A 57,671-nucleotide genomic window follows, 5' to 3' on the forward strand; every position below is an offset into this window, starting at 1 on the left:
ACCGTTCAGGTCAGCCGCCGACAAGGTCCAGGTCCCGTCACCGTTGTCCGTACCAGCCGACAAGGCAGCACCTTCTGGCACGCCACTGATCGTAACGGTTAGAACTTCACCGCTGTCCGTCAGGCCTGCGTCAATGTCGAGCGTAATCGCCGAATCTTCGTTACCAGATGCATCCGAAACTTCCAGCGTCGGAGCATCGGCAACACCTGCAACATCAACCGTAATGCTGCCTGTTGTGGTCGCAACATCATCACCATCAGCCGACTGCGCGGTGACGGTCAGGTCAAACGATCCACTGAAGTCATCCGCTGGTGTGATCGTCAGGCCGTTCAGGTCGGCGGATGACAGAGTCCAGCTGCCATCACCGTTATCGGTGCCCGAAGACAGCTTCGCGCCTTCTGGCACGCCGCTGATCGTAACGGTGAGAACTTCGCTGGAGTCCGTCAGGCCTGCGTCAATGTCGAGCGTAATCGCCGAATCTTCTGAACCACTGGTGTCAGAGACATCCAACGTCGGCGTATCGGCAACACCCGCGACATCAACCGTAATCGTATCCGTCGCGGTGGCGATATCGCTGCCATCAGCAGACTGCGCGGTGACTGTCAGATCAAACGATCCACTAAAGTCCTCCGCCGGGGTAATCGACAGGCCGTTGAGGTCGGCTGCTGACAGCGTCCATCTGCCATCACCATTATTGGTTCCAGCCGACAAGGTTGCACCATCCGGAACGCCGCTGATCGTAACGGTTAGAACTTCGGAGCTGTCCGTCAGGCCTGCGTCAATATCGAGCGCAATGGCCGAATCTTCGTTACCAGATGCATCCGAAACTTCCAGCGTCGGAGCATCGGCAACATCTGCAACATCAACCGTAATGCGGCCCGTTGTGGTCGCAACATCGTTGCCATCCGCAGATTGCGCGGTGACTGTCAGGTCAAACGATCCGCTAAAATCATCTGCTGGTGTAATCGTCAGACCTGCAAGCTGATCGGGACTTAGAGTCCAACTGCCATCACCGTTATCGGTACCGGCTGACAGGGTCGCGCCCTCTGGCACGCCACTGATCGTAACACTCAGAACTTCGGAGCTGTCCGTCAGGCCCGCATCAATGTCGAGTGCAATCGCATTGTCTTCGGACCCGCTCGCATCCGACACATCCAATGTCGGCGCGTCTGCGATCCCCGCAACATCAACCGTAATCTCTTCGACAACGACTGCGCTATCGGTGCCGTCAGTTGTCGAGACAGATACGGTCAGGTCGAAGCTGCCGTTGAAATTTTCGCCCGGTGTGATTGTCAAGCCGTCGAGATCGGCGACGTCGAGGGTCCAGGTGCCGTCACCATTGTCGGTTCCGGCGGACAGGGTTGCACCATCGGGCACGCCTGAGATGGTGATCGAGATGCCCTCGTTCGCATCAAGCAGTTCGGTATCAATCGAGAGGGCAATCGCACTGTCTTCGGCACCGGCGGCATCGCCGACATCAAGCTTTGCACCATCGGCAACGGCTTCGACATCGACCGTGAAGCTTGTGCTTGTCGATGATGTGCTGCCATTGGCCTCGGTGCTGGTTGCGGTTACTGAAAGATCAAAGCTGCCATTGTAGTTCCCCCCCGGTGTGATCGTCAGGCCCGCGAGCTGATCTGGCGTCAGTGACCATGTGCCATCGCCGTTATCCGTGCCGGCCGATAAAACCGCCCCATCAGGCACGCCGGAAATCGTGATCGAAAGGGTTTCATCGCCGCCATCAAGGTCACGAAGAGCAGCAGAGACATCAAGCGAGATCGCACTGTCTTCGTCACCGGCAACATCCGTGGCAGAAAGGCTTGGTGCGTCGGCGACTTTTGGCACCTCGTTCCGGGTTTCGAGTTCCAGAACCTCGTCCAGTTCGGCGGAATCCGCAGCACTGACATCAGCCGCCGCAACAGCAGCCTCTGATGCCGGTGCGGACCGGGGCGCAAAATCAGTTTCAATATTTTGACCGGAGCGGCCACCACCGCCTTCGCCGGCACCGGGGACAATGGTCGTATCGGGTGTTGAAACCGGTTGCGGGTTATCAGCACCACCTGCATCGTTTGACCGCAGGGAAACCGGGTCGTTTCCTGAGCTGCCACCAGCAGTTTCAGCGCCCTCGCCAACCGTATCGATATTGTTTTCAAGCTCGACCCGCTCGGCCTCGGCCTTTATCTGCTTTTCCGTGGCGTCGGCCTGGGTTGTTTCCTCGGCCCGTTGATCGCCCGCGTTGCGCTGGCGGAACTGGCGTTGGTCTTCGCCCTGCGGGTTATTGACCTGATTGCCATAATGAACACTGCCCAACTGTTCGTTGGGAATGCCACCATCACCATTCTGATCACCATGCAGTTCGACATGCTCGTCCGGATCATCGCCACTGCGATCATCACGCATAAGATCATCACCGCCGGTACCGGTATCTGCCCGGTTTCCGCCCAGTTCGTTGCGAGTGTCTTCTGCGTCGCGAGGATCGTCCGCCATCTAGCCCATTCTCCGAGAAATGCGGGACGGGAATCCCTGATCCGCATTTCTATACAAAAGTATAGAATTCTCTGTTTTACCAGAGAAACGTGCGGCCAGGCAGTAGAAATGAAATGAACATTTCCAGCGGGACCATTATGAAAACTCAGCGTTCGCTAAATGCCTGATCAAGCGAGACATAAACCGGCTTGAGCAGATATTGCAGCAATGTCCTTTCACCCGTCTGGATGTCGGCCTGAACCGTCATGCCAGGGATAATCGGCTGAGCGCGGGCACCCTCACCGACCCGGTCGGAATCAAGTGCCACCCGTCCTTTATAATACGGTCGTCCATCTTCATCAACAAAAGTAGAGGCCGATATCGATACCAATTCACCACTGATACTACCATATCGTATATAGTCAAATGCACTGACTTTAACAGTCACCGGCTGTCCAAGATGAACATGACCGATATCCTCGGTCGAAATCCGGGTTTCCGCGACCAGTGCATCATCGGTCGGAACCAGCTCCATGACCACCTGTGCAGGGGCAATCACCCCGCCGATCGTGGTAAATTGCAGCCCCTTGATATAACCCTTGGACGGGGCGCGGATTTCAAGTCGCGCGACACGGTCCTTAAGCTTGCGCAGCGCTTCATCGGCCTGGGCAATTTCACCGCCAAGCCGCCCCAGCTCACTTAGCGCTTCCTCGCGCTGGCTGTTTCGAAGTTCGTTCTGGCGCAGATTGGCTTCGGCGATGGTTTCACGCGCACGCGCCATTTCCGCAATGACACTTGAAAGATTGCCCTGCGCTTCGTTCAATTCACGCTGGATATTGAGGAACAGGACCTTGGAGTTCAGCCCCTGTTCATACAGCGAGCGGCGCATCGTCACTTCTTGGTTAAGCAGTTCGACAGAACGGCGCAAAGTCCCTTCCTGCTGCTGGAGCTGGGCCAATTCGGCGTTGCGTTCCTTGATCTGAACGTCAAGGATTTCGCGCTGGCTGCTATCAAGGTCGGTTTTGATCCGATAGATTTCCTGCTGGTTTTTTGCCAGTTCCGGATACTGGTCCATCAGCAGGGTGAAGTCGGGATCGCGCGATTCGGCAAGTGCGCGATAACGTTCGGCTTCAAGACGCAGGCTGGCCAGTCTGGTTTCGGCCTGCGACAGTTCGGCCTGTGATGCTTCGGGTTTCAACCGCATCAGAACCTGGTCTTTTTCGACCAAGTCACCATCCCGCACCATGATTTCGGAAATGATGCCACCTTCAAGATGCTGGATCTTGTTAACCGCCCCGGTCGGCATGACCTGCCCGAAGGTGGTTGCCGTTTCCTTGATCTGGGTGGTTGCCGCCCACGCGATCAGCGCGATAAAGCCAACCGAAAGCATCACCATTGCCGAACGGACAAAGACCGAAATCCCGCCTTCTTCGAGCAATACGGCATGTGACAGATAGCGCGCCATACGGCGTGACTGGCGGAACCGTTCAATTGCGGTGTTCTGAACTGCTTCGCTCATAGGAAACCTCCGTCAAGCACCTGCTGCTTGATGCGTGCTGGCGGCGCATCGGCGCGCACCTGGCCTGCTTCAAGAACAATGATGCGGTCGGCCAGATCAAGATGGCTTGGCCGATGGGTAATCAGGAAAATCGTCGATCCGCCGCGCAGACGGTTGATCGCATGCTGGAATGCCCGATCCGCTTTCTGGTCAAGGCCATTGGTCGGCTCATCAAACAGGATGATCGGTGCTTCGCGGACAAAGGCACGCGCAAGTGCCAGGCGTTGCAGGAAGCTTGTCGAAAAGCGCGAGGAATGCTGATCGCCGATCCGTGTTTCAAAACCGTCGGGCAGGGCTTCGATTTCCGAGAGAATACCCGCCGACATACAGGCCATCCGCAATTCATCGGGTGATGCAATCGGATTGGCAAGGCGCAGGTTTTGCGCAATTGATCCACGGAAAAATTCAACATCCTGCGGCACATAGGAAATGGACTGACGCAAGGTTTGCGGATCCATCTGGCGGATGTCCGCGCCGTCGATCAGAACAGCACCGGCCTGTGGCTGATACATCCCGGCGATCAATTTGATCAGCGATGACTTGCCCGCCCCGTTCGATCCGACAACCGCAACCACCTGTCCGGCCTTGATATCGAAATTCACCCCGACCAGAGCCGGATCGGAGTCCGGCGTATATCGGAAGCTGACACGCGAGAAGGTGACATTGCCTTCGAAACGGCGTTGGCCAACCGTGCGCGGCACCAGATCACGTTCCGGTGCCAGCGTCATCAGACGGTTTATCTGCCGGACAGACCCGCGAAGCTGTGCCAGCCGCGGCATACCGACAAAGGCCTGATTGATCGGGCCAAGTACACGCCATGCCAGCATCATCGATGCCACAAGTGCGCCGACGGTCATTGAACCCGCCATGACCTGAACCGCGCCAAAGGCAAGGATAAGCGCCCCGGATGAGACCATCAGAATCTGTGCCGATGTGTTGATCAGATTATTGATCATTGCCACCCGGAACCCGGCATAAGCCGTATCGGCCGAAATATCGCGGAAACGCGACAGCCAGCGATGTTCTGTGCCTGTATATTTCAACGCCTGCATCTTGCCGACCGTCTCGACCAGAAATTCCTGCCGGTTCGCACCATTGCGGCCAAGTTCCGAAACCCGTCGTGACACCACCGGAAAAGACACCAGCCCGATCAGGACAAAAACAACGATCAGCCCAATCGGGATAAGTGCTAGCCACCCCCCAAGGATCGCCAGAACAATCAGGAAGATCGGCAGGAAGGGCATTTCCAGAATGACAAGCGCCATCGGGCCGCTAAAGAATTCGCGGACGCTTTCAAAATCGCGAATCCGCGAAATCTGAACCCCGACCGGGGCACGTTCGGTAAAGGCGGGTGGCAGGGACAGGAGCCGTTCGAAAATGGCACTGCTGACAAGTGTATCAAGGCGCGCCCCAAAATGGCTGACCATCTGGCTTCGCAGATTGCGCAGGACCCAGTCAAGGATCAGGACAATCCCCATGCCGATCCCGAACTGGATCAACATGGGGATCGACCGCGTTCCAATGACCCGGTCATAGATCCCCATTACGAAAATCGGGCTGGCCAGCGCCATCAGGTTCAGCATCAGGGTAATCAGCAAAAGCTGTCCACCAAGGGCGGAAAAGCGGTCGGTAATTCCGCCAAACCAGCCGCGTTTGTCCTCTTCAAAAAACCGTTCGTGACGCCCAGCCTGGGTAAACTGGAACAACCGCCCGGGAAGATTGCCGGGCTTGATCACCATTTCACGGCTGGTGCCGCCATCAAACACCCGGATGCCAGCATTTTCCGGCTTGATCACCACAAGTGCGGTGCCGTTATCGGGCACGAACAGACAGGGCATCAACCGATCATCGATCCGATCGAATGTGGTATCGATTTCGCGCGACCGGTAATTCAGGTTCGCCAGCACATTGCGAAAATCGGTCAGATCAAGGGCCTCGTCCATATGCGGCAATGCTTCTGCGACCTGACGGGGCAACCCACGCCAGCCAAGCGCCTGCAACAAAGGCCACAGGCAGGCATCAAAATCCGACTGGGCGTCATTGCTGGCAAGGCCCATGCGGTAATTCAGCGCGAAGTCCATGTTTTCGATATTCATGACCGGCCTCCTGCGCGTGCGACTTCTTCTGCCTCGATCACCGGCTGGGTGCCGCTGCGCCGCAGGACCGGCACCAGACGTTTTTCAATCAGGCGATATTGTCTGTCGGCAAGGGCGATCAGTGACGGTCGGTGCGATACCATCACCAGCGTACAATGTTTGCGAAGTTCAATCAGAAGACCGGCAAGAATGTTGTCACCCGCGATATCAAGCGAACTGTTGGCTTCGTCAAACAGCACGATGCGCGGATAGTCGATCAGGGCACGCGCAATCGCGATACGCTGCTTTACGCCGCGCGGAAGGGTTTCGGATGCCTGTCCGCCCACTTCGGTATCGTAACCGTCGGGCATGCGCATGACGATTTCATCAAGCCCCAGACGCCGCGAGATTTCCACGACACGATCCGTGCCGATTTCCTTGCGGAAGGATGTGATGTTTTCAAGGATCGTTCCCTTAAACATCACACCATGTTGCGGCAGATAGGCAATCTGGCGGCGGATCGATTCCGATGCATATTTATTTGGATCACGACCATCGAGCCGCACCGAACCGCGATCAGGGCGTAACGCCCCCATCAGAAGCCACAGCAAGGTGGTTTTACCGGTACCGTTTTCACCGGTGATTGCAACAGATTCACCGGGCTGTATCGCAAGCGTCAGATTTTCAAAAACTGTGTCCCCGCCCGCGTGCGAAAAACTGACATCGTCAAGCTCGATACGCCCTTCAAGCGGCGGCATTTCAGCAGCATCGTCGGCATCTTCGGGCGGCAGACGGAAAAGTTCGCGGCACCGATCACGCGCAACCCGAATGCTTTGAAACTGGGTCCAAAGACCCATGGCACGTTGCAGCGGCTGGATCGAACGCCCGGCCAGCATCGTGCAGGCGGCAAGCCCGCCCACTGTCAGATCGGCATTGATAACCAGAAGACTGCCGACACCGGCAACAAGGATCATCGTGATCATCGAAAAGCTGGCACTTGAATTGATCGCGGCATGGGCGCAACGCGCGGCGACAAGGTCATCCTCGGAACACTGGATTTGCAGCTGATCATGGCGACGGATCATCAGGTTTTCCATCGCCATCGCCTTGATGGTGTGAATGCCGGTCAGGGTTTCGATAATGAAATTATAGCGCCGCTCGTCGGCCTGACTGCGTTCATCAAGCGCGCGACGCAGCCGCCGCCCCAGGATCATTGCGGTCAGCATGAAGGCAAACAGAATGCCCAGCGGTACCAGCACAAGCTTGCCACCGATAATGGCAATCAAACCAAGGAACAGGATAATGAACGGCAGATCGATCACCGCCCCGATTGCCTGCCCGGCATAAAAGTCACGCAGGACATTCAGACTGTTCAGCCGCTGAAGATGCTGGCCAGGTGCGGTTTTTTCATAATCGGAAAGACTGGTCGCCAACAAATGACCGACAGCAGCCTGCGAACTTTTATGTTCGAACTTTGCCGCCGACAGCGACGATATATAGGCCCGACCAAGGCGCAAAGCCGCTTCAAGCACCAACGCGCCAAAAACCCCGAGTATAAGCAAGGTCAAAGTCGGGATGGCATTATGGGGCAGCACACGGTCATAGACCTGCAACAGGGTCACCGGCAGTGCCAGCGACAGCAGGTTGATCACAAGTGCTGCGAGCAATATGGCAAAACGGCCTGCCCCCAGATGTGACAAAGTGCCGATATGCAGGCCAGGCTTGCGTTTCATAACGCAGTCATTCTCCAAGTCGAAGCGAAACCATACTAAAGTAGGTGCATTATACCTTGATATAGGATCAATAGCCCATGACCATGCTGGAGGCAAGAAAATCCTGAGGTTTCTACAACCCGGTATGTTGTTCGCGCCGTACCTGGCGTTAGATCAGATGATTATGTGTAAAATACTATTCATCGCCGCGCAACCGGTCCGTTGCGCGCCTTTCGGCCTTGGTCGGGCGCCCGCTGCCAGCTTCGCGTTCAGCAATCGGAGCGGTTCGGATATCGGCCGCGACCTCTTTTTTCGCCACACGTGGTGGCGAGTGATCAACGTAAAGCTGCTGGGCTTCGGGGGCAGGGCCACGTCGTTCGCCAGGTGCCACCACTTCGATCACGCGCAGATGCGGGCCCTGAAAGAATTGCAGCCGATCCCCGACAACGACCGTAACGCTGGCCTTGGAGACGGACTGACCGTTCAGAACGATATGGCCCGACTGGCATGCCTTGCTGGCAAGCGAGCGGGTCTTATAGAACCGCGCATACCATAGCCATTTATCTATACGAACTTTGTTGCCTGTCTGATCAAGTGTCATGGATTGATTTTACCATCCCAAACGCAATGCGGCGACCCCGCAAAGGGTCGCCGCATCACAGAAAACAGGTCGGGATCAGCCCTTTGCCGCCAGCATTTCCTTCAGCTTGGCAAATGGCGAATCCTCGTTGATCTGATTGTTTTTGGCCGGTGCATTGTTCGGACGCCCCTGACCTTTGCCACCACGGTCTCCGCCCTTGTTCGGGCCGCCACGGTTCGGGCGTTGACCGCCTTTGCCTTTCGGCGCGCCTTTGCCATGGGCTTCCTGGCGCGGACCGCCACGCTGGCCTTTGCCGGCACCACCGCGCTTGCGGCGGTCGACACGGACAAAATATTTAACCTCGACGAATTCCGGCTCGGCTTCGGCTTCACCGGCTGCCGGGGCAGCTTCTTCGGCGGGCGTTTCGCTGACGGCGTCGGCCGGTGCTTCTTTGGCTGCTTCATCGGCGTTTGCGGCTTCAGCAGGAGCTTCCGGTGCATCTGCACTCACAGCAGCAGGTTCAGAAGCAGGTTCAGAAGCCTTTTTAGCAGCTTCCTTGGCATCAAGTTCAGCCTTGCTGACCTTGACCACCTCGGCACGCCAGCCAAGTGCGGTAAACACGCCTTCGGCCTGCTCGACCGTGCAGCCCAGAAGCGACAGCAGATCGGGATCGGGTTTTACCTTGCCATCATTTTCGCGCGCCTTCTGGCGCAGCAATGCGGCAAAACGTTCGAGCATGTCGACACGTGCGGCAAGCGGCCCGACCGGCATGTAACCGGCGGCCAGATAGAAGCCCTTGGAATTGCTGCGATCATTTGGAACCGATGTGCGACCTGCCGGTGGCAGTTCGGGAAGCGCATCAAGTTCGCGCGAAATCGCCCAAAGGATGCCACGCAGTTCGACGGGATCGGGTTTCAGCGCGTCAAGCACATGAACCGTTTCAACCCCCAACCGCACGCCAAGCTTGGCCAGCGCCTTGCGGTCTTCGTCCGAAAGATCCTTGATCAGGCTTTCAAGATCGGCACGCGGGACACAGCCCAGACCTTCGTTCAATTGGAACAGAAGGCCGCGAATCGGACCGGGAAGCTGACAATCGCGCAGGCGGGTCAGCATTTTCAGGCGCGCTTCGATATGGGCGTTGACGAAATTCTGAAGCCGGGTCCTTACGCGTTCGCGGGTCGGACCGTCAAAAAACTCGCTGTCAATGACCTGGACGTCTGGACTAAGGACGGTATCGCCCTTTTTCAGCCCACCGACAACCGCCCCGTTCCACAGGACTTCCAGTTGACCATTCACCGCGAATTTGTCGTCTTCATCGGTTTCCAGTTGTTTGACACGCTGCGCAATCTCGCCAGTCAGTGCACGACGTGCAGCACTGGCGATTGCCTTGCCTTCAAACGCAGCATCGGTTTCATCGGCGATGAAACGGAATCCTTCCAGTCGGCCGACGTATTCACCTTCGACCTGGACTTCACCATTCGCAGTGATGGTAGACATGAGTTCAGACTTGTCCTTGAGACTTTTCAATAAAACCGAAGTTCGTCTGTCAACGAACCTTTGGGTCAGGCGTTCATGTAGCACATCAGAGAGCTTATCCTCAATGGCCCGCGTACGTTCCTGCCAATGATTGGCATCTTCGAGCCAGTGATGCTTGTGCGATACATAAGTCCAGACGCGAATACCCGCCAACCGTGATGACAACTGATCGATATCACCATCATAACGGTCCAGGCGCAAGACTTGTTCGCCCAACCAGTCGACCGGCAGTTTACTATTTGGTTTTGCCAGATAGCGATAGATAGATGTTAGCAGCCTTGGATGCGCATCGGTATGGATATTTCTGAAGTCCGGAATCTGGCAGACTTCCCACAATAATTGCACCCGATCCGGGGCCGATGCGATGCGCGCGACGTCTTCGTTCTGCGATAAATGCGCCAGCATGACTTCATCGACCGGTTCGCGTGCCAGAACAAGTGTCGGATTGTCCGACCGCTTGCGCAGCGATTTCTGCAAGGCATCGACGGTTCTGAAATCCAGTCGCGCATTGCGCCAGAAGACTTTGGCAAGCGGTTCGAATTCGTGGGCTTCGATCTGTTCGATAATATCGGGATCGATCCCCGAAAGATTGCCCGTCACCCCAAAGGTGCCGTCATTCATATGACGTCCGGCGCGCCCGGCGATCTGGGCGGTTTCCGCCGCCGAAAGCCCGCGATTGAACTGACCGTCAAACTTGTGAAGGGCCGCAAAGGCCACATGGTTCAGTTCAAGGTTAAGCCCCATGCCAATCGCGTCGGTCGCAATCAGGTGTTCGACCTCGCCATTCTGGAACATCTCGACCTGGGCGTTGCGCGTGCGCGGGCTAAGCGCGCCAAGCACGACGGCCGCCCCGCCCTTCTGGCGGCGGACCAATTCGGCAACGGCGTAAACTTCCTGTGCGGAAAATGTCACGACGGCCGACTGGGATGGCAGACGCTGGATCTTTTTCGATCCGTTATAGGTCAGAGTCGAAAACCGTGCGCGCGTATCAAATTCGACATTGTCGATCAGTTGACGGATCACCGGACGGATGGTTTCCGCCCCCATGAACATGGTTTCGCTGATACCGCGCGCATGCAACAGCCGGTCGGTAAATACGTGCCCGCGTTCGGGATCCGCACACATCTGGATTTCATCGATGGCCAGAAAATCAACCTGCTTGTTGACCGGCATGGCTTCGACCGTACACAGGAAATAGCGTGCTGATTTCGGAAGGATGCGTTCTTCGCCGGTGATCAGGGCCACCGCACCCTTGCCAACACGGGCGACCGCGCGATCATAGTTTTCGCGCGCCAGAAGCCGCAGCGGAAAACCGATCATACCCGAGGTATGCGCCAACATCCGTTCCATGGCCAGATGGGTCTTGCCGGTGTTGGTGGGCCCCAATATGGCAAGGATACGGGGACCGGTTCGGGTTGAAATCTGCATCAAACTTTTCCAGCAGGCATCGCGGATGATTTCGCGCGCCTAGATCAATGCGCCTTTCAACACGCCGCATCGCACAATGTCAAGCATTCTGCCGCATCGGCAAGAGTATCCCAATGCATTCCGTTACGGATCAAGACGTTCCATCTGACGGTTCGTGATCCTGTGCGTCATCAAGTTCAAGCAACCGCGCGCCGGGACCATCCGTTGCCAGTTCATCCGACGGGTTGCGAAGCGGGCAGTCGCTGATCGAAAGGCAGCCACACCCGATGCATTTGCCCAATTGATCGCGCAGCAGGGTCAATTGTTCGATCCGGGCATCAAGATCATCACGCCACCGCGACGAGAGCTTTTCCCAGTCCTGTGTCGTCGGGGCCCGGTTAATTGGCAGTCCCGATAACGCATTCCCGATTTCGGCCAACGGAATGCCGGTGCGTTGTGCGACCTTGATGATCGCGACCCGGCGCAGGATACCGCGCGGAAAGCGTCGCTGATTGCCATCCGTTCTGATCGAGGCGATCAGCCCCTTACGCTCGTAAAAATGGATCGCCGATACGGCAAGTCCGCTTCTTTTGGCGACTTCACCCACACTGAGATAGCGGTGCAATGGCCCGGGTTTCACCATTTTCCTGCCCTTTCCGTTATTTTTTCATGGCGTTCTGATGCGCTTGAAATTCATCATTGACCTCAACTATTGTTAAGGTTCTATAGATTTACTCCTTGCTGCGAAATAATCAAGGAGTGACGTCATGAAAGAGACTTTCAATCTTGCACTGATCTATGGCAGTGCCCGTGAAGACCGGTTCTGCGACACAGTTGCCGACTGGGCGATCAAAATCCTGAAAACAGATCCGGATCTGTCGGTTGATATTATCGATCCGGCGAAGCTCGATCTGCCATCCCGTCACGTCGGCAATACGCACCCCGGTGTTGCCGAACTCCAGTCCGTTCTTGCCGAAGCCGATGCCTTCCTCGTTGTCACCCCGGAATACAATCACAGCTTTACCGGCGAACTGAAATTGCTGATCGACGCAGCCAAGCCCGAATGGCGCCGAAAGCCATTGGCATTTGTGTCCTATGGCGGAATGTCGGGTGGTTTGCGGGCGGTCGAACAATTGCGACTGGTTTTTGCCGAATTGCATGTCGTGACCATGCGCGACGTTGTCAGCTTTGCCAATGTCTGGGACCAGTTTGATCCGAATGGTTATCCGATCGACAAAGCCGGGTCCGAGGCGGCCCTTAAACACATGGTCAATGATCTGAAATGGTGGGCGCGCGCATTGCGCGACGGCCGCTATCCACAAGCCCGGGCCGAAATGCCGGAGGTCACGATATCATGAACGGGGCGGTCAACTGACCGCCCCGTCATTTCAATTACTCGCTGTTGTTAACAGGAACCCTAGTGGGCGCGCATCCGGTCGACATATTCCTTGAGTTGACGGCGCGCCGCCTGATAGCTGTTTTTGAGCGCGATATAGACATCCTCATGGGCATGATCGGCACTGTCGCGCTTAACCATAATCTCCTTACCCGGCACATGAATTCCGAAATGAACCGCATAGCGGTTTCCCTGTGCGTGGGATGCATGGGGTCTTTCCACGATGACATGACAACTTGTCATGCGGTCGAAGGTTTCTTCCAGTTTTTGCACCTTGAAGCGGATCCGCTCGTCCAGCGCATCTGATTGATCAACATCACGGTAGGTGATTTGAACGGGAACCTTCATATTGCGGCCTCCTGTTATAGAGCCTGAGACATTCACAAGGCATTGCACCTTGCAATTATCCGAAACGTTTGCCGTTTCGGGGCAGGACAGGACCCAAGACAACTTCCGTAAGCCTCGCGCCCTGTAATGAAACCGTCTTTTTATATACTTAGGATACAGGGCTTGCGCTGCAAGATGCGTTGACGCATATCAAGCACTGCCTGAAGGTTGCCAAATCGGGACCCAGCAGCGCAAATTGCACATAGTGGATTGAAATTACAGGAGAACACAGAGGTCATGACGGAAGAAAAAATGCGGTTCGAGGCCGAAGTCAGCCGCCTGCTCGATATCGTTGTCCATTCGCTTTATTCGAACAAGGACATCTTCCTGCGCGAGCTCATTTCCAATGCGTCGGATGCCTGCGACAAGCTGCGCTACGAGGCGATTGCAAAACCGGAACTGCTCGCAGGGGATTCAGAATTCAAGGTTCGTCTTCTGACCGATAACGTCCGTAATGTTCTGACGATTGCCGATAACGGGATCGGGATGAACAAAACCGACCTGATTGAAAACCTTGGCACGATTGCCAATTCAGGCACCGCGAAATTCGTCGAGGCCCTGTCGAAATCCGACAAGGCAAAGGATGTTGACCTGATCGGTCAGTTCGGCGTCGGTTTCTATTCCGCCTTCATGGTTGCGGGTCAGGTCGACGTCGTCACGAAAAAAGCCGGTGAAGATCAGGCGTGGAAATGGTCATCGGACGGCAAGGGCGAATACACCATCGCCGAAGCCGAAATGGAAGGCCACGGCACCCAGATCACCCTGCATCTGACCGATGATTTCAAGGAATTCACCGAAGAATATCGCCTGCGTCATATCGTCAAAACCTATTCCGATCATATCGGCATCCCGGTTGTCCTGATGAAGGCGGACGGCAATGACGAAACCCTGAACGAGGCATCGGCACTCTGGACCCGTCCGAAATCCGACATTACCGACGAACAGTACAAAGAGTTCTACAAACACAATTCGCACGCCTTCGACGATCCGTGGAAAACCATCCACTATCAGGCCGAAGGTGCGATTGAATATACCGGTCTTCTGTTCCTGCCGACCATGCGCCCGTTCGATCTTTATGATCCGGCGCGCAAAGGTCATCTGAAACTTTATGTCCGCAAGGTCTTCATCACCGAAGGTGCCGATGACCTTCTGCCGCCGTGGTTGCGGTTTGTGTCCGGTGTCGTCGACAGCCAGGATCTGCCGCTGAACATTTCGCGCGAAATGCTGCAACACAACCCGGTCCTGACCAAAATCAAAAACGGCCTGACCAAAAAACTCCTGTCCGAACTTGAAACCGCATCGAATAAAGACTCGAAAGGTTTCGAAACCTTCTGGGAAAACTTCGGTTCTGTCGTCAAGGAAGGCCTGTATGAAGACTACACCAACCGAGACCGCATCCTGAAACTGGCACGTTTCCGTTCCACGCATTCGGATGGCTGGACAACGCTTGCCGACTATGTCACCCGCATGAAGGATGGTCAGAAGGCGATCTACTATATCAGCGGCGAAGACGTCGATGCGCTCAAACGCAGCCCGCAGCTTGAAGGTTTTGCCGCCAAGGGCATCGAAGTTCTGCTGCTGACCGATCCGGTGGATGAATTCTGGTTGCCATCTGTTGGCCAGTTTGAAGAAAAAGACTTCAAATCGGTCACCCGTGGCGGTGCGGACCTTGCCGACGTCAAATCCGATGACAAGGATGATGCCAAGGACGACAAGAAAGACGATGCCGCATCCGATGCGTCCCTTGATGCCCTGATCGCATCGATCAAGATCGCACTTGGCACCAGCATCAAGGACGTCCGTGAATCAGATCGCCTGACCAGTTCGGCCTGCTGTCTGATTGCCGATGAAACCGGCATGGATTTGCGGATGGAACGCCTGATGAAGCAGCATAACCGTGTTGATGAAATCAGCCCGCGTATCCTTGAAATCAACCCGAAACACAGCCTGATCAAAAAGCTGTCGGACATTGCCATCAAGGATGCCAAGACCCCGATCCTTCATGACGCCGCCCTGCTGTTGCTTGATCAGGCCCGCATCCTTGAAGGCGAAGCCCTGCCCGACCCGGTCAGCTTTGCCCGTCGCCTTGATCTGGTGATGGAAAAGGGTCTCAACAGCTAGTAGGCCTGTATACAATCAGTTAACCTAACTTACTCCTACCCGCCTCTTAATGAGGCGGGTTACTTTAATTACTTCAAACCTAGAATTAATGTATGTCTATTTTCAAAGCACCAAATTATGATTGAAGATCTAATTTCTAAGATTGAGTCTGATGGGACAGTAGAACTAGCTTACCTATTAATAGGTTCAATTATTATGTTCTTGATCCAAAAGGTAATTTATTATGCAAAATTAAAGGCTCGAAGAACAATATTATCAAAAAAAATCAAGAAATATCGGGAATATGCGAAAAAAACAAACGTACTCAGCTTGGAGAATGGAGATCCCGAGTTCGCGAAAAGCAACCTGATAGTGAGAGAAGCTTCTCATTTTGGTAGAGCAAAATGCCTGTATATAAATATGCCGCATGCGCATCTACAAGAGCTCAAAAGACGCGAAGAAGAGCTCCAGATTTCAAACGATAAAAGATCTTTATTTCAAAAAGATCAGTCATTCGACGGAAGTGCCAACTTTCAAGACATACAACAAAAAACTGGCATCAATAATCTTACATATCTAATCAACAAACATCGAGAAATTGTAGCCCAAAAATTTTTAGCATCGTCAGACGGACTAAGGTTCAACGGTGAAAAGTATGGGATTTACGATATTCGCTTTACTCGATTTGGTGAGAATGAAAATCCGGGGGCAGAAATAAATCTGTTCAAGACTGATTACTTCACACACCGAGTGTTCCGATCAATATATCACGAATTGGTCTCGCAGGGGCACGTGATAAAAAATGCAACGGCAGATAACTTCTTAAATTACAATGCATTTTTGACGTCATTCGGTATCAACACAATTTTGATCTGTGACGGAGAAAATGGAAAGGAAATAGTTCTCTCAAAGAGGTCGAAGAGAGTGCATGGAGGCAAGTCTAGATACCACATTTCAATGAACGAAGGGCTATCTTCAACTGACAAGGATGCATTCGGAAACGTTGATATTGAACTGTGCTTTAAGCGAGGATTATTAGAAGAAATTGGCATAGACAATAACATATACAGACTTGCCAACAGAACTTCATTCTATGACTTTTTCCTTGAAAAAACAAACTTCGAAGTTGGGTTAACATCAATGATTGAGATAGATGTCCCATTTCATTCGAATATAGAACCTCTCATCGCGAGAGATAAAGCATATGAAACAGATAGCTTCAAAGCTATACCCATGAAAGCGAAGATACTTAAGAAGTTTACGGCGGAACATGAATTTGTTCCTCACGGACTCTACACATTAAATCAGGTTCTTTTGAGAGAAGGGATATCTCTTATGTCAATTGATCAGTAAAAGTTATCGGTTGAATAAAGCTCTCTAGCCAAGCTGTTCTGGTTATTTTGCAATACATAATGCATAACCTTGGAATACCCCATCGATGAACTGGCAAAAACTGTTGTCACCCGCGCGTCTGGGCACACGACATTCAAGTGTCGGCGCGTTCGGTCGATCCGATTTTCACAAGGATTACGACCGGATCATTTTTTCGTCGGCTTTCCGGCGTCTGCAACGCAAGACGCAGGTTCATCCGCTGCCTGAAAACGACAATGTCCATACCCGCCTGACCCATAGCCTTGAAGTATCCTGTGTTGCACGGTCCATGGGACTTATGGTCGGCCATCAGTTGGCCGAAAAAGGCCACCTGCCCGACGGGATTGAACCCGATCATATGGCCGCCATTGTTCAGGCCGCCGCCCTTGCCCATGACATCGGCAACCCGCCATTTGGCCATGCCGGGGAATATGCCGTGCGTCAGTGGTTTCTGGATGCCGATCCCAAATATCTTACGCCGCTGTCCGAGGCAGAACGCGCCGATCTGACGACCTTTGAAGGCAATGCGCAGGGGTTCAGGTTACTGACCCATAAACGAAGCGGCCTTTATGACGGCGGCATGCGCCTGACCTATGCGACGCTGGCAAGTTTTGTAAAATATCCATGGTCGGCGATTGGCAGTCCTTATCCCGAAAAAATGAAATTCGGTGCATTTCAGCGCGAAATGGACCTGCTGACCGAGGTCGCCGATGCCACCGGCCTGATCCGCACCGGCGCACAATCGTTTTGCCGTCATCCGCTGGTTTATCTGGTCGAGGCGGCCGATGATGTCTGTTATGCGCTGATTGATATCGAGGACGGCGTCGAACTGGAACTGGTTGATTTCAGCGTCTTTGAAAACCTCTTATTGCCCTGCATCCCGGGCGACATTCCTAGCGAATATCACCGTGAAACCAACATCCGGCGCAAGATGACCTTCCTGCGCGGCAAGATCATCACCGGGCTGCTCGATGCCCTGACCGATGCCTTTGTCTTGCGCGAGGAGCAGTTGCTGAACGGGGCAGTCGATGGTGATCTTCTGTCCTGTGCCGATGGCCCGTTCAATGAAATGATCGCGACCGCCAAACAGTTTTCAGAAAAGCAGATCATTCTGAACCGGCGCAAAGTCCAGATCGAGGTCGGCGCATTTGCCTGCCTTGAAACGCTGCTTGATACCTTCTGCAAGACGGCCCTTGAAATCCATCAGGCCAAGGATGACGCAGAGCTTTCCTATCGTACCGGGCGGGTTCGCGAACTGATCGGCAATGATTCGATGCCGGTCGGCGCACCGCTTTACAACCTGTATCTGACGATCCTTGATTACATATCGGGCATGACCGACGACTTTGCCGCCCGCCTTGCGCGCGATATCGGCGGCGGGCAGCATTGATGCGCGGCAATCGTAACGGCCGGACGCAAGCATAGGAAACGGGACGATGTGGTTATTTGCCCCGTTCATCGGTCGCTATCGCAGGCGTCTGGCTTTTATGGCGGGCGCAGGAATGGCGGTCGTCGTTTACGGGTTGGTTGAACAAAGCACACGGCCCGAAATACAGGCATGGTACTGGCCCGGGATTGCCGGTTTCCTTACGTTTGCCATCACACGCTTTACCGTTTCACGGCTGATATCGCGGTTTATCGGCGGGGTTCGTCGCCACATGCATTAACAAAAAAGGCAGGCCCGGAAGCCTGCCTTTCACATGCAATGCGGTTCAACCGCCAATCATCAACACCATCGAATGGGGTATGGGGAATTAACCCTGCCCACCGCCCATGGCCTGACTGATTTTTTTGTCGGTGTTGTACTGGCTCAACGCATAGACAGCCCAGATTGCCGCCGGAATCCACCCCAGAAGGGTAATCTGCAAGATCAGGCAGATGATACCTGCAATGGGCCGCCCGATGGTAAAGAACAACAACCATGGCAGCAGAAGCGCGATGAGTAACCGCATATATTCACCCTCTTTGTTATGTCGGCTTACATGCCGTCTTCAAATTTCACCGTAACAACCCTGTTGCCTTTTTCCGCGACACCATCGGCAGTCGGAACCGGTACATTGGCCTCGCCGCTGATGCTGATGGCAAGCCTGCTGGGGCTGACGCCATGATCACGCAATGCCTTGACCACCGCATCGACGCGCGATTTGGCAAGGATGTCATTATACATCGGATCACCGGCCCGGTCAGCATAGGCTGTAAGACTGATCATTTTCGGGTCGTATTTTTCATATGCTTCGACAATCCCGTCAATAACCGGCATCGCCTTGTCACCAAGAACGGCACTGTCGAACGCAAAGTAGATTTTCATCGGTTCAGGCATCATCATCGGCGCAGCCGCGGCCATCGGCTTTTGATCAAGTTCCGCCTGAACAAGGGCAAGTGCCTGATAGAACGAGGCACGGCAATTATCGATGTCTTCCTGCTGAATGTTTTCTTCAAGTTCCTGCATCCAGCAATCGAAAGCAGCCTGGGCCCGTGCGGCGGCCTCTGGTGCCTTGTCCCGTCCGCCCGCATCAAAGGCCGCCATCAAATCAGCCCGTGCAACACTTATTTCTGCCAGGCCTTCTTCGGGCAGATTGCGATCTGCCAATGGTTGCGGACCGGTATCCTGTCCCATCGCCGCCGTTTTCGCGCGGTTGGTGAAGTAACGCGCATCCGCCCAGTCCGCTTCGTCATATTCGGCTTGCGCAAGGTCGGAATACGCCTGATGAAGGGCTGCATCAAATGCCGACCCCGTATCGGTCATCCCGCGAACGCCCGGAATATCCATGTTCGCACAGGCCGCAAGAAAGGCAGCTGCGGAAACAGCAAAAAGCAGTTTAGCTCTCATCGGTCTTCACTCCTTGTCTGGATGACGACAATAATGATCCCAATCCCAATATTCTATTTTCAGGGCGCATAACCAACCGGTTGATCCGGCTTGATGGCAAACGCCGCGTAACCAATGCAATGCATCGATCTTTGTTTGGCGGTGTAAATCGTTGTCGATGACCAGATCGGAAGAGTGACCAGACCCCGAAAATAATCTTTCCGGTTCATATTGCCGAACAAGATTCCCCAAGACGACACCGTCCATTGGTGAAATGTTTCCATACCCCAAAATATATGGAAACCAAATTCATGAAAAAAAGCAGGGAGATAGAGAAAATCTCACATCAGTAATATGCGGATTGTCCTTGTGCGGTGCGGCAGTACCGTCAATTCGCCGTTAAAAAGAAAAACGGAAGGAGCGATAGCCTCCCCTTCCGCCAAGACATTGATTATAAGGATATTATTGAAATATCCCGTAACTCCGGTTCCGAGTCCCGTTATTCGGACGAACCGCCAAACAGTCCCTTGACCGCATCACCGACAGCACCCGCACCGTCCTTGACCACGCCGCCGGTTCCGGTTGCAGCACCGCCAATCAATCCGGTCACACCCTTGCCAAGGTCACCGACCCCCTGCAAAAGTCCATCGACATTCAGACTGGAAACCGATTTGAACACCGCGGTGTTAAGGGCGGTGATGATTTCCTCGGCGACTTGCGCCGGGGTCGCTCCGCCTTCTTGCTTGCCAATGTCCTTAAGGTGGATTTCAGGAAGTCCCGAAGACAGTTTTTTACCCTGCAGCATCGCGGCCGACACACTGACATTGCCGTTGCGGATATAGACATTATCAATCACGACCTTGGTACCCGAACCGTCATCGGCGGCGGTATCTGCCTTGTCGCCACCTGCACCGGTCGGGCCGGAGACACGCTGGACAAAGCTTTCAACATTGCGCTGAATGGTCGCGATGTTTGACGAACCCTGCCCCAATTCATAGGTCACACTGGGCGCATCCACGATCACCTCGATCACGCGGATGGTATTGCTGGTAAGTGTCGAACCATCCAGTCGCACCGAAATATTGCCCAGCGAAAAGGCATGGTCGGTTTCAAAACCATCCGGGTTCCCGACAACCAGCCCGCCAATGGATGCCGTGTTCTGGGTGGTTTCAATCTTGACATTATCCACCGTCACATCGGCCAGCGTCACACGGGTTCCAGCCTCTTCGATGGTTGCTTTGACGATATTGTCAAGATTGACATAGACATACACCAGTCCGGCAACGACCAGCAAAATGATGGCTGCCAACGCGATGAGGATCTTTTTCATTGCCCGTATCCTGTTTTTTGTTTCATCGGGATAAAATTGCTTAAAGAATTGGGGACGTTCGTTTCCGGGTTCAATCAGAAGCTTCACCCCGGCACGTCCCGTGATCAAGACCTTTTAGACAAAAAAACAGCGGACTGGATAAATCCGGCCCGCTGTTTGGTGCTGAAAAAACGGTATTCAGATATTGAACTCGACAACCACCGGTGCATGATCGGATGGTTTTTCCCAGTCACGGGCAAGGTCATAGACCGATGCGGTCCGGACCGATCCGGCCATATTCGGTGTCATCCAGACATGATCCAGACGACGCCCCTTGTTGCTGGCCCGCCAGTCGCGTGAACGATAGCTCCACCAGCTAAACAGTTTTTCCGGCTCTTCGACGATTTCACGCACAGAGTCCACGAAATCACCGGATTTACGGAATGCTTCGAGCTTTTCAACTTCGATCGGTGTGTGGCTGACAACTTTCAAAAGCTGCTTGTGCGACCAGACATCATTTTCCGACGGGGCAATATTGAAATCCCCGACCAGAATGGCCTTGCGATCCGGGTCGGCAACCCGGCGTTCCGCCCACCATGCGGTCATTTCATCAAGGAAGGAAAGCTTGTGGGCAAACTTTTCATTGATTGTCACGTCCGGTTCGTCGCCCCCGGCCGGGATGTAGAAATTGTGCAGCTCGACCCCGTTTTCAAACGTCACCATACAGTGACGGCGGTCTTCCTTGCCGCAGAAATGCCTGATATCGGTTTTGGCAAACGGCAACCGCGACAGGATCGCAACACCGTTATAGCTTTTCATGCCATGGTTATGACGATGAATGTAACCGGCGGCTTCAAATGCCTCGTGGGGGAAATGCTCGTCCGGGCATTTCAGTTCCTGAAGACACAGCGCATCGGGTTGTTGTTCTTCTAAAAACTTTATGACCTGTTCGATGCGCAATCGAACGGAATTGATATTCCAACTGACGATTTTCAAAACGGACTCCGTTTCCTGATGAGGTGAGTGGGCCCTGACCCTTTAATCCCTGTATCTTGATATCCTGATGCTATTTCAGCGTAACCGACAGTTCCGCAACATCGGCAATCACCACATCCATGCGGTCACCGCGCACCACCTGACCGACACCTTCGGGGGTTCCGGTAAACAGCAGATCACCTGCCTTAAGCTCGATCAGGGTCGACAGATGCACCAATGCGTCAACCATCGGCCAGATCATCTTGGCGGTCGTATCATCCTGTTTGACCGTGCCATTGACCGACAATTTCAGATTGGTTGCCTGCGGATTGCCTGCATCGGTCTTGGGCCGGATTGCCGAAATCGCGGCACAATCGTCAAAGGATTTGGCCATATCCCACGGCAGGCGACGGTCCTTAAGGCCGGCCTGCACATCACGGCGGGTCATATCAAGGCCCGCAGCATATCCGAAAATGGCGGCTTCAACCGCCGCACGATCAAGGTTCTTGCCCCCCGCACCGAGGGCCACAACAAGCTCCCCCTCGTAATGGAGGTCTTCGGTTCCCGACGGATAGGCTAGATCACCGTTGCCAACCTTCAGGCAATCCGTCGGCTTCATGAAGATGCAGGGCGGGGTATCGGCCGGGTCGGAGCCCATTTCGCGCACATGGTCGGCATAATTCTTGCCGATGCAGAAGATGCGATTGACCGGGAAAAGCTGATCCGAATTCTGCACCGGAACGGTAACCGGCGTGGCTGCGGGAAAGACAAAATTCATGGTGGCCCCCTTGAAGGAAATCCTGATGGAAATATTGTCCTTACTGATACCCAAGCTGCTGATAAATTGAAATGCTTTGAGTACGGATTTAATCCGCCTCCCTGTCAGAAGCTGTCAGGAGGATGCTGCACCATCAAATCAGGTGCCCTTAAATGGCCGGTTGCTTGACCGGTCACTGATTTAGTGACCTAGTTGGCTGGTGCCTGCCCGTCTGCTCGTTGCTGGTTGCAAAGGTTTCTGCATGTCCGATCATCATATTCAGCCATTACCGGAAATCCTCGCACATCTGAATGTTTCCCCCGAGGTCGGCCTTTCGGAAACGGACGCCACAGAACGCCGGAAGAAATACGGCAGGAACAGCCTTAAGGACCAGAAGCACGTCTCTTTCTGGACCATCCTGATCCGGCAATTTGCGGGGCTGATTGTCTATATGCTGGCCGGTGCCGCGGCCCTTTCATTTTATTTCGGCGACCTGACCGAGGGCATTGCCATCGTCGTGGTGCTGATCATCAATGCAGCCATCGGCTTTACATCCGAAATCAGGGCCATCCGTTCGATGGAGGCATTGCGAAAGCTTTCAAGTGTTCACGCCAAGGTAAGGCGGGATGGGCAAATCCACGTGCTGGAGGCCCGCGACATCGTACCGGGCGATATTGTTATCTTTGAAGCGGGCGACATTATTCCGGCTGATATCCGTTTGATAGAATGCAGCAACCTGCAGGCAGATGAATCTGCTTTGACAGGGGAGTCCGTTCCGACGGACAAAACCGTCAACCTGCCCGATGATGCCAGAACCGATAAAAACCTGCCGCTTGGGGATCGCACGAATATGGTGTTCAAGGGCACGGCCATCAGCCGCGGGGACGGATCGGGTGTCTGTGTTGCCACCGGAATGACAACCGAACTTGGTCATATCGCGGCGATGACCGAAATGGCAGAAGCCGAAACATCACCGCTTGAAAAACGTCTTGATACGCTGGCTGGTCATCTTATCTGGGCCACTTTGGGACTGACCATATGCATCGCCATTGTCGGCATTTATGTCGGCAAAGACATGGTGATGATGCTCAAGACCGGTATCGCCCTTGCGATTGCCGCCGTCCCAGAAGGATTGCCGATTGTTGCAACGGTTGCCCTTGCCCGCGGGATGTGGCGGATGGCGAAACGCAATGCCCTGATCAAGAACCTGTCAGCCGTTGAAACGCTGGGTGCGACCACGGTTATCATGACCGATAAAACCGGAACGCTTACCGAAAACCGGATGACGGTCGTAGCCCTCCGGACCTCGGAAAACGAAGTTGATTTTACGTCATCTCCTGACGCATTGCTGGCAGCAAACAGCCCCGAAGAACTGGCCATACGGATTGCTGTTTTGTGTAACGACGCAATTCTGCTGCCATCCGGCAGCACGGAAAAGCATATTGGCGACCCGATGGAACTGGCCTTGCTTGAAGTCGCCCGGAATGCAGGCATTGATCAGACAGAACAACAAGCCAGATACCCCGAAATCGCCAAGGAAGCTTTCAGCGCGCAGACCCGCATGATGGCAACCTTTCATCGCGATCAAAACAACCCCGATAACCTGTTTGTTGCGATCAAGGGCGCACCCGAAGCCGTCATAAAAAACAGCACCGGCTTCCTTGAAAATCATGGCCCGCGTGAAATGGACGAAAAAGCCCGGCGGCGCTGGTCGGATTTAAGCAATGACATGACGCAAAAGGGCTTGCGCGTTCTTGCCCTTGCGATGAAAAATGCCCCTGCGGTCGATACGCCCCCCTATCAGGATCTGATCCTGATTGGCCTGATCGCCCTTCTTGATCCCCCGCGAGAAGATGTGCCTGCCGCAATACAGGCCTGTCATGCGGCAGGGGTTCGGGTCATCATGGTAACGGGCGATCATATCGGCACCGCCAGAAATATTGCGACGCAAGTCGGACTTTGCGATGCAACGGCATCCGGGTTTGAAGGCAGGATGCTTCAGGCAATCGACCTGACACAGAAAACAGAACGTGACCGCATTCTTGCCACCCCCGTTTTTGCAAGGGTCAGCCCCGAAGCAAAATTAAATCTGGTTTCCCTTCACCAGCAGGCAGGTGCCATTGTTGCCATGACCGGTGATGGCGTTAACGATGCCCCCGCGCTTAAAAAGGCCGATATCGGCATCGCCATGGGCAAAAGAGGCACAGACGTCGCCCGCGAAGCCGCAGACATGGTTTTGCGTGACGATGCCTTCCCGTCAATCGTAACCGCGATGCATCAGGGACGGGTTATTTTTGCCAATATACGCACCTTTGTGCTGTATCTGATGTCATGCAATCTCAGCGAGATACTCGTGATCGGCCTTGCCGTGCCAAGCGGGCTTCCCTTACCGCTTCTGCCGTTGCAGATTTTGTATCTTAACCTTGTAACGGACGTGTTTCCGGCTTTCGCACTTGGTATTGGCGAAGGAGACCGGCATGTCATGAACCAGCCCCCGCGCGATCCCAAAACACCGGTTCTGACCAAACAGGATTGGGGCGGCATTCTTTTTTACGGCGCATTGATTACGGTCGGAGTACTTGGTGCTTTCGCCATGGCACTGCATGTTTTCAACCTTGGGGATCAGGAAGCTTTGTCGGTATCGTTCCTGACCCTTGCAACCGCACAGTTGCTGCATGTTTTCAACATGCGTGCCCGATCTTCCGGCTGGATTTTCAACGATGTTACCCGCAACCCTTTCATCTGGATTGCCTTGGGAATTTGCGTGCTCCTGATCGGGTTGACGCTTTATGTTCCCGCATTGTCCCGGCTGCTCATGATTGCCCCGCCAAGCGGCACGGGATGGCTTCTGGTTATCGGGGGAAGTCTGGTACCGCTGGTTATCGGGCAGGCCGCGAAAATATTCACCAAACCGGCAAAGCAACCTGTGTCGTCTTAAGGCCAATCACCCAACGAAACGCAATGTGCCGGATAACATTACCCGGCACATCAATTCCCCTACAGGTATCGCCAAAGGATATATATCAGGTCCTTACAGAAGCCCTTCAATCACCCGATCCGGCGGTGTGTGACCATCGACAAAGGTCTTGATATTGATCAGCACCTTTTCGCCCATATCGACACGTCCTTCGATGGTCGCCGACCCCATATGCGGCAACAGAACGGCGTTCTGCAATTCAAGCAGTTTCGGGTTCACGGCCGGTTCATGTTCGAACACATCAAGCCCGGCCCCGGCGATCTCGCGATCGGCCAGCATCCGGGTCAATGCCGGTTCATCGACAATCTCGCCACGGGCCGTATTGACCAGAATGGCGTGCGGCTGCATCAGTTTAAGGCGACGGGCCGACAGCAGATGATAGGTTGCCGGTGTATGCGGGCAGTTGACTGACACAACATCAACATGGGCCAACATCTGATCCAGGCTTTCCCACCAGGTCGCATCGAGTTCTGCCTCGGTATCGGGATGAACACGGCGGCGGTTATGATAATGCACCGAAAGACCAAAACCCTTTGCCCGCCGGGCCAAGGCCCGGCCAATGCGCCCCATGCCGACAATGCCAAGCCGCTTGCCCCAGATGCGATGCCCCAGCATCGATGTCGGTGCCCAGCCCGTCCATTCGCCGCTGCGAATCATGCGTTCGCCTTCGGCAACACGGCGCGATACTGCAAGGATCAACGCCATTGTCATGTCGGCGGTATCTTCGGTCAGGACATCGGGGGTGTTGGTGACGGTGATACCGCGTGACCGTGCGGTTTGCAGATCGACATGGTCAACACCCGTCCCGAAATTGGCAATCAGGCGCAAATTCGGCCCCGCATGGGCAAGAACGGCGGAATCGATTCTGTCCGTCACCGTCGGGACAAGAACATCGGCCTGTTTGACCGCCTCGATCAATTCGGCCTTGGACATCGGGACATCGTCGATGTTCAGACGGGCATCAAACAGTTCCATCATGCGGGTTTCAATCGCTTCCGGCAGTTTGCGGGTCACGATGACGAGGGGTTTTTTCTTGGTCATCTGCCGTTCCTATGCGGTCTTTTAACTCTTTTGCTGACAAGATGGGTTTCTTGCGCCAAATGCGCTCTTGCCGCAATGCAGTGATGCCACGTCACTGGGTATTAAAGCAAGAATTTTGACGTCATTTTTGTAATTTTATTTCTTAAAGAGCAAGGTTCGCCGGTTCCGAAGTTCTATTCCGGCAGCAGAAGAAAGAGCAGGGAAAACCGTCACAATGCCGCGGATCATCCGTAAATTCCTTCATACTTTTATCGCCATGGCGATCCTTGGCAGCCTTGGCGCGCCGATTGTCGCCAGCGCGCAGGAATCAGGCCTGCCAATCCCGCGCTTTGTTGCATTGCGGTCAGACAAGGTTCATCTGCGTTCCGGGCCCGGCCTGCGATATCCAAAGGTCTGGATCTATCAGCGCCGCAACATGCCGATGGAAGTCATTTCGGAATTTGATACCTGGCGCAAGGTTCGCGACTGGGAAGGCAGCGAAGGATGGGTACATCAAAGTCTTTTGCTGGGATCACGTCATGTGATTGTTACCGCCGATACCATCACGCTTTATTCCGCCGCCGATGAAAATGCCCGCAAGATCGCCCTTGTTTCCAATTCGGTGATTGGCAAAATCGAAACCTGCCCGCGTTCGGTTGACTGGTGTCAGTTGCAGTTTGGCGATTTCGAAGGATGGGCCCCGCGTCAGGGCTACTGGGGCATTTATGATGGGGAATATATCGAATAGGCTTTCCGACCAGGGCCTATATCATTCAGGCTTCTATCGATACGCGGGGTGCGCTGGATTGACCAGCCCCGCCACCACCCGACAAGGTGCCGCCAATACCCGTCCCACCACCGTTGCTGTCATAGCCGCCAAACGTGCTGGACGGGACCGGATCGGTGGTATTTCTTCCTGTTGTCGGCGCGAAGTATTGCCCATCATCACGCCCGAATGGATCCGCGTTCGGATCATAGGCAAACGGATCATCACGCTCGGTAACCGGCTCAGGTCTTGGTTGCGGTTCTGGCAGGCTGATGCCACCAATCGTCACGGTCTGATCCTGCAAACGTGCCGATATTTCGCCAAGATAGCCCTGAAAAGCTTCTATGATTCCGCGCCGCACCTGATCGGCGTCGCCGGGTTCGGTTGCGGCAAGTTGCGCCTGAAGGATGTTATTACCTGCAACCTCGGAAACCCGGCTGCGATCAGCCGCCCCGGCAATGCTTTCGCGGTCTGCCTGTAGGGATATTTCCCGGTTTGAAAGCGCTTCCTGCGCGGCATCAACACGGTCACGCGCATTGGAAACCCCGGCATCATCGGAAATGTCGATGGCGGATAGCCCGGTTGCCAGTCCTTCGGTCCCGGATGCATACAGTTCAACATTCAGACGGTTGCCTGATGACGTCCCCGATCCGATCTGCAATTCAATTGTCTGATCACTGTCCAGCAGGTTTTTGCCATCATAATTGCTGCTGGTGGCGATTTCGTCGATCTGATCAAGATAGTCCTGAATTTGCGCTGTGATGAACCCACGTTCGACGCGTGACAGTGATGGATTGTTTTCAACGCTGCTGACCAGTGTATCGACTTCGTCCAAAGCAGAGCCGATCCGCGAAAGATCATCGGCGGCAACTTTAAGAAAATCATCCGCACGACCAAGCGAACCCCGCAGGCTCCGGGATGCAGCACTGCTATTGCGAAGGGCATCGTTACTAAGGTTGGTGTTCGGGGAATTGCTGCTTTGGATGCTCTCGACGGACGCAAGCAGGCGGTTCTGCGGCGCGATGGCGCGCGCAGTGTCAGTATAAACCGGATAAGGACTACCAACTGCCTGCAATGTCGTTTCCGCACAAACAAGCCGGTTATGCAGCTACATGCCACGCCCCGGTCCGAATCACATTGATCCGAAGCCGGGCAGCCCATCCTGGAAGTCCGGCGGAAAAACCAGACATAAGTATAGTGTATTTGGAACGAAATATTAAGCCAAAACAAACAACTGGCGCGTTCAATCAGGCCGATGTTTTGTTTCGATGCAGGATTGCGAACATCTCAAGATGCGATGACCACAGGAACTGATCGACCGGAACAACCCGCGTCAGTTCATACCCACCATTGCGCAACACCCTGATATCGCGGGAAAATGTCGCCGGATTGCACGACACCGCGATCACCCATTCAGGTCCGTCAATCGCAAGGTTTTCACACTGCGCCAATGCACCGGCACGTGGGGGATCAAACAGGACAAGATCAAGTCCGGACAAGTCGGCCTTATCAAGGGGACGGCGAAATAGATCGCGTTCGACAACCTTGATCGGACTCGACGATTGTCCGACGGCATATTGCAGGCTGCGCACGGCACGCGGATCGCTTTCCACCGCGACGACATTGCGGCGATCCCCCCCCAATGCAAGCGCAAAGGTAAAGCTGCCAATCCCGCAAAACAGATCCGCGACATGGCGGGCCGGGATACGTTGCAACGCCACCTTGATCGCATTGGTCAGGGATGCCTCGCCATTCCGGGTCGCCTGCAGGAAGCCCCCCGGCGGCACGGGCACATCGATGCCTTCGAAGGCAACGGTTGGGGTGCGGCGCGCCGCCACCGGTTCATCATTGGCGTCACCGACCTTCCAGCTTAGCCTTGCCAGATCAAGATTTTCGGCAAATTCGGCCAGATCCTGCCGCATATCGAGCCCCGGTTCGACACCTGCATGTATCACCACATCAAGGCCGTTATCCGCACGGGTCACAAACACTTCCTTGACGGTCTTTGCGGCATCCGGATCACATTTGCCAAGAAAGGCCGCAAAGGCATCACGAAATGCCATCAGGTCCGGATGCAGAACGGCACAGTCGGTAATGTCGATGACCGTATGGCTGAACCGGCCATGGAAACCGACATGCACACCGGTTGCCCCCACATGAACAGCAAAACCGGCCCGGCGACGGCTTGCCGGGGGTGAAATTTCGACATCTCCCACCAGTTCCTCGGCCTCGTCGGGATCAAGTCCGGCACGCTGGACCGCGGTTAATGCCTTCTGGCGTTTCCAGTTGCGATAGCTGTCATCATCAAGATGCTGAAGCGCACATCCGCCGCAGCTTTCATAGTGGCTGCACCGCGGGGCACTGGCAGGCGCACTGCGCGCAATCAGTTCGACCAGTTCCGCACCATATCCGTCACCGCGTTTTTGCCGCAGGGCCACACGCACGTCATCACCGGGCAGGACACAATCGACATAGGCAATGATGCTGGAACCATCCGGCCCCGTGATGCTTGCAATGCCGTCGCCCCGCGCGCCGATTTCGCGGATTGTCGTTGTCGCCTCGAACCCGATCAACGGATCGCGGCGCGGCGCGGATTTACGACGCCCACCGCGGGCACGGGGATTGCGGTGATGATGTTTCATGAACTCTCTCTTTGATCCGGCTTCTGCTGCACCTTGCGGGATGGCGCATCGGCATCGACATACACCAGATATGCAATCACGAACAGACCCGCACAATGCATGGCTGCCTGACAGCCCGAAATCCGCCTTTCCCAGCATCACAAGTGATCATCGGGTCAGTTGAATTTAGCCTTTATTCACTTTTGCACACGCTCAAACCCTTAAAATCGTGTAAGAATGCCCACATAAACAGCGTAGTGGATTAAATTTCGGGGCCACAAAGCGCTGGCACGCTATTTTCGACAATTGCACGAACACCATCCCGGCAATGCAATCTGTCTCATCAGGCTGAGGCGCAGAATAAAATCACGATTAACCAATGATCGTGAGACTTGGGGAAGACATGGAAGACGATAACCGGCCAACCGAAGAATCCGCAACCGAGCGCAAAACCGGCATCCGCAAGCAGGCCCTTCTTGCCAGCTTCATGACCGGCGTGCTGCTTGCCCTCGCGACTTTTCTGCTCTGGAGCAACGCGCTTCAGAATCGCGATACCATGTTGCTGTCCGCGGCCCGGATCATGTCTTCTGGCATTGCGCAGCAGGTCAAACAGATCGTCGATAACAATCTGCATGTGCTCGAAACCTTTGCCGATAACTGGCAGGACGGCCCACCTGCGGAAGAACGCGATTATCTGAGCCTCGCCACCCCGTTGCAGGCCCGTTTTCCCGCCCTTCAGGCCGTCAACTGGGTCACACCGAACTACATCATCATGTATGTCGCCCCGATCAAGGGGAATGTCCCGGCGATGGGTGCGGACCTGAAACGCCATCCGCTTGCCGGGCCGGTGCTTGATATTGCGCTCGATCAGCGCCGCACACAGATCACACCCACCCTTGAACTGCTGCAGGGCGGGCGCGGATTTGCCGTCTATACCCCGGTACTTAGCCGCGATGGGCAGATCATCGGCGTGATCAACGGTGTTATTCGTATCCGCACAATGCTGACATCGGTTATCGATGACGACGGGATCATGGGGTATTCGGTCCGTGTCCGCGAAGGCGACACCGTCCTGTTTGACCTTCAGGGCGAAGGCGACGATCCGGAGCTGGAACAGACCGCGACAGTCGATATTGCCGGTCGCCAATGGCACATTGATGTTACCGCCGACCCGACCCTTGCCAACCAGGCGATGTTCAGCCCGGAAACGATTCTGTTTATCGGGGCGGCGATCACGATCATCATGACGATGATTGTCTTCGTGCTTGCCAACCGCCAGCCGCGATCATCTGGACGCATCATCCATCACATGCGTGCGCCTGACGATATCAGCGATCTGTCGCTTGCCATCACGCGGCTGGATGGTCACCTGAAATCCATGACGCCGGAAACGGCTGATTTCTTTGACCTGCGCGAAGAAGATTACGGCTTTATCCGGTTTTACAATCTGGCACCGGAATTCCAGTCCGACGGCACGGCATCACGCCGGGCACAGGAAAAGATGCTGCTTGCGCTGAGCCGCGGGGACGAAGAACTTCGCCGCGAATGGGTTGTCCGCAGTGCCGAGGGTGTTCATGTGGTCTGCGACCTGTCGATGCGGCCATCTGTCAATCACGATGACTGCGTTGATATCACCCTGCATCACAATCCGGCTGCCAATGCATCGGTCAATCGCCTGCGCTATCTGGCAACGCATGATCCGATGACCGGCCTGCCAAACCGCGCACTGTTTGATGACCGGCTTAATCAGGCCGTTGCCCATGCCAAACGTTATGAAAAGCTTCTGGCGGTTCTGGTGGTGGATATCGATAATTTCCGTGCCATCAATGACCGGTTCGGATCGGATATCGGCGATGAAACATTGCGCACGGTTTCCGGTCGCTTGCGCGCGACGGTTCGGGAAAAAGACAGTTGTGCGCGTTTTTCGGGCGATATGTTTGCCGTCATTGCAACCGACCTGTCCGAAGCCGAAGGGGCGGCCCTTGTCGCAGAACGAATTGTCGAGTCCATGTCCCAGCCGATTCAGGCCGGTGGCAATGATGAAATCCGCCTGCATGTCAGTGTCGGGGTTGCCCTTTACCCCAACGATGCCAGGGCACCTTCGCAATTGCTGGCCAATGCCGATGCCGCGATGTATCGCGCACAAAAATCAGCAGAGTCGTCCTATTGCTTCTTTGTCGAGACAATGAACAGCGTGATGCATGCCCGCCTGTCGATGGAAACGCAATTGCGTCGGGCGGTCGATGAAAAGCGCTTTGTTCTGGAATTCCAGCCGCGCTATCGCACATCTGACCGGACCCTTACCGGTTTTGAGGCCCTGCTGCGCTGGATCGATGAAAGCGGAAAAAGACGCCTGCCGCCTGACTTCATTGCCGTTGCCGATCGCACCGGCCTGCTGACCCCGCTGGGGCGCTGGATCATCGAAACCGCCTGCAAACAAATTGCGCAATGGCGGGACGAGGGTTACATCCCGGTTCCGGTGGCCCTGAACGTCTCAAGCCGCCAGTTTATTCAGGCCGATCTGCTTAAAAGCATTGTCGAGCTTACCAAGGCATATGAAATCGACCCGGCGATGATCGAGATCGAGGTCTCCGAAGAAATTGCCATGCGTGATCCCGAACGCGCACTTGGCCAGTTCTATCGCTTTGCCGAGGCCGGGATTGGTCTGACACTGGATCATTTTGCTGCGGCCAACACATCGCTTCGCTATCTGAAACGCTTCCCGGTGCAGCGGATCAAATTGTCCAAGGCATTGTTTAACATCGCGCTTGATGAACAGCCCGAAAACAGCATCCTGCAACCGGCCATCCGGTTGTGCAAAAGCCTTAACCGCAAAGTGGTTGCTGTCGGCGTCGAAACCGAGGATCAGCTTGCCGTCCTGCAATCCGCCGATTGCGACGAATTGCAGGGCTTCCTGCTGTCGCCACCGGTCGATGCGATTGAAACGACCGCACTGCTCAGCCATCAGAACCCGGCAGAAAAGTCACCGCCGCGAAGCTGAATTTCGCGGACTTTCCGGATGAACCACAAACGGCAAGGCCGGGTAAAATGCCCGGCCTTGCCGTTTTTTGCATTTGGCGCTGTTACAGCAGGAAGGTCGCGGCCAACCCAAGGAAGGCAAAGAAGCCAACCACATCGGTAATCGTCGTCAGAAATACCGATGAAGACACCGCCGGGTCGATCCCGGCCCGTTCCAGACCAAGCGGGATCAATGCACCAAACAATCCGGCAAACAGCAGATTGATGATCATTGCTGCCCCGATCACACCACCAAGCATGACATCATCAAACCAGAACCACGTCACAGCCCCGGTCAGAACGGCAAAGGCAAGCCCGTTCAAACCGCATACGGCGACTTCCTTGCGGATAACACGCCAGGCGTTGGTGCTGGTCAGTTCACGTGTGGCAATCGCACGCACGGCAACGGTCAGGGTCTGGGTCCCGGCATTGCCCCCCATCGAGGCCACAATCGGCATCAGAACCGCCAGCGCAACAAGCTGCTGGATGGTTGCTTCAAACACACCAATGACCATCGATGCCGCAATGGCGGTAAAAAGATTGACCAGCAACCAGGTAAATCGCGATCGGGTGGTATCAAAAATCGCACTTGAAAGGTCGTCTTCCTCGCCAACACCGGCAAGGCGCATCATGTCTTCTTCATATTCTTCATCGATGACGTCAACCACGTCATCGACCGTGATCACACCGACCAGTCGGCCGCTATCGTCGACAACCGGTGCCGAAATAAGGTCGCGCTGACGGAACAGGTGGGCGACGTTTTCCTGTTCCTCGGTCACGACAACCGTGCGCATGTTCTCAGAATCCATCACATCGCGGATAAGTACCGGACGATTGGTACGGATGGCCCGTGAAAGCGGAACGATCCCCACCGGGCTGTATCGCGGATCAACCACGATGATGTCATAAAAATCATCGGGAAGGTTTTTCGCCGAGCGCAGGAAATCGATGGTCTGCCCGACCGACCAGTAATCCGGAATCGCCACCAGCTCGCGCTGCATGATACGACCGGCGGTATATTCCGGATAGGACAGCGCTTCTTCAACTCGCGCACGTTCGATATCGGAAAGGGCACCCAGAAGTTCTTTCTGGTCTTCTTCTTCCAGATATTCGACAACCTCGACCACGTCATCCGAATCGAGTTCGGAAATTGCTTCGGCCACCGCCTCGGTACCAAGCAGCGAAATGACCTCTTCGCGCAGCTCGTCATCAAGTTCGGTCAGAAGTTCCGGATCGAAATCCGGACGGATCAGATCGACCAGCTTGACGCGCTGGCTACTGCTGGCCCACCCCAGAAGGTCGGCAATATCGGCAAAGTGAAGTTCGGAAATCAGTTCTTCGGCGCGCGATACATCATCGTCGCCCAGTGCATCAAGAATCTCGCGCGCATATTCAGGAGTAAGATCGACATACTCGTCACCAGACGACGTATTTTCCGCCGGACGTTCCAGTTCTTCGACCTGATCCGTCATCTGCCCCTCCCCTGATTGTGTTGCGCGCTAAGTTCGTTCCTGCACTTCAATTAAAAATGCCGTGCCGGACCAGTTGTCCGGCACGGCTGTTTCTGCGCTATCGGTCAGGCCCGGTCAAGGGCCGCGCGATAGCAATTTGCGGTTTAACTGTGTTCCTGACTGCGATTGATGGCATCAACCACCGCAATCGCACTCATATTGACAATCCCACGCACCGTGATCGACGGGCTGACCACGTGGGCCGGTTTGGCCGCACCGACCAGAATCGGGCCAACGGGCAAACCATCGCCCAGCATCTTGACCATGTTGTAGGAAATGTTCGCCGCATCAAGCGTCGGCATCACCAGAAGGTTTGCCGAGCCTTTCAGCATCGAATTCGGGAAAATGCGTGACCGGATTTCTTCGGAAATCGCGGCATCGGCATGCATTTCACCCTCAACCTCAAGGTCGGGTGCCAGGGTACGGATCAGCTGCAACGCATCGCGCATCTTGCAGGCCGACTTGTTTTCATGGCTGCCAAAGTTCGAATGCGAAATCAGGGCGGCCTTCGGCGTAATCCCGAAACGCTTGACCACGTCGGCGGCCATGATCGCGGTTTCCGCAACATGTTCCGGCGTCGGATCAACCGACACATAGGTATCGGTCAGGAAGAATGTCCCCTGCTTCATGATCATCATGTTGACGGTCGAGAAGTCGGTAACCCCCTTCTGCACGCCGACAAGGTTCCGCACATAGCGCAGATGACGCAGGAAACCGCCCTGGCACCCGCACAGCATCGCATCGACTTCGCCACGGCGCAGCATCAGGGCGGCAATCACGGTCGGACGGGTCCGCACGATGGACCGCGCATATTCCGGGTTGATACCACGGCGGCCCATGATGTTGTGGAAATCCTGCCAATCCTGTTCGAAATGCGGATTGTCTTCCGGGTCATGGATTTCAACCTGTTCGTCCGGGATCAGGCGCAAACCAAGTTCTGCAATGCGTTCAAGGATCACATCACGACGACCGATCAGAACCGGATGACACACACCATCATCAACCAGAACCTGACAGGCCTGCAGAACACGGCGCGATTCGCCTTCGGGATAGACAACGCGTTTTTTCTGCGAACGCGCCATATCAAACACCGGCTTCATCACCAGACCGGACCGGAAGACAAAGCCTTCAAGCTGCTGACGATACGCATCGAAATCCGTGATCGGACGTTTGGCAACGCCACTATCCATTGCGGCTTTTGCCACGCGCGGCGGGATTTCAAGCATCAGGCGCGGGTCAAATGGCTTGGGAATAAGATATTCCGGCCCAAAACGCAGCTCCTGCCCGCCATAGGCAGCCGCCACAATGTCGGAAACCTCGGCAGTTGCCAGATCGGCAATCGCCTCGACCGCGGCGATTTTCATTTCCTCGTTGATCTCGGTCGCGGCAACGTCAAGCGCACCACGGAACAGGAACGGGAAACAAAGAACGTTGTTAACCTGGTTCGGATAATCCGTCCGTCCGGTCGCCATAACCGCATCCGGGCGGATTTCCTTGACCAGTTCGGGTGAAACTTCCGGGGTCGGGTTGGCCAGCGCCATGATGATCGGGCGTTCGCCCATCTTGCGCAGTTCTTCCTCGCCCATGATGTTCGGCGCCGAAAGACCAAGGAACACATCGGCCCCCTCGATCACATCGCTCAGGGTCCGTGCATTGGTGTCGATGGCATATTCCGCTTTCCACGGATCCATCTCTTCCTTGCGCCCCTTGTAAACCACACCGAACCGGTCGGTTACGGTGATGTTTTCGCGCGGCAGCCCCATGGAAACCAGAAGGTTAAGGCACGCAAGTGCGGCCGCCCCGGCCCCCGATGCGACAAGGCGCACCTTGCTGATATCCTTGCCAACAACCCGAAGGCCGTTGCGCACGGCTGCGGCAACGCAAATCGCCGTGCCATGCTGGTCATCATGGAAAATCGGGATGTTGCAACGTTCGCGCAATGCCTTCTCGATAATGAAGCATTCCGGTGCCTTAATGTCTTCCAGGTTAACACCGCCAAATGTTGGCTCAAGGGCTGCAACAATATCGATGAATTTCTGTGGGTCGGTTTCGTTCACTTCAAGATCGAAAACATCAATATTGGCGAATTTCTTGAACAGAACCGCCTTGCCTTCCATCACCGGCTTGGATGCCAGCGGGCCAATCGGGCCAAGGCCCAGAACCGCCGTGCCGTTGGAAATCACACCAACCAGATTGCCGCGCGCGGTATATTCGGCTGCGGTTTCAGGGTCTTTGACGATTTCCTCGCAGGCGAACGCGACACCGGGCGAATAGGCCAGCGCAAGGTCACGCTGGTTTGCAAGCGTCGTGGTTGCCGTAACGGACAGCTTCCCCGGGGTGGGATACCGGTGATAGTCCAAAGCTGCTTCGCGCAGCTTGTCATTTCTGTTTGCCATAAGAATACCTTTTAATTTCAGGTATTTGAGCCAAATTAACCGTAAATTGGTTAAATCCTGATTATTTTGTCTTTAAGTGGGGCGCACAGCGTAAAGTACTTTCAAGCCGGTTTGAAGCATTCAGTTCAAAGAACCGCCCAAACACGACAAGGGTCAGCATTGCATAATTTTCAACGCCACACTGCAACTTTCCTCGTTACCGACCAAATAGCGGTCCCGTTTCATATGGGGATCATCCGAAACGAAAAAACCCGCCATCGCTGGCGGGTTCTTTTCATGACCCTTCCCGAAGGAGGGATCCAGATAATGGTGCGGTCGAGAAGACTCGAACTTCCACGGGGGTTAGCCCACAGCGACCTCAACGCTGCGCGTCTACCAATTCCGCCACGACCGCATATGTCTTGTCTGCAAGCCCGTTGAGGTAATTTTGTGGGCTTGCCTTGGTGCGGAAAGGGAGATAGCAAAAAGGTTACCCCTGATCAAGGGCTCATTTCACTTATTTGACAGGAAAAATGCAAACCATCGCCCCTACCGCGCAAATTCCCGACTGGCGCACCGCCTCCGGGTTGGTTTCCTACCCCGAAGCGCTGGCCGAAATGGAAGCGCGCGCCGAAGCCATCCATGACGGCAAAGCCACGGAACTGGTATGGTTTCTGGAACATCCGCCGCTATATACGGCCGGAACCAGCGCGCATGTCGAAGATCTTGTCGATCCGGACCGCTTCCCCGTCTATGACGCGGGACGCGGCGGGCAATATACCTATCACGGCCCCGGACAGCGCACCGTTTACCTGATGCTGGACTTAAAAAAGCGCGGTCGGGACGTTCGGGCCTATGTCCATAACCTTGAAGAATGGGTGATTCGCACCCTGGCATTGCTGGGGGTTACCGGCGAACGCCGGGATGGTCGGGTCGGTATCTGGGTTGTGCGCGATGGCGGACGCGAAGACAAGATCGCCGCCATCGGTGTGCGGGTGCGACGCTGGGTCACGTTCCATGGCATCGCGATCAATGTTAATCCCGATTTATCGCATTTTGGCGGCATTGTCCCATGCGGCATTTCCGATCACGGGGTTACAAGCCTTGCCGATCTGGGCGTCGATATTTCTATGGCGGAACTCGATAGGCTGTTAAAACAGACCTTTGTCGATGTATTCCCCGGATTCGCAGATGAGTGACAGCCAGAACAGGGGTGCCAGAAACAGCAAAGCCAAACCGGGCAGTTCCCGGAAGATGGGCGAAAGCATCGCCGAAGTCGGCATGGCTGATGCGGAACGCGATATTCTGGCAGAACTCGACAAGGCGCTTAGCGAACATATCTCGCTTCTGCTGGGATGGTGCCGCCGCCTGACCCTGCCCGCGGGCAAACAGCCCCCCGCAACAGCCCACGACCATAGCGAAGACCACGATTGCGACTTTGGGGCATGGTATGCGCTTAATCGCCATAACAGGCTCATAGACCAGCCTGCGATGCATGCGCTTGCCACCACCCATGAACAGCTTCATGCGTCCGCCAGACGGCTTCTGGACGGCCACGAGATTGATGGCAGCGTCGACGAAGCCGAATTCGAAATGCTGTCACTGCGCGCCGAATCGTTTTTTGCCCAGCTTCGTCGGCTCGAACGGGCCTTCCGGACCGCACGTTCCGATGTCGACCCGCTGACGGGCACCTATAACCGGCAAACCATGCTGAGCGACCTTGGCAATGAACGCGAACGTTCTGTGCGCACCGATACACCAACCGCGATTGCCCTGGTCGATCTGGATCACTTCAAAGCGGTGAATGACACACATGGCCATCAGGCCGGCGATCTGGTGCTGCAATCGGTTGCCGGTATCCTGCAATCGCATGTCCGCCCGTTCGACAAGGTCTATCGTTATGGCGGTGAAGAATTCCTGATTTGCCTGCCAAATGCCGACATGAAGCAATCCGCACGCGTTCTTGAACGCCTGCGCCGGGTTATCGAAGCATCCCCGGTGACGCTGAATGATGGTACGATTTTGCCGGTCACGGCCTCTATCGGGGCGGCCCCGATGACCAAAACCCGCACGATCGAACAGATCATCGAAAAGGCCGATCAGGCGCTCTATGCCGCCAAGGAAGGCGGCCGGAACAAGGTTCGGGTCTGGCGCAATCCCGATGGCCCCAAGAATACCGGCAAAACCGACGGATCGAAATCCGACGCCTGAGTACCGCAGCCGATATCGAAAATGTGATCGTTTTTAGCGACGCGATCCGGACATGGGATATCGCGTTGAATCCACCGCATTTCTTGCGGGGTAGCGCGCGATTTGCGTCAAAATCTATTTAAAAATCAAAAAATTCTACCAAAGCGCAATCTTGTCTTCACAAGATGGAAACATATCTGCAAACTATAATAATAAAAGGCAGCAGGGTCCGGCGACGGCCCCGAAAACGAGAGAGAAAACGCTGCCTATGGGAGGGAATTCGGTTCGGACAGAACGGAGGCCCCTGATGTCCACTGCGACGGATTTCGTGCCTGGCGATCCCGCCTTGATGCTGACGGTGCTTCGCGGTGCCGATGGCAACCTTGACCAAAGCATCCTGCTTGAACGCATTTTATCCCTGTTTTGCACGGATGATGACGGCAATCAGATCATTGTCGAAGACTCACCCGACTTGCGACGACGCATCAGTAACGCAATTTCGCATCTGAAAATTGCCGGTCTGGTGGAGACGGCAACGGATAACAGCCTGTCCATCACATCCCTTGGCAGGGCCATGATGATGGCCTATCCGATGGGAATCGATGATGGGGTATTGTGTTCGCTACCGGCATTTCGCAATCAGATTTACGATACCAATGCCCCGGTTGTGCATGAACGGCACCTTCCCAATCCCGCTTATGGATCGGGTTTCTCGGCGGGACTGGGTTCCCATCGGTTAACCGAGAATCCCTATCCATCCGACAGCCGCGATCATGAAGACTGGCTGATGGGCTGGGACGAAGCCCTTGATCAAAGCAAACGCGAAGCCGAAACGCTTGTAAGATAGGCAATCATTCCGGCCATGAATGCGGCCCGGCATGAAAAGCTGCGACCGGCACCATTTGGGGGAACCAGGACGGTGCCGGAATTGACCACACCGGAATTGATCCGGTTGGCCCGGATGCCCGTCCGATGGCCACATATTGCCCGCCGGCTGCTTCCGGGTACGAATGCGTACCGGTCCAGCCAACAGCAGGGCAACCAGTATGCGTCACCCAATTTCCCAAAGATGTATCGCGACGCCAGATAGCAAAGCCATCAGGCGGCGGCTCTGGCGCAAGAACCGGTTTAAAGCGTTTTGTGTTTAATCGTTATCGGGTCTGGAATTCGGATTGGCGGCGCGGAAGAACGAAATCACGTTGTCGCTACCAGCGCCGGTGTCGGTGTCCGAAGATGCCATATCGACGTCATCGGGATTTTTCCCGCCCCCGGCAACAGCGGATTCGGTTTCATCGCCGGTTTTATCAGATTCGGTATTTTCAGACGGTTCGGAACCACCGCGATAATGGCCATCATGCTGCCTGTCGGCCTTGCGGTCCTCGGCGTCTTTTTTCGTGCGCTCGCCGCGTGTGCGGCCATGCAGGGCACGATTGGCATCGGCCTGTTTTTCCTTGGCTGTGCGCTTCTTCTGCTTGCGCGCCTGACGCAGATTGACAAGATCGCCCATGCGGACGTCCCCTTTCATCGCGGCCTGAAATGACAAACGGGCACCCTGAATGATCAGGGCACCCGCCTGGAAGCTTGGCAAACCGTTGATAAAACCTGCTGCCTCAAACCGCCTTAGCGGACAAAGACATGTACCTCGTTGGCCGAAACCGAGGCACTGGTCGCATCAGAAACACGTACACGCGTGCTGGGCATTCCCATATCTGTCAGGGAACGCAGAACCGATTGCGCATTGCGTTTTGATTTGTTGCTGTTCAGCGCAACCTGCGCCGGGGTACCACGATTCGGCGTTACCGCAACAACATCAAAGCTGGCCTGCGGGCGGCGCTCCAGAACGCGGTTGACCGCGTTATAAAGCGCCTGCTCGTATTTCACGCTCGCGCTGTCGAAACGGATAACCACCAGCGGACGTTCGCTGGTCGATGCCATGCTGGCACCGGCAGATGCCGGTGCAGCCTGTGACTGGAAGACACGCTTGGAAAGCGCATCACCGAAAATCTCGCCATTCTTGACGGCCAGTGCCAGCGCATTGAGGTTTGCACGCTCGTTGCTGACATAAGACGTCTGACGGGCAAGGCCTTCGCTGATTTCATTCAGAAGACGATCAATCAGAACCGTGGTGCGATTGGTTTCGTCTTCAAGCAGTGCGAGCTGACGGTGATCTTCGTCAACAGCACCGGAAACCTGATAGGCAGACCGGACTGATTCAAGCAGGAAGGTCGACAGGGTCGAATCAGCGGCCACTTTGTTGGCCAGCGAATTCATCGCCGCAATGTCGTCATTTACACGATCAAGTTCCTGCTGCGCGGTATTCCACTGCTGCACCAGAACCGGGTTGCCCGGCGTGGTACCAACCTGCAAACGTGCGCTGATCGCTGCCACAGTCCCGTGATAGGCCTGCGAATTGCGAACTGTCTGCGCACGAAGCTGCTGCAATTCGTTGTTGTGATCATTCAGCGCAGCCTTCAGGCGGTTAAGCTCGGACTGCATGTTTTCGACCCTGGAACCGACAAAGGTTCCTGTCTGCGAAATGCCTGTAAGCGGTTGGGAACTGCGCGCAACATCGCTTGATGTCGTAGCATCTGCCCCGCTTGTATCAGCCATTGCTGCTGAATTTTCAGAGCCGGCATTCTCTTCGCCAGCCAAAGTCGGCCAAAGGGCCTCTGAAGAAAAAGAACATCCCCCCAGCAAAAGGGCGGCGCCGATTACGGCGAGGTAGGTTTTACGAACGGCCATTTCGATCTATTACCTAAGTAGGAATAAGCGAATCTCCCTGGGCCTGCTTTTTTATGAATTGAAACAAGCCCCTGCTCCCCCGGGATTGAATGCATCTTAGTCCACGACCACGTGTGGAACAAGACGCATTTGCCCCTTTTTTAGCCATAGTTTGTCATATCGTTGTCAAAAGCAACAAACCGGGGCAGAACAAGGCCCTAGCAGCGGTAAAAAACCTGCATTCGGAAAAAATACGGTTTTTTGAAATTTACCGCTTGCAATGCCCCGCTCGTTTGCATAAGTTCCGCTCCGCCGACGGGGAGCACTCAACGCAAACCGGCGGAAACCAAGGCAAAGCGCCCGTAGCTCAGCTGGATAGAGCATCTGACTACGAATCAGAAGGCCGGAGGTTCGAATCCTTCCGGGCGCGCCATTCAAAGGCCCGACGTTATCGCGTCGGGCCTTTGCCATTTCCGGATCAAAATTTATCGCGCTTTCGCTGTCCGGTCTTTCGGAACGCAGAAATGTGAAGCGGATTACATCCCAGACCCGATTCCCCCCTCGTTTGACGCAACTTGCCCCCGTCATCCTTGCCCCGTCTGCCTCCTCAGACATATCTGAAGGAAACAGCACCAAGGTCCGCAAGGAGACAGGAATGGATATCGGCAAGATTCTCGGCGATGTGCTCGGCTCGAAAAGTTCCGGGCAAATAGGCAACCAAATCAGGCAGGCTACATCCGGCGGATTGGGCGGCGGCCTGGGCGGCGGCCTCGTTGGTGGCGCGCTAAGCGGCGGGCTGATATCTGCGGTTCTTGGTTCAAAAAAGGGCCGCAAGATGGGCGGCAAAGTGCTGGCGTACGGCGGCACGGCACTGGTCGCGGGCCTTGCCTATAAGGCATGGCGCGATTACAGCAACCGCCAGAAACCACAAAACCATGCGCGCGATACCGATCTTGCCAGTATTCCAGCCGATAGCGGCTTTGCCCCGGAGCAGGAACGCGGCGAGGATGATGTTGATTTCCGCCTTGCATTGGTGCGCGCCATGATTGCCGCCGCCAAATCCGACGGACATATCGATCAGGCAGAACACAAACGCATTGCCGCCCAGATCGAACAGTTTGAACTGGGCGCATCGGAAAAGGCGTTTCTGTTTGATGCATTTTCCGCCGATGCCGATCCGCTGGCGATTGCCCGTCTCACACGCACCAGCGAACAGGGTGCCGAAATCTATCTGGCATCCAGCCTGTCGATTGATCCCGATGAACAGGTCGAACAGCAATATCTTGACCGGCTTGCCGGTTGCCTTGGCCTGCCTGGCGAATTGCGGGCCCATCTTGACACACAGGCCGAAGGCGCACGGCGCGAATTCGCCGCCAGATAGCAGACCAGCCGACATAACACACAAAGGCCCGGACGATCCCGCCCGGGCCTGACTTTGCGCAAATATATGCTGGCCGATTACATACCCGGCATGATGACGGTATCGATAACGTGGATAACGCCGTTATCGGCCTCGACATCGGCCTGGGTTACCGTTGCACCGTCAACCATGACACCACTGGTCGCATTTACATCAATGGTGTCGCCCTGAACGCTGGCAACTTCCATTTCCTTGCCCGCGATGTCCGTCGACATAACCTTTCCCGGCACCACATGATAGGTCAGGATGGCCACCAGCTTTTCCTTGTTTTCCGGTTTCAGAAGGTCGTCGACAGTTCCTGCTGGCAGCTTGGCAAACGCATCATCGGTCGGCGCGAAAACGGTAAAGGGCCCTTCACCCTTAAGGGTTTCGACAAGCCCGGCTGCCTGAACCGCGGCAACAAGCGTCTTAAAGGACCCGGCAGATACAGCTGTATCCACGATGTCGGCGGCCTTTGCCGGAAGGGTTGCCAATGCGAGTGCCGCGGCTGTAACGGTTGCGATCACGGTTTTCTTCAAAGCAGTCATGTTTCGAACTCCTGTCCATATGTCGTCGGATGTTCCCGACATTTGTGCTGTCGAAATCCGTACGTACCCTTCGCACCCGACGGATCCATTCTGATCCATCATTTAATTGTGATGACTGCCCGACATCCACACAGGCCCCTCCTGCGTACAGCATCGATTGTGCGTCTTGAAAACGGGAAAAAGCCGGTGCCCGGAAACGGCAAGGAATGCTATGCTTGATGCCATCTTATGATCGCCTCAAGGAGCCCCACGCATGAATGCCAACACGCGCATCACCATTTCCTGCACTGATCGTGTCGGTCTGGTATCGGATATATCCGGTCGTCTGTTTGATATCGGTGCCAATCTGGGGCCAACCAGCTTTGTGCTCGATCAGGGGCGCGCGAATTTTGTCACCACCTGCGAATTGCCCGACACCTGCCCGATCACCGAATGCGAGGCAGCCCTTTGTGAACTGCCGATGGAACAGGCCGAAATCACCGTCGAAGAAATTCAGCCCGCCCCGCTTCTGACCCGCGCACCGGGGGCCACGCACATGATTGAATGTTCCGGCATTGATCAACCCGGCCTGATCGCCCGACTGTCGGAAATTTTCATCGAATTCAACGCCAATATCGTGCAACTGGCGGCATCGGCAACCGATGAAAAAGACGCGCGCATCTATACAACACGCTTTGCGGTTGCCATCCCGGCCGACCGTGCGGCTGCCTGTCTGGCAACGCTTGCCAACACCGCCGGATCAATGCGCATGCTGTTCCGGTTTGAAGAACTGAAATAGCGTCGCGGCTTACAAGCTTCCGTAATCGTCGACATCAAAGGTCACGTTGCCTTCAACCAGATCGCCGATCTCGATCCCGTCGATCTGAACGCCATAGCTGTAATGTCGACCACCACTGAAATCGACATAAACACCTGTGTCGTTCTGTTCGGCGTGATGGATGAAATCATCAAAATCATCGATGCCGCTTTTTTCCTGGAATGTCTTGCCCAGCAAAAGCCTGTCACCATTTTCGCCTGCTTCGAAATCGGTAATGCGATCGCGTTCCGCCCCGCCTTCGAACCGGACCCAGACGAAATTGTCCGACGATGCACCGCCGGTCAGAAGATCATTGCCATCCCCGCCAAACAGCGCGTCTTCGCCATAGTCCCCGCGCAGGACATCATGCCCGTCTTGCCCGAACATCCGATCCGCGCCCCGACCACCTTCCAGAAGGTCGCGACCAGCACCGGCCACCAACTGATCATCGCCGTGATCCCCGCGCATGATGTCCTGACCATCGTTGCCATACATTGCGTCGTCACCCATACCACCCTCGATAAGGTCATTCCCGGCGCCGCCATAAAGAAAGTCGTCCGCATTGTGGCCTTTGACAATGTCATCCCCGTCTCCGCCATCGGCATGGGTGCCGTCCGGCGGAAAGAGATCATCGTCATAATACACCTCACCGGCCAGAACCGTGTCATTGCCCTCGCCGCCATATAGATAATCGCCGCCTTCATTACCCAGAATGGTGTCATCACCGGCATCACCGTAAAGGTAGTCGCGATCAGGCTGGCCATATTCCGTGCCAGAAAGGGTATCGTTGCCCTCACCACCATAGGCCGTCGCCCCGGTTAGCGTGTCATCACCGCCCTTGCCATAGATGGTGTCATATCCAAAATAGCCATCAATATTGTTGTCCTGATCGTCACCGATCAAAAGATCGCGATGGCTGGTTCCGAAAATGTCCTCGACATCAATCAGGACATCCCCGTTGGCATCCCCACCTTCGGCAATGCCCGCGCCAAGATCAATATGCACAGCCTCGGCAGACGTCTGATAGCTGATCGTGTCCTGCCCGCTGCCGCCATCAAGGAAATCGGCCCCACTGCCGCCTGTCAGGTGGTCATCACCGTCATTTCCCATCAGGGTGTCATTGCCGGTATCGCCAACCATTGTATTGTCACCACCGCGACCGATCATCAGATCATCGCCCCCCGCGCCAAACAGGGTGCCACCGCGCTCCTCCCCACCAATCAGCAGGTCATCATGATTTGATCCGCGTATGTTCAGATCGCGAAGCTCGCTATCATCCGCAAAGGAAATTCTGTCCCCCTCTGCATCCCCGCCATGACCCTTCATGCTGTCCTGATCGAAGTAAATGGCTTCGGGCGAACTGCCATACGCAACAGTCGGCGCATAGCGGGAATAGGAAGAAGGAGAGATATCGCGGAAATCAAAGTTGATGGTATCGGCACCGCCGCCACCTTCGACCGCACTTATTTCTCCTTCAAAATAATCGTCTCCGTCAGTACCAATCACGCCCAGCTTCTGGGAGATATGGTCGCCATACTCTCCAACAATCAGCTGATCGCCATCCGCATCACCACCACTGACGTCAAGTTCGGCCACCTGTTCGCCAGACGGGGCATCTTCGTTATTGTAGAATTTGAAGGTTAGCGGTTCGCGCGACGTCGCATAGGACAATACGTAATCGTCAGATCGCCCACTGACGAAAAAGCTGTCGGCCCCGGCCCCACCGATCACCGTGTCTGACTGGCTGAAATGGATTTCATCATCACCATCCAGCCCATAAATAACGTCACGACCACGAGAGGTATGGTTCAACACGTCGTCTTCGTTTGTACCGATGATCCGTGCCATGGAAGGCCTCCTGTCGTTGAATGAAACGACTCAACGGTACGCCTTATGGGTGATTCAAAAAAGGAAAATAAAACCTAAAATATAGTTCGATTTTCAACCGAAAATGCAGGTTTTCTGCCAATAATGGCACGACATCGCGCCAATGACGCCCTTAAACCGCAACCCGGTTACGCCCGGCCTGCTTGGCGGCATAAAGTTTTTCGTCTGCCTGTTTCAGCACCGCCCACGGATCGTCAACATCCTCGTCACGTTCCGAGAGACCAACCGAAATTGTCACGGAAACCGTCTTGTTTTTGTCGGGCGGGGTAATTCTGGTTGCGGCAATCCGCTTGCGAAGGGCTTCAAGCGGCTCGTGGGCTTTTTCAGCACTCCGTCCGGCAAAGACAACGGTGAATTCCTCGCCACCATAGCGGAAGGCTTTCCCACCGCCGCCAACGCGCGCCAGTTCGCGTGAAACCTTGCGCAGCACGATGTCACCGACATCATGGCCATAGGTATCGTTGAATTTCTTGAAATGATCGACATCAAGCATCGCAATCGCATACTGGCTGCCAAGTTCAGCCAAGGCATGGCCCAAGGCACGCCGCCCGGGCAGCCCGGTCAGATCATCGACAAATGCCATCCGCCAGGCTTCCTGTGCCAACCCGGCCAGAACCACACCGGTTGCCGCCAGATAACCGAACTTGATAAAACCGGGGCCCATGACAGTTGCCACCGCAATAGCAATGATCGCGGCGGCAAAGCTGGTTTCAAGCGGCCGATGCAGTGCAAGCAGAATACCGACCGAAACAACCGCCAGAATCAGGGCCGGTTGCGGCATGTCGGCCATAAAACTTCCGGTATCGATCAGCCGGTAATTCAGCACCTGATAAAGCGCCGCCCCGACATCGGCCTTGCCGGCCAGCATCAGCATGACAAAAAGCTGCAATCCCAGCACCAGCATCCGCGCAATACCGCGTGGATTAAGAACCCCGCGTTCTGCGGTAAATCCCAGAACCAGCAGATTAACCGGGATCAGATAAAGCGTCGCAATGCGCAGGAATGCCAAACCATCGGCTGAAAATCCGCCGCCATTTCCCACCAGCAACCAGTAGCAGACCAGAAGCAGGATCATGACGAAAACCGCCCGCCCGCGGTTAAACCACCAGCCGATCGCACCGCCCAGAAGGGCCAGAATAAAGGGGCCATATCGCACAAGCCCTGCCAGTTCACCCGGCACCAGCCCCGGTGAAAGCGCAAGCACAAGGCAAGCCCCCAAAATCAGAAAGGGTGCCAGCCCGGCAGAGACAAGAATGGAATAAGCGCGACGCATGGGCGGTGTGGTTCTGCCTGAAATTCCCCCAAGGATACGGAAACGGGCACAGCCGATCCGCAATATTCCGGGTAATCTAACCACTGCGCCCTTAACGGGCCATTGCTTTATGCCTTGTTTCTGCGTTTTTTCTAATCCAGTCGGACAGACCCGCATCAGGGTTGCCTTCCGGTTGGCATCAGACAATGGTCGTGTGCGCAAAATGGCTTGCATCTGTTAGCATGCGCACCATAAATTGGATCAAATTCGCTCTATTTCACTGCGGCGCACAATGACCGCGGGCTCAGAATTCTGTCACGGCGGCCACGGTACGATCCCGAAAACGGGACAAAAGCATTTAACGCCGGAAGCTTGGCCCAAACACAAACAGGCCGATCCTTCCAGAATGACAGGCTTTGGAGAGACGTTACCATGAGCTTCACCACACCGACCCCGGCCCCGGCACGTCTGAACCGGTCCGAACTGGCCGTTCCGGGCAGCCGCATCGAACTGTTTGAAAAGGCCGCCAGATCAAAGGCCGATGCGATCTTCCTTGATCTTGAGGACGCGGTTGCGCCAAACGACAAGGAACAGGCGCGCAAGAACATCATTGCCGCGATCAACGACATTGACTGGGGCGACAAGGTGCTCTCGGTCCGCATCAATGGTCTTGATACACATTATATGTATCGCGATGTCGTGGATGTGCTCGAACAGGCCGGTGACCGGCTTGACCTGATCATGATCCCAAAGGTCGGAACGGCCGCCGATGTTTATGCACTTGATATGATGGCAACCCAGATCGAGGCCGCAAAGGGCCGCAAAAAACGCATCGGGTTCGAACTGATCATTGAAACCGCCCTTGGCATGCAGAATATCCACGAAATTGCCGGTGCCTCCAAACGCAATGAAAGCCTGCATTTCGGGGTTGCCGATTACGCCGCCTCGACCAAGGCCATGACAACCGGCATCGGCGGCCCGAACCCGCATTATGGCGTTCTGACCGACAAGGACGGCGACAATCCGCGCGATTATCACTGGGGCGATATGTGGCACTATGCCATTGCCCGCATGGTGGTGGCCGCACGCGCCAATGGCCTGCGCCCGATTGACGGCCCGTTTGGCGATTTTTCCGATCCGGATGGCTATCGCGCCCAAGCCGCACGCGCCATGGTGCTGGGCTGCGAAGGCAAATGGGCCATTCATCCCAGCCAGATCACCCTTGCCAACGATGTCTATTCCCCGTCCGAGGCCGAGGTCACCAAGGCCAAACGCATCCTTGAAGCCATGACCAAGGCACAGGCCGAAGGTGCCGGTGCCGTCGCCCTTGATGGCCGACTGATCGATATCGCATCCATCAAACAGGCCGAAGTCATGGTCAAACAGGCCGAAGCCATTGCCGCACGCGACGCGGGATAAATCATCACACTCTGCCAAACAAGAAGGGGTGCCGCCAGGCACCCCTTTGCTTTTATGGCAACCGCAACAGGTTAATCCGCGATGCCCTCAAAGGTGATCTTGCCAATGGCCTTGCCGGATTCCAGCAACGCATGCGCCTTGCGCAGGCTTTCGGGTGTCAAGGCCCCGAAACTTTCATTTGCGGTATTTTTCAGGGTTCCGGCATCGATCAGATCGGCCACGGTCGCCAGCAATTTGTGCTGTTCGATCATGTCCGGGGTCTGGAACATCGAACGGGTAAACATGAATTCATAGGAAAAGCTGGCCGATTTCGCCTTCAGCAGATCGACATTATGGTTTTCGCTGGCCTCGGTGATCGTCGCGATCCGACCTTGCGGGGCGATGATTTCGGCCATGACATCGAAATACTGATCGGTTTCCGACGTGCACAGAATGTAATCGACATGGGTAATGCCGATTGCCGTTAGCTCGTCATTCAACGGATTGCGGTGGTTGATCACCTGATCGGCACCAAGTTTTTTGACCCAATCAATGGTTTCCGGGCGCGATGCGGTTGCAATCACGGTCAATCCCGCCAGTTTGCCAAGCTGGATCGCAATCGATCCAACCCCACCGGCCCCGCCAATCACCAAAAGCACCTTGCCCGCATTGGCGTCCCTGGCGTTGCGATCAATCATCATCCGGTCAAACAGGGCCTCCCACGCCGTAATCGTGGTCAATGGCAGTGCCGCTGCATCGGCAAAGCCAAGCGACTTTGGCTTTGGCGCAACGATCCGTTCATCGACAAGCTGGAACTGAGCATTGCTGCCAGACCGGGTCACATCCCCGGCATACCAGACCGCATCACCCGGACGAAACAGGGTGACATCCTCGCCAACCGCTTCAACAACACCGGCCGCATCCCAGCCGAGGATTTTGAAATTGCCATCATCCGCCTTGCCGCGGCGCACTTTGAAATCGACCGGGTTGACGGCAACACCCTTGACCCGGACCAGAATATCCCGGCCTTCGGCCTTTGGAGTTTCCATATCGATTTCACGGAACAGCCCGTCCGTCTCGACGGGGGCTGCTTTATAAAGTCCGATTGCTTTCATCATGTCATCCTTTTGATCAAAGGTTTGAATTGCGAATGCACCAGACCTAGCGCATTATAGCGATAATCGTAAGTAAGCACAATTTGGACCAATAGTGTCATTTTGTATACTATTGACGTTTTCTGCGGATTTAAGGAGCCATTTGATGGCATCGAGATTGGCCTGCCCCCCGGATCGCAGCCCCGGCTGCCCGGTCGAAGGGACACTGGACGTGATTGGTGGCAAATGGAAGGGTGTCGTCCTGTTCCATCTGCTGGACGGGACAAAACGGTTCAATCAATTGCGTCGTCTGATGCCCGGCGTGACACAGCGCATGCTGACCCGCCAACTGCGCGAGATGGAGGCCGACGGCCTGATCCACCGCGAAGTCTATGCCGAAGTCCCGCCGCGCGTGGAATACAGCCTGACCACAAAGGGCGAGACGCTGCGCCATATTATCGTGGCGCTCAAGGACTGGGGCGAAACCCACGTTCCCTATTATGCCATCAAACCCGAAACCGACGTCGCCTGACTGCCGGTTGGATCAGGCCGATTTCGCCATCTGTAAAGGCCGCGCCATTTTCCAGAATGTCGTGCGATCATAACCATCGTGAACGCCTTCACCGGCGATTTCAAAACCGCGCGACTTGAAAAAGGCAATATTACCGGTCAGTTCAACCCGAACGTGGAGCCGCATGTTTGCCTTGCCCGCCTTTCCGGCATGGGCGCAGGCCGCCTCGACCAGTGCCTTGCCAATGCCGCCGCCCTGAATGGACGGATCAACCGACAATTTATAAAGATAGGCGTCTTTGCCAACATCCTCGATCCAGACCTGGCCAATGACACGACCCGCTGAATCATGGGCCAGAAACAGCGTATCACGGGCAAACCGCCATTGAAGTTCGGCAATATTGACCGATTTTGCCGAACTTGGCGGATCGACGATATCGTCCTGAAAGGCAAAGGCGGCCAGCAGAATTTCAACAAGCCGGTCGAACGGAACAAGGGCGGGATCGCTGGGCGATGTGATCTCGATACTGGACGTCATGGATTTCCGTGTGCAAAACTGTCACTGTGCAGCGCGAAATATACGATATAATTCGTGCAAGGATGGAATTTATATGCCTATCGGACCTCAACCCTTGACGTGACGGGTTGATCAACTATGTTCCGCCTCATTGTTTCCCAGCCGGATATGATGCCCTGATGCATAACTTTCTGGATTTTGAAAAGCCGATCGCCGAACTCGAAGGCAAGATCGAAGAATTGCGCCACCTGACCGGCAATGATGAAGTCAACATCGCCGACGAGGTCGCACGCCTGCAGGACAAGCTGACCAAGCTGCTGCAAAGCACCTATGGCAAGCTGACCGCATGGCAGAAAACGCAGGTTGCCCGTCATCCTGATCGCCCGCATTTCACCGATTACGTCGCCCACCTGTTCGAGGGTTTCACCCCGCTTGCCGGTGACCGCCTGTTTGGCGAAGACGAAGCCATCATTGGTGGTCTGGCCCGTCTGCAGGGCCGCAGCGTCATGGTGATCGGTCATGAAAAGGGCCGCGATACCGAATCCCGCGTAAAGCACAATTTCGGCATGGCCAAACCAGAAGGCTATCGCAAGGCGATCCGCCTGATGCGCATGGCCGAACGTTTTGGCATTCCGGTTATCACACTGGTTGATACGGCCGGTGCATTCCCCGGTGCCGATGCCGAGGCGCGCGGACAGTCCGAAGCCATCGCACGGTCAATCGAAGCCTGCCTTGATATCAAGGTTCCGCTGATTTCGGTCATTATCGGCGAAGGCGGATCGGGCGGTGCCATCGCGCTTGCTGTCGCAAACTCGGTCATGATGCTTGAAAACTCGATCTATTCCGTGATCTCGCCGGAAGGCTGCGCCTCGATCCTGTGGCGTTCGGGTGACGAGGCCAAAACGGCGGCCGAAGCCCTTCGCCTGACCGCACAGGACCTTCACCAGCTGGGTGTGATTGATGAAATCATTACCGAACCGCTGGGTGGCGCACAACGTTCGCCGGTCGATGCCTGCAAACGTGTTGGCACCGCAATCGTCAAAGCACTTGAAGCCATGGACAATGTCGAAGGCGGTGTGCTCAAGGCGCGTCGTCGTGACAAGTTCCTTGATATGGGCCGTCACGGTCTGAACTGATTTCGCAGGGCGCAGTCGTCAGCAAGTCTGATCTGCGCCCTGTTCGTGTTTTCTTTCCGGCGCAGTCCCGCCCGTCGGTGAAAACCCCGGCTGCCGCGCCTTTTGAACCGGTACCCACCGGGAGGGTTTAATGGAAACGCTGCGCCGGATCGTCGAATCTTCAAAGTTCCAGAATTTCATCACTGCGGTCATTGCGATCAACGCGATCATTCTCGGACTTGAAACTTCCCAAACCGTCATGAATGCCGCCGGATCGATCCTGTATCTGCTTGATCAGATCGCGGTCGCGATTTTCGTCATCGAACTTCTGATGAAACTGGCCGTGTATCGGCTGGGCTTTTTCCGGCGATCATGGAACATCTTTGATTTTACGATTGTCGCCATCACCCTGCTGCCGATGGGGCAGGGCGTATCGGTCTTGCGTGCCCTTCGAATCCTGCGTGCCTTCCGCCTGATTTCGACGGTACCCTCGATGCGCAAGGTCGTCGAAGCCCTGATGAAGGCCATTCCCGGTATGGTGTCGGTCCTGACCCTGCTGTTGCTGGTGTTTTACGTGTCTGCCGTCATGGCGACCAAGCTGTTCGGATCGGGCTTCCCCGAATGGTTTGGCACCATCGGCGCGTCACTTTATTCCCTGTTCCAGATCATGACGCTCGAAAGCTGGTCGATGGGAATCGTCCGCCCGGTTATGGAAATCTATCCGCTGGCGTGGCTGTTTTTCGTGCCTTTCATCCTGGTCACCACCTTTGCCGTTCTGAACCTGTTCATTGCCATCGTCGTCGATGCCATGGCCACCCATGTTGACGTCGAAGAAACGCAGACTCGCACTGAACTTGGCCTGGATCATCACGAAATCCTGCGGGAATTGCGGGAATTGCGTGCCGAAGTCACCCGTCTGGCCGATGGCAAAAAGGATATTGAAACGGTTCGCGAACCCGGCGAATAGCGCGCTATGCCTTGCTGAACCGCAGGTCAGCCCGCTGCTTTTATCCGGAAAATTAGCATTTCCCCATCAAAGGGGGTGGTTCTTTGCCCCAAACCTCGTCTAATCTTTCGACAAAATGTCGGGAGATCGGGGAATGAAGCTTACGTTTGCGGGGACAGGTTCGGCATTCTGCATGGCGGCTGACAATTTCCAGAGCAATATGGTTCTGGAAGCAGTTCAGCCCGGCAGTGACCAACCGGCACGCATGTTGATTGACTGTGGTTCAGATGCACGGCACTCGCTGCGCAATCTGGGCTATATGCCCAATGACTTTGATGCTGTTTATATCAGCCATCTGCATTCGGATCATATTGGCGGTCTGGAATGGATGGCACTGGCCAATTATTTCATTTTCGAAGGTCATCAGGCCAAACTGTTTGCCGTTCACGACCTGCTTGAACCGCTTTGGGAACACAGCCTGCGCGGCGGACTTCAGATCAGCGATCAGGGCAATAACAGCCTGTCATCCTATTTCAAGGTCAATGAACTCAGCCCGGCCAAGGGGTTTGACTGGCAGGGCGTGCATTTTGATGTCATTCCGGTTGAACATATCGTGACGTCCCAGGGGACGATGCTTTCCTACGCGCTGTTCGGGCATGGAAAAAAACAAAGCTTCTTCCTGACGACAGATGCGATTTTCAACCCTGATGCCCATATGCCGCTGTACCAGAAAGCAGATATCATTTTTCAGGACTGCGAACTTGGTCCTCGCCACTCAGGCGTTCATGCCCATTACGAACAGCTTGTGACCCTTCCTGCCGATATCAAAGCCAAAATGTGGCTCTATCACTATCAGGCCTATCCAAAGCCCGATGCGGTTGCTGACGGCTTTTGCGGCTTTGTTGAACCGGGTCAAAGTTTCGAACTTGGCTAAAACCTTAAAGGCCGGGTACATTCTGCATCAAAACGAGCAATAGGAACGGGTAAAAAATCCGTTCCGACAAGAATACGGGACCCGTGAATGCCAAAGTCGGTTTTTGCCTATATCTGGCAACACAGCAGCTTGCAGCAGATTATCCTGACTTTGGTCACGGTGATCTCCTTTCCATTTCTGTATTACTCGCTGGATTTGCCAAAGCTGATCGTCAACCAGGCAATCGGTGGCGCTGGCGAACCTTATGATGTTCTTGGCATCGAACTGAACCAGATCGAATATCTGTTCACCCTGTCTGGGATCTTTCTCGCGCTGGTCTTCATCAATGGCGGGTTCAAATATTTCATCAACGTCTATGTCGGCGTGATGTCCGAACGGCTTTTGCGCCGGTTGCGCTATACCCTGTTTGAACGGGTTCTGCGTTTTCCGCTTCCGCATTTCCGTAAAACCAGCCAGGGCGAAATCGTTTCCATGATCACCGCCGAAGCAGAACCGCTTGGCGGTTTCTTTGGCGAAGCGTTTTCGCTGCCGCTTTATCAGGGCGGTATTCTGGTCACGATCACGGCCTTTATCTTTATTCAGGACCCGTTGATGGGGCTGGCGGCAATTTCGTTTTATCCGTTGCAGGGCTACCTGATCCCGAAACTGCAACGCCGCGTGAACCAGCTTGGCAAACAGCGCGTGCAGAACGTGCGCCGCATGTCTGAACATATCGGCGAAGTCGTTGCCGGTGCGACCGATATCCGCGCCCATGAAACGCAGGGTTTCGAGCTGACCCATTTCACCCAGCGGATGGGCCGGATTTTCGAAATCCGCAAGGAAATCTATTTCCGCAAATTCTTTATCAAGTTCCTGAACAACTTCATCGCCCAGATCACGCCGTTCTTCTTCTATTCCATCGGCGGCTATCTGGTGATCATGGGCGATCTCAGCTTCGGCGCGCTGGTCGCGGCCCTTGCCGCCTACAAGGATATGTCGGCCCCTTGGAAAGAGCTTCTAGCCTATTACCAGCGCCTTGCCGATGCGCGGATCAAATATGAACAGCTTCACGAACAGTTCGAACTGCCTGATCTTGGCCGTGAACACGAACTGATCGCGCCGAAATCCGAACATCTGCCCGGACCGCTCGATGTCGCGGCCCTGTCATGGGTCGATGATGACGGCACCCGGGTTGTTGAAAATGTGTCGTTCAACATGCCCTTGCCGGGCTCGGCCCTTCTGACCGGCTCGGCTGACAGCGGAAAATCACAACTGGCCCGCCTGATCGCGCGGTTACTGACCCCGACCGGTGGCCGCATCCAGTTCAGCGACCGCAATGCCGAAGACCTTCCGGCATCCACATTCGGGCAACGTCTGGCCTATATCGGCAATGACGCCTATCTGTTTAACGGCACCATCGCCGACAACCTGTTTTATGGCCTGAAACACCGTCCGATCCTTGCTATCAAAACCGGCGATGACAAAGACGGTGACGGCGATGACGAAAACCTGAAACTGCCGCTGCCGAAATTTGTCGACCATATCGAACTGACCGATCCGACCGATCTGCCGTGGCGTCTGACCGACGAGATGTACGACGAAATCAAGCGGTCCGGTAATATCCCCTATGACCCGGCGGCAGAATGGATCGACTATATCGGTCCGGGCTTCAATTCGATGGATGAATTGAAGGTCGAACTGATGCGCCTGCTTGAAGTCGTGCAGCTTGACCGCGATATTTACCGCATCGGCCTGCAACGCCGCATTGATCCGAAAGAACGCCCGGATCTGGTCGAAGCCGTTCTGACGGCCCGCCCGAAACTCAAGGAAATCCTTGCCGAACGTGGCCTGTCCGATCTGGTCGAACCCTATGACATTGATCTTTACAACGACAACGCACCGGTCGGCGTCAACATTCTGTTTGGTGCCCCGGCCCGGTCCGATTTCGAACGCACGGCATTTCTGTCGCATCCCTATATGCAGGAAGCCCTGCGCGAAACCGGGCTTTACGACGTCATGATCAGCATGGGCCGCGACACGCTTGATCTGATGGTCGAACTGTTTACCGGTCTGCCGCCCGGACACGAATTCTTTGACCGTTACAGCTTTATCTCGGCCGACGAACTGCCCGAGGTCAAAAACATGCTGAAACGCACCGACGGGGTCGCGATCACGGATATGCGCGCCGAGGACAAGCTACGCCTCCTTGACGTCGCCATGAACCTGACCCCGGCACGCCATCGTTTGCGCGTCATTGATGACGAATTCCGCAAGCTGGTCCTGAAAGCGCGTCCGAAATTCTATGGCAAACTGCCCGACGATCTGGCGGATATGATCGACTTCTTCAAGGTCGATGAATATGCCGCTGCGGCCCCCGTCATCGACAACCTTCTGTTCGGTCGTTTTGCCTATGGCCGTGCAAATTCCGAAGAACGTGTTGGCGAAGTACTGTTTGAAATCGCCCATGAGGGCGGCCTTTACGAGGCGCTTGTCACACTTGGCCTTGATAGTCAGGTTGGTGTCGGCGGCAGCCGCGTTTCACAAAGCCTGCGTCAGAAAATCGCGCTGGTCCGTGCCCTGATCAAGAATCCCGATCTGATGGTTGTGGACGAAGCCCTTTCGGCATTGGACCGTGAAACACGCGAACAGGTCATTGACTGGCTGACCGGGCAATCCGAACATCGCAGTGTGATCTGGGTTGATGGTGATGAAACCGACAGCCAGCGTTTCGGAACCTATCTGCATATGGCGAACGGCAAAATCGTTAAACGCCAAAGCCATGCAATCGACGGTGCCACCGCCGAACAGGCCGAAGACGAAGTCGCCGAAACCGCATCTGATACAAATGATGGCAGCATCGAACAGGAAGTCCGGCTGCTTCGGACCATTCCGCTGTTTGCCGGCCTTGACCCCAGCGTGATCAAGCTGCTTGCCTTTACCAGCCCGCGTCTGACCTTCAAACGCGGCGAGGTTCTGGTCAAACAGGGCGACCCGGGGGATGCGGCCTTTATCGTGATTTCCGGGCGCGGTGAAATCTGGCTGACGACCGACGAAGCCCAAACAATCAAGCTTCGCGATGTCGAACCCAAGGAAGTCATTGGTGAAATCGCCCTTCTGGTCGATGCACCGCGTTCCGCAACCATTCGCGCGGTCGAGGAAATGACGGTCCTGAAACTCGATAAAAACGAGTTCCTTGGCCTTGTCCGACAGGACCAGGCGGTTGCCGTTCAGCTGATCCGCGTTCTGGCCCACCGCGTTGATGTCACCACCAAACAGCTTACCAGCCGCAGTGGCTGAGTGAATCACGCTCCACCGGACCTGTTATGAACAAGCTTGCCTCCATCATCATCGCCGCCGTTTTCGCCATCGCCTTGCTTGGCGGAATGGCGGCGATGATCGGCGGCGGGCTTTTGGGTGCCATTGTCTTTATCATCGGCATCCCGGTCGCCTTTCCGATGTCCACCAGCATCGTTGTGCTGTTCTTTGCCGTGATCATCATCCGCACCGTCATCGAGAAACGGCGCGAACGCCGCGAAATGCGCGCTTTTCTCAAAGATAACGCCGACGATTGAATATCCGCACAGCCCCCGACAGAAAAAACATCTGCTTTCGACCGGGGCTTGCCAAAAAAACCGCATCAAATCGCATCGAGTTCGGAG

46 protein-coding genes and 2 tRNA genes are annotated in these 57,671 nt (G+C 55.1%); 21 read left to right on the forward strand and 27 right to left on the reverse strand.

The features are described from left to right. From SMB34_RS05005 to soxR, 7 genes are all read right to left on the reverse strand, one after another. Nucleotides 1-2,487 (reverse strand): beta strand repeat-containing protein (locus SMB34_RS05005; RefSeq protein WP_240478750.1); only part of this gene is annotated, 2,487 nt, incomplete at its 3' end. A gap of 145 nt (nucleotides 2,488-2,632) precedes the next feature. Then, a complete protein-coding gene (locus SMB34_RS05010; protein ID WP_007088893.1) occupies nucleotides 2,633-3,985 on the reverse strand; it encodes an HlyD family type I secretion periplasmic adaptor subunit in 1,353 nt (450 codons plus the stop codon). Next, entirely contained in the window at nucleotides 3,982-6,120 is a 2,139-nt protein-coding gene (locus SMB34_RS05015) for a peptidase domain-containing ABC transporter (protein ID WP_037988114.1), read from the reverse strand. Before SMB34_RS05015 ends, SMB34_RS05010 begins: the two co-directional genes overlap by 4 nt. Continuing rightward, a complete protein-coding gene (locus tag SMB34_RS05020; RefSeq protein WP_037988116.1) occupies nucleotides 6,117-7,832 on the reverse strand; it encodes a peptidase domain-containing ABC transporter in 1,716 nt (571 codons plus the stop codon). The genes SMB34_RS05015 and SMB34_RS05020 overlap by 4 nt, the downstream gene beginning before the upstream one ends. Nucleotides 7,833-8,007: 175 nt before the next feature. Next, nucleotides 8,008-8,412 carry an RNA-binding S4 domain-containing protein gene (locus tag SMB34_RS05025; protein WP_037988119.1) on the reverse strand — a complete coding sequence of 135 codons (405 nt, stop codon included), beginning with the start codon at nucleotides 8,410-8,412 and terminating at the stop codon, nucleotides 8,008-8,010. A gap of 75 nt (nucleotides 8,413-8,487) precedes the next feature. Then, nucleotides 8,488-11,355, reverse strand: coding sequence for a helicase-related protein (locus SMB34_RS05030; RefSeq protein ID WP_037988122.1), 2,868 nt, complete (start codon nucleotides 11,353-11,355; stop codon nucleotides 8,488-8,490). 130 nt (nucleotides 11,356-11,485) lie between these two features. Beyond that, complete coding sequence (gene soxR, locus SMB34_RS05035) at nucleotides 11,486-11,977, reverse strand: redox-sensitive transcriptional activator SoxR (RefSeq protein WP_007088898.1); 492 nt, start codon at nucleotides 11,975-11,977, stop codon at nucleotides 11,486-11,488. Between the two features lie 124 nt (nucleotides 11,978-12,101). Here soxR and SMB34_RS05040 point away from each other — a divergent pair, with 124 nt between their 5' ends. Next, nucleotides 12,102-12,692 carry an NADPH-dependent FMN reductase gene (locus SMB34_RS05040; RefSeq protein WP_037988124.1) on the forward strand — a complete coding sequence of 197 codons (591 nt, stop codon included), beginning with the start codon at nucleotides 12,102-12,104 and terminating at the stop codon, nucleotides 12,690-12,692. A gap of 59 nt (nucleotides 12,693-12,751) precedes the next feature. Here the strand turns inward: SMB34_RS05040 and SMB34_RS05045 are convergent, their stop codons facing one another. Then, on the reverse strand, nucleotides 12,752-13,078 hold the full coding sequence (locus tag SMB34_RS05045; RefSeq protein ID WP_007088900.1) for an HPF/RaiA family ribosome-associated protein: 327 nt from the start codon (nucleotides 13,076-13,078) through the stop codon (nucleotides 12,752-12,754). 276 nt (nucleotides 13,079-13,354) lie between these two features. Here SMB34_RS05045 and htpG point away from each other — a divergent pair, with 276 nt between their 5' ends. The 4 genes from htpG (at nucleotide 13,355) to SMB34_RS05065 (ending at nucleotide 18,255) form a co-directional block, all read left to right on the forward strand. Continuing rightward, nucleotides 13,355-15,238 (forward strand): molecular chaperone HtpG, encoded by a 1,884-nt coding sequence (htpG, locus tag SMB34_RS05050; RefSeq protein WP_037988125.1) that lies wholly within the window; start codon nucleotides 13,355-13,357, stop codon nucleotides 15,236-15,238. A 117-nt stretch (nucleotides 15,239-15,355) separates the two neighbouring features. Then, complete coding sequence (locus tag SMB34_RS05055; protein WP_037988127.1) at nucleotides 15,356-16,570, forward strand: hypothetical protein; 1,215 nt, start codon at nucleotides 15,356-15,358, stop codon at nucleotides 16,568-16,570. 85 nt (nucleotides 16,571-16,655) lie between these two features. Further along, nucleotides 16,656-17,978 (forward strand): deoxyguanosinetriphosphate triphosphohydrolase, encoded by a 1,323-nt coding sequence (locus SMB34_RS05060; protein WP_037988128.1) that lies wholly within the window; start codon nucleotides 16,656-16,658, stop codon nucleotides 17,976-17,978. A 46-nt stretch (nucleotides 17,979-18,024) separates the two neighbouring features. Continuing rightward, nucleotides 18,025-18,255, forward strand: a complete 231-nt coding sequence (locus SMB34_RS05065; protein ID WP_037988130.1) for a hypothetical protein — start codon at nucleotides 18,025-18,027, stop codon at nucleotides 18,253-18,255. Between the two features lie 87 nt (nucleotides 18,256-18,342). Here SMB34_RS05065 and SMB34_RS05070 read toward each other — a convergent pair whose 3' ends face one another. The 6 genes from SMB34_RS05070 to SMB34_RS05095 all read right to left on the reverse strand — a co-directional run bounded on the left by SMB34_RS05070 (nucleotide 18,343) and on the right by SMB34_RS05095 (nucleotide 22,459). Further along, nucleotides 18,343-18,540: a YqaE/Pmp3 family membrane protein gene (locus SMB34_RS05070; protein ID WP_007088905.1), complete on the reverse strand. Its 198-nt coding sequence runs from the start codon at nucleotides 18,538-18,540 to the stop codon at nucleotides 18,343-18,345. A gap of 26 nt (nucleotides 18,541-18,566) precedes the next feature. Then, nucleotides 18,567-19,418, reverse strand: a complete 852-nt coding sequence (locus SMB34_RS05075) for an OmpA family protein (RefSeq protein ID WP_037988132.1) — start codon at nucleotides 19,416-19,418, stop codon at nucleotides 18,567-18,569. Nucleotides 19,419-19,424: 6 nt separating this feature from the next. Next, entirely contained in the window at nucleotides 19,425-19,664 is a 240-nt protein-coding gene (locus SMB34_RS21125; RefSeq protein ID WP_167332735.1) for a hypothetical protein, read from the reverse strand. A 232-nt stretch (nucleotides 19,665-19,896) separates the two neighbouring features. Then, on the reverse strand, nucleotides 19,897-20,727 hold the full coding sequence (locus SMB34_RS05085; protein WP_007088907.1) for an AsmA family protein: 831 nt from the start codon (nucleotides 20,725-20,727) through the stop codon (nucleotides 19,897-19,899). Between the two features lie 177 nt (nucleotides 20,728-20,904). Continuing rightward, complete coding sequence (gene xth, locus SMB34_RS05090; RefSeq protein ID WP_037988136.1) at nucleotides 20,905-21,702, reverse strand: exodeoxyribonuclease III; 798 nt, start codon at nucleotides 21,700-21,702, stop codon at nucleotides 20,905-20,907. A 70-nt stretch (nucleotides 21,703-21,772) separates the two neighbouring features. Next, complete coding sequence (locus tag SMB34_RS05095; RefSeq protein ID WP_037988263.1) at nucleotides 21,773-22,459, reverse strand: fumarylacetoacetate hydrolase family protein; 687 nt, start codon at nucleotides 22,457-22,459, stop codon at nucleotides 21,773-21,775. A 241-nt stretch (nucleotides 22,460-22,700) separates the two neighbouring features. Here SMB34_RS05095 and SMB34_RS05100 point away from each other — a divergent pair, with 241 nt between their 5' ends. Continuing rightward, the gene (locus tag SMB34_RS05100; RefSeq protein WP_037988137.1) at nucleotides 22,701-25,376 is read left to right on the forward strand and encodes a cation-translocating P-type ATPase; all 2,676 of its coding nucleotides are present in this window, start codon (nucleotides 22,701-22,703) and stop codon (nucleotides 25,374-25,376) included. Nucleotides 25,377-25,469: 93 nt separating this feature from the next. Here the strand turns inward: SMB34_RS05100 and SMB34_RS05105 are convergent, their stop codons facing one another. Then, entirely contained in the window at nucleotides 25,470-26,456 is a 987-nt protein-coding gene (locus tag SMB34_RS05105; protein ID WP_007088911.1) for a 2-hydroxyacid dehydrogenase, read from the reverse strand. A 214-nt stretch (nucleotides 26,457-26,670) separates the two neighbouring features. Here SMB34_RS05105 and SMB34_RS05110 point away from each other — a divergent pair, with 214 nt between their 5' ends. Then, entirely contained in the window at nucleotides 26,671-27,183 is a 513-nt protein-coding gene (locus tag SMB34_RS05110; RefSeq protein WP_037988139.1) for an SH3 domain-containing protein, read from the forward strand. 25 nt (nucleotides 27,184-27,208) lie between these two features. Here the strand turns inward: SMB34_RS05110 and SMB34_RS05115 are convergent, their stop codons facing one another. Further along, nucleotides 27,209-28,276, reverse strand: a complete 1,068-nt coding sequence (locus SMB34_RS05115) for a flagellin (RefSeq protein ID WP_037988141.1) — start codon at nucleotides 28,274-28,276, stop codon at nucleotides 27,209-27,211. Nucleotides 28,277-28,448: 172 nt separating this feature from the next. Next, nucleotides 28,449-29,843: a class I SAM-dependent RNA methyltransferase gene (locus tag SMB34_RS05120; RefSeq protein ID WP_007088914.1), complete on the reverse strand. Its 1,395-nt coding sequence runs from the start codon at nucleotides 29,841-29,843 to the stop codon at nucleotides 28,449-28,451. A 358-nt stretch (nucleotides 29,844-30,201) separates the two neighbouring features. Between SMB34_RS05120 and SMB34_RS05125 the strand changes: the two genes are divergently transcribed. Next, nucleotides 30,202-32,823 carry a bifunctional diguanylate cyclase/phosphodiesterase gene (locus tag SMB34_RS05125; protein WP_240478751.1) on the forward strand — a complete coding sequence of 874 codons (2,622 nt, stop codon included), beginning with the start codon at nucleotides 30,202-30,204 and terminating at the stop codon, nucleotides 32,821-32,823. A gap of 82 nt (nucleotides 32,824-32,905) precedes the next feature. Here SMB34_RS05125 and mgtE read toward each other — a convergent pair whose 3' ends face one another. The 3 genes from mgtE to SMB34_RS05140 form a co-directional block, all read right to left on the reverse strand. Then, on the reverse strand, nucleotides 32,906-34,312 hold the full coding sequence (gene mgtE / locus SMB34_RS05130; RefSeq protein WP_037988143.1) for a magnesium transporter: 1,407 nt from the start codon (nucleotides 34,310-34,312) through the stop codon (nucleotides 32,906-32,908). 143 nt (nucleotides 34,313-34,455) lie between these two features. Then, the gene (locus SMB34_RS05135; RefSeq protein ID WP_007088917.1) at nucleotides 34,456-36,747 is read right to left on the reverse strand and encodes an NADP-dependent malic enzyme; all 2,292 of its coding nucleotides are present in this window, start codon (nucleotides 36,745-36,747) and stop codon (nucleotides 34,456-34,458) included. A gap of 307 nt (nucleotides 36,748-37,054) precedes the next feature. Next, a tRNA-Leu gene (locus SMB34_RS05140) sits at nucleotides 37,055-37,141 on the reverse strand. Between the two features lie 118 nt (nucleotides 37,142-37,259). Here SMB34_RS05140 and lipB point away from each other — a divergent pair. The 3 genes from lipB to SMB34_RS05155 all read left to right on the forward strand — a co-directional run bounded on the left by lipB (nucleotide 37,260) and on the right by SMB34_RS05155 (nucleotide 39,763). Beyond that, a complete protein-coding gene (gene lipB / locus SMB34_RS05145) occupies nucleotides 37,260-37,925 on the forward strand; it encodes a lipoyl(octanoyl) transferase LipB (RefSeq protein WP_037988144.1) in 666 nt (221 codons plus the stop codon). After that, a complete protein-coding gene (locus tag SMB34_RS05150) occupies nucleotides 37,918-38,937 on the forward strand; it encodes a diguanylate cyclase (RefSeq protein WP_037988146.1) in 1,020 nt (339 codons plus the stop codon). Before lipB ends, SMB34_RS05150 begins: the two co-directional genes overlap by 8 nt. A gap of 286 nt (nucleotides 38,938-39,223) precedes the next feature. After that, nucleotides 39,224-39,763: a hypothetical protein gene (locus SMB34_RS05155; RefSeq protein WP_037988147.1), complete on the forward strand. Its 540-nt coding sequence runs from the start codon at nucleotides 39,224-39,226 to the stop codon at nucleotides 39,761-39,763. Nucleotides 39,764-40,060: 297 nt separating this feature from the next. Here SMB34_RS05155 and SMB34_RS05165 read toward each other — a convergent pair whose 3' ends face one another. After that, the gene (locus tag SMB34_RS05165) at nucleotides 40,061-40,423 is read right to left on the reverse strand and encodes a DUF4169 family protein (RefSeq protein WP_084716495.1); all 363 of its coding nucleotides are present in this window, start codon (nucleotides 40,421-40,423) and stop codon (nucleotides 40,061-40,063) included. A gap of 113 nt (nucleotides 40,424-40,536) precedes the next feature. Then, a complete protein-coding gene (locus SMB34_RS05170; RefSeq protein ID WP_007088922.1) occupies nucleotides 40,537-41,658 on the reverse strand; it encodes a hypothetical protein in 1,122 nt (373 codons plus the stop codon). 335 nt (nucleotides 41,659-41,993) lie between these two features. On the opposite strand from SMB34_RS05170, the gene SMB34_RS05175 reads away from it, so the two are divergent. Together SMB34_RS05175 and SMB34_RS05180 are read left to right on the forward strand one after the other, a co-directional pair. Next, a tRNA-Arg gene (locus SMB34_RS05175) sits at nucleotides 41,994-42,070 on the forward strand. A gap of 222 nt (nucleotides 42,071-42,292) precedes the next feature. Beyond that, entirely contained in the window at nucleotides 42,293-43,018 is a 726-nt protein-coding gene (locus tag SMB34_RS05180) for a tellurite resistance TerB family protein (protein ID WP_037988267.1), read from the forward strand. A 77-nt stretch (nucleotides 43,019-43,095) separates the two neighbouring features. Here SMB34_RS05180 and SMB34_RS05185 read toward each other — a convergent pair whose 3' ends face one another. Continuing rightward, nucleotides 43,096-43,584 carry a fasciclin domain-containing protein gene (locus tag SMB34_RS05185; protein WP_037988151.1) on the reverse strand — a complete coding sequence of 163 codons (489 nt, stop codon included), beginning with the start codon at nucleotides 43,582-43,584 and terminating at the stop codon, nucleotides 43,096-43,098. 253 nt (nucleotides 43,585-43,837) lie between these two features. Here SMB34_RS05185 and SMB34_RS05190 point away from each other — a divergent pair, with 253 nt between their 5' ends. Continuing rightward, on the forward strand, nucleotides 43,838-44,362 hold the full coding sequence (locus tag SMB34_RS05190; protein ID WP_037988153.1) for a glycine cleavage system transcriptional repressor: 525 nt from the start codon (nucleotides 43,838-43,840) through the stop codon (nucleotides 44,360-44,362). Nucleotides 44,363-44,371: 9 nt separating this feature from the next. Here SMB34_RS05190 and SMB34_RS21510 read toward each other — a convergent pair whose 3' ends face one another. Both SMB34_RS21510 and SMB34_RS05200 read right to left on the reverse strand, forming a co-directional pair. Continuing rightward, nucleotides 44,372-46,228, reverse strand: coding sequence for a calcium-binding protein (locus tag SMB34_RS21510; protein ID WP_037988154.1), 1,857 nt, complete (start codon nucleotides 46,226-46,228; stop codon nucleotides 44,372-44,374). Nucleotides 46,229-46,379: 151 nt separating this feature from the next. Continuing rightward, nucleotides 46,380-47,540, reverse strand: coding sequence for a GGDEF domain-containing protein (locus SMB34_RS05200; protein WP_037988159.1), 1,161 nt, complete (start codon nucleotides 47,538-47,540; stop codon nucleotides 46,380-46,382). A gap of 411 nt (nucleotides 47,541-47,951) precedes the next feature. Between SMB34_RS05200 and SMB34_RS05205 the strand changes: the two genes are divergently transcribed. After that, entirely contained in the window at nucleotides 47,952-48,938 is a 987-nt protein-coding gene (locus SMB34_RS05205; protein ID WP_007088928.1) for an HpcH/HpaI aldolase/citrate lyase family protein, read from the forward strand. Between the two features lie 71 nt (nucleotides 48,939-49,009). On the opposite strand, the gene SMB34_RS05210 is transcribed toward SMB34_RS05205, so the two are convergent. Then, the gene (locus tag SMB34_RS05210; protein WP_007088929.1) at nucleotides 49,010-50,032 is read right to left on the reverse strand and encodes a zinc-binding alcohol dehydrogenase family protein; all 1,023 of its coding nucleotides are present in this window, start codon (nucleotides 50,030-50,032) and stop codon (nucleotides 49,010-49,012) included. 145 nt (nucleotides 50,033-50,177) lie between these two features. Between SMB34_RS05210 and SMB34_RS05215 the strand changes: the two genes are divergently transcribed. Continuing rightward, entirely contained in the window at nucleotides 50,178-50,543 is a 366-nt protein-coding gene (locus SMB34_RS05215; RefSeq protein WP_037988161.1) for a winged helix-turn-helix transcriptional regulator, read from the forward strand. Between the two features lie 12 nt (nucleotides 50,544-50,555). Here the strand turns inward: SMB34_RS05215 and SMB34_RS05220 are convergent, their stop codons facing one another. Next, nucleotides 50,556-51,059 (reverse strand): GNAT family N-acetyltransferase, encoded by a 504-nt coding sequence (locus tag SMB34_RS05220; protein WP_007088931.1) that lies wholly within the window; start codon nucleotides 51,057-51,059, stop codon nucleotides 50,556-50,558. A 158-nt stretch (nucleotides 51,060-51,217) separates the two neighbouring features. On the opposite strand from SMB34_RS05220, the gene SMB34_RS05225 reads away from it, so the two are divergent. The 5 genes from SMB34_RS05225 to SMB34_RS05245 all read left to right on the forward strand — a co-directional run bounded on the left by SMB34_RS05225 (nucleotide 51,218) and on the right by SMB34_RS05245 (nucleotide 57,584). Further along, nucleotides 51,218-52,174: an acetyl-CoA carboxylase carboxyltransferase subunit alpha gene (locus SMB34_RS05225; RefSeq protein WP_007088932.1), complete on the forward strand. Its 957-nt coding sequence runs from the start codon at nucleotides 51,218-51,220 to the stop codon at nucleotides 52,172-52,174. A 130-nt stretch (nucleotides 52,175-52,304) separates the two neighbouring features. After that, a complete protein-coding gene (locus tag SMB34_RS05230) occupies nucleotides 52,305-53,120 on the forward strand; it encodes an ion transporter (RefSeq protein WP_007088933.1) in 816 nt (271 codons plus the stop codon). A 133-nt stretch (nucleotides 53,121-53,253) separates the two neighbouring features. Beyond that, nucleotides 53,254-54,033 carry an MBL fold metallo-hydrolase gene (locus SMB34_RS05235; RefSeq protein ID WP_037988163.1) on the forward strand — a complete coding sequence of 260 codons (780 nt, stop codon included), beginning with the start codon at nucleotides 53,254-53,256 and terminating at the stop codon, nucleotides 54,031-54,033. An 87-nt stretch (nucleotides 54,034-54,120) separates the two neighbouring features. Beyond that, nucleotides 54,121-57,309: an ABC transporter transmembrane domain-containing protein gene (locus SMB34_RS05240; protein WP_037988165.1), complete on the forward strand. Its 3,189-nt coding sequence runs from the start codon at nucleotides 54,121-54,123 to the stop codon at nucleotides 57,307-57,309. A 26-nt stretch (nucleotides 57,310-57,335) separates the two neighbouring features. Further along, nucleotides 57,336-57,584 (forward strand): hypothetical protein, encoded by a 249-nt coding sequence (locus SMB34_RS05245; RefSeq protein WP_007088936.1) that lies wholly within the window; start codon nucleotides 57,336-57,338, stop codon nucleotides 57,582-57,584. The last annotated feature ends 87 nt before the right edge of the window (nucleotides 57,585-57,671 follow it).

Origin of the sequence: Thalassospira permensis NBRC 106175, assembly GCF_000714555.1 — a bacterium.
Classification (GTDB): domain Bacteria; phylum Pseudomonadota; class Alphaproteobacteria; order Rhodospirillales; family Thalassospiraceae; genus Thalassospira; species Thalassospira xiamenensis.

Bases quoted from the DNA above. Each gene is read 5' to 3' on its own strand.
- SMB34_RS05200 (WP_037988159.1), bottom strand. From the start codon at position 47,540: ATGCGTCGCGCTTATTCCATTCTTGTCTCTGCCGGGCTGGCACCCTTT.
- SMB34_RS05020 (WP_037988116.1), bottom strand. From the start codon at position 7,832: ATGAAACGCAAGCCTGGCCTGCATATCGGCACTTTGTCACATCTGGGG.
- SMB34_RS05210 (WP_007088929.1), bottom strand. From the start codon at position 50,032: ATGAAAGCAATCGGACTTTATAAAGCAGCCCCCGTCGAGACGGACGGG.
- SMB34_RS05135 (WP_007088917.1), bottom strand. From the start codon at position 36,747: ATGGCAAACAGAAATGACAAGCTGCGCGAAGCAGCTTTGGACTATCAC.
- SMB34_RS05235 (WP_037988163.1), top strand. From the start codon at position 53,254: ATGAAGCTTACGTTTGCGGGGACAGGTTCGGCATTCTGCATGGCGGCT.
- SMB34_RS05180 (WP_037988267.1), top strand. From the start codon at position 42,293: ATGGATATCGGCAAGATTCTCGGCGATGTGCTCGGCTCGAAAAGTTCC.
- SMB34_RS05150 (WP_037988146.1), top strand. From the start codon at position 37,918: ATGAGTGACAGCCAGAACAGGGGTGCCAGAAACAGCAAAGCCAAACCG.
- SMB34_RS05070 (WP_007088905.1), bottom strand. From the start codon at position 18,540: ATGCGGTTACTCATCGCGCTTCTGCTGCCATGGTTGTTGTTCTTTACC.
- SMB34_RS05015 (WP_037988114.1), bottom strand. From the start codon at position 6,120: ATGAATATCGAAAACATGGACTTCGCGCTGAATTACCGCATGGGCCTT.
- SMB34_RS05205 (WP_007088928.1), top strand. From the start codon at position 47,952: ATGAGCTTCACCACACCGACCCCGGCCCCGGCACGTCTGAACCGGTCC.
- SMB34_RS05125 (WP_240478751.1), top strand. From the start codon at position 30,202: ATGATCGTGAGACTTGGGGAAGACATGGAAGACGATAACCGGCCAACC.
- SMB34_RS21510 (WP_037988154.1), bottom strand. From the start codon at position 46,228: ATGGCACGGATCATCGGTACAAACGAAGACGACGTGTTGAACCATACC.
- SMB34_RS05120 (WP_007088914.1), bottom strand. From the start codon at position 29,843: ATGAAACATCATCACCGCAATCCCCGTGCCCGCGGTGGGCGTCGTAAA.
- lipB (WP_037988144.1), top strand. From the start codon at position 37,260: ATGCAAACCATCGCCCCTACCGCGCAAATTCCCGACTGGCGCACCGCC.
- SMB34_RS05240 (WP_037988165.1), top strand. From the start codon at position 54,121: ATGCCAAAGTCGGTTTTTGCCTATATCTGGCAACACAGCAGCTTGCAG.
- SMB34_RS05110 (WP_037988139.1), top strand. From the start codon at position 26,671: ATGCCGCGGATCATCCGTAAATTCCTTCATACTTTTATCGCCATGGCG.
- SMB34_RS05055 (WP_037988127.1), top strand. From the start codon at position 15,356: ATGATTGAAGATCTAATTTCTAAGATTGAGTCTGATGGGACAGTAGAA.
- SMB34_RS05075 (WP_037988132.1), bottom strand. From the start codon at position 19,418: ATGAGAGCTAAACTGCTTTTTGCTGTTTCCGCAGCTGCCTTTCTTGCG.
- SMB34_RS05230 (WP_007088933.1), top strand. From the start codon at position 52,305: ATGGAAACGCTGCGCCGGATCGTCGAATCTTCAAAGTTCCAGAATTTC.
- SMB34_RS05220 (WP_007088931.1), bottom strand. From the start codon at position 51,059: ATGACGTCCAGTATCGAGATCACATCGCCCAGCGATCCCGCCCTTGTT.
- SMB34_RS05030 (WP_037988122.1), bottom strand. From the start codon at position 11,355: ATGCAGATTTCAACCCGAACCGGTCCCCGTATCCTTGCCATATTGGGG.
- soxR (WP_007088898.1), bottom strand. From the start codon at position 11,977: ATGGTGAAACCCGGGCCATTGCACCGCTATCTCAGTGTGGGTGAAGTC.
- SMB34_RS05095 (WP_037988263.1), bottom strand. From the start codon at position 22,459: ATGAATTTTGTCTTTCCCGCAGCCACGCCGGTTACCGTTCCGGTGCAG.
- SMB34_RS05065 (WP_037988130.1), top strand. From the start codon at position 18,025: ATGTGGTTATTTGCCCCGTTCATCGGTCGCTATCGCAGGCGTCTGGCT.
- SMB34_RS05155 (WP_037988147.1), top strand. From the start codon at position 39,224: ATGTCCACTGCGACGGATTTCGTGCCTGGCGATCCCGCCTTGATGCTG.
- SMB34_RS05105 (WP_007088911.1), bottom strand. From the start codon at position 26,456: ATGACCAAGAAAAAACCCCTCGTCATCGTGACCCGCAAACTGCCGGAA.
- SMB34_RS05060 (WP_037988128.1), top strand. From the start codon at position 16,656: ATGAACTGGCAAAAACTGTTGTCACCCGCGCGTCTGGGCACACGACAT.
- SMB34_RS21125 (WP_167332735.1), bottom strand. From the start codon at position 19,664: ATGGACGGTGTCGTCTTGGGGAATCTTGTTCGGCAATATGAACCGGAA.
- SMB34_RS05185 (WP_037988151.1), bottom strand. From the start codon at position 43,584: ATGACTGCTTTGAAGAAAACCGTGATCGCAACCGTTACAGCCGCGGCA.
- SMB34_RS05045 (WP_007088900.1), bottom strand. From the start codon at position 13,078: ATGAAGGTTCCCGTTCAAATCACCTACCGTGATGTTGATCAATCAGAT.
- SMB34_RS05245 (WP_007088936.1), top strand. From the start codon at position 57,336: ATGAACAAGCTTGCCTCCATCATCATCGCCGCCGTTTTCGCCATCGCC.
- SMB34_RS05190 (WP_037988153.1), top strand. From the start codon at position 43,838: ATGAATGCCAACACGCGCATCACCATTTCCTGCACTGATCGTGTCGGT.
- SMB34_RS05040 (WP_037988124.1), top strand. From the start codon at position 12,102: ATGAAAGAGACTTTCAATCTTGCACTGATCTATGGCAGTGCCCGTGAA.
- SMB34_RS05100 (WP_037988137.1), top strand. From the start codon at position 22,701: ATGTCCGATCATCATATTCAGCCATTACCGGAAATCCTCGCACATCTG.
- htpG (WP_037988125.1), top strand. From the start codon at position 13,355: ATGACGGAAGAAAAAATGCGGTTCGAGGCCGAAGTCAGCCGCCTGCTC.
- SMB34_RS05010 (WP_007088893.1), bottom strand. From the start codon at position 3,985: ATGAGCGAAGCAGTTCAGAACACCGCAATTGAACGGTTCCGCCAGTCA.
- SMB34_RS05025 (WP_037988119.1), bottom strand. From the start codon at position 8,412: ATGACACTTGATCAGACAGGCAACAAAGTTCGTATAGATAAATGGCTA.
- SMB34_RS05170 (WP_007088922.1), bottom strand. From the start codon at position 41,658: ATGGCCGTTCGTAAAACCTACCTCGCCGTAATCGGCGCCGCCCTTTTG.
- mgtE (WP_037988143.1), bottom strand. From the start codon at position 34,312: ATGACGGATCAGGTCGAAGAACTGGAACGTCCGGCGGAAAATACGTCG.
- SMB34_RS05165 (WP_084716495.1), bottom strand. From the start codon at position 40,423: ATGGGCGATCTTGTCAATCTGCGTCAGGCGCGCAAGCAGAAGAAGCGC.
- SMB34_RS05215 (WP_037988161.1), top strand. From the start codon at position 50,178: ATGGCATCGAGATTGGCCTGCCCCCCGGATCGCAGCCCCGGCTGCCCG.
- SMB34_RS05225 (WP_007088932.1), top strand. From the start codon at position 51,218: ATGCATAACTTTCTGGATTTTGAAAAGCCGATCGCCGAACTCGAAGGC.
- SMB34_RS05085 (WP_007088907.1), bottom strand. From the start codon at position 20,727: ATGAAAAAGATCCTCATCGCGTTGGCAGCCATCATTTTGCTGGTCGTT.